A 43,356-nucleotide genomic window follows, 5' to 3' on the forward strand; every position below is an offset into this window, starting at 1 on the left:
AAACGCTGTTGGAGTCGGAGCTTTTTGGCTATGCAGAAGGAGCATTTACCGGGGCAATGAAGGGCGGGAAAAAAGGAAAAATTGAACAAGCAGATGGAGGTACGCTGCTTTTGGATGAAATTAATTCTATGCCTTTTCAATTGCAGGCAAAGCTCTTGCGGGTGGTTCAAGAAAAGGAAATCCAGGTGATTGGCGGCAAGAACAAAGAAATTGATGTTCGATTTGTTTTTACCACAAATCAGGATTTAGGGGAAATGGTGAAGGAGGGGAAATTTCGCGATGACCTCTATTATCGAATCAATGTAGTTGAACTAAGGATACCGCCTTTGCGACAAAGAAAAGGAGATATCTCGCTTTTGGTGAATCATTTTATAGAAAAACTGAATGAGGAGCTGGGCTCCCATATTTTGGGTGTCGACCAAAAAGCGTTGCATCTTTTGGAAAGCTATCAATGGCCTGGGAATATCCGAGAGTTGGAAAATATGATTGAAAGAGCATTTAATTATGCAAATTCCGGGGAGTTATCGGTAGAGGATTTTGAGCGTTTGCGCTTGAAAATGAATATATCTGAAATGAAGCAGGAAGATACTTTTACCCTTCGCGCCGCAAGGGAAGAGGCAGAAAAGTTAGCAATCTTACGTGCTTTGAAGCAAACAAAAGGAAATAAGAAAAAGGCGGCAGAACTGCTAGATATAGACAGAAGCATTCTTTATGACAAAATGCGAAGGTATACAATAAAATAAGGAATTTTATGTTGAAGTCAAAGAAAGGAGCGTTTTGTATTGTATAGTGTTCGTTCATTAAAATTTGAATTAATTATGAACAAAATGTAGTGTATTTGCTACACATTTTTATGTGTTATAAAAAAGTACATAAAAATCATTCCTTGTTTCTATGTTAAAACAATATAAATAGTACAAATTTATAATACAAGTAAAACAAGTTCAAGTATAAGTGTAGTAAAAACTCAACATGTGTTGAGTTTTTACTACACTTATTTTGTTAAATACTGAAATAAACTTGCAAACATGAAAAAGCTATTTTTTATTTTTTAGAACACATTTCCCCTGTCTGAAAGGGTTTTGTCACATGGATATGCCATAAAAAACCACATTATAAAACTTGGCATGATATTTGCTTCTATAATTATACATCATTAGAAATTCATTTACAAACTAACAGGAGGTCTAAATATGGCTTATTCAAAGGAATTCTTAACAGATTTGTACAAAAACTTACTGTACACGAGATTATCTGAAGAAAAATTGGTGGCAATATATAAAGAGGGTAGAGTGCCCGGTCACATCCATAGTGGTGTTGGGCAGGAAGCAACTCACGTTGGATCACTTTTTACAAGAAAAGAAGGAGATTATTTTAAGTTTGCCCATCGAGTGGTTAGCATTTCTCATGTTTTGGGTGTGTCTTTTAACAATATATATGCAGAAATTTTAGGCAGACAGGATGGAAATTCCCGTGGCGGCGGCGGCGTAAACCACATTGCTGATTTCAGCAAAGGCGTTTTGGGTATGAGTGGCACTTTGGGCTGCGACATGGCTTTTGCTGTTGGTGCTGCTTACAAACTCAAGATGGAAGGCAAGGATAATATTGTTTACTGCTATTATGGCGATGGTACATCAAACCGTGGACCTGTTCATGAAGCGATGAACTGGGCATCGGCATGGAAATTACCTGTTCTTTTTATTCTGGATAATAATCAGTGGGCAATTTCAACTTGTATTTATGAATCCACTGCTGTAGAAAATCCCGGTGCTGACCGTGCACCTGCGTATGGAATTCCTGCGAAGGTAGTGGATGGTTCTGATGTTCTAGCGGTATACGAGGCGGCGAAAGAGTTGTCCGAGTATGTGCGTGCCGGCAATGGCCCTGCTCTTTTGGAATCAAAGACCTATCGTTGGAGAGGTCACTTTGAGGGAGATCAATGCAAATATCGTGACCCTGCTATTACAGAAAAGTGGCAGAAAAAGAGAAACTGCGTGAAAAAAATGGAAAACTATATGCTGGAAAACAATGTTATTACAGAGGATGAAATCAAATCCATGTATGGCGGCATTGATGCTGAACTGGACGCTGCGGTGCATTTTGCGGAGGCATCTCCTAAAGCAACAGCAGAGGACCTTTTCAAAAATATTTTAGCATAATTTGATGGATAAAATCTAAGGAGGTTTCACATATGCATGTAACTTATGGACAGGCAATCTCGGATGCCTTAAGAGAAGAAATGGAAAAGGACGAAAACGTTATTGTGTTTGGCGAGGATGTTGCTCAACACGGTGGTATTTTCGGTATTACCAGAGGATTATACGAAATTTTCGGCGAAGATAGAGTGAAAAATACACCGATTTCTGAAACATCTATTATAGGTGTTGGTGCCGGTGCAGCTTTGGTTGGTTTAAGACCTTGTATCGAATTGATGTACTCTGACTTTTTGTTGGTAGCATTCAGTGAGATTTATCACTGCGTTGCGAAGTGGAGATTTATGCATGGTGATCAGTATAAAATTCCCATGGTTATCCGTGCAGCAGCTGGTTCTGCCTTTGGCGCAGGTGCGGAGCATTCCAACTGTGTGGAAAGCTTATTTATGCATACTCCCGGTTTAATCATTATCAGTCCTTCTACAGCGACAGATGCAAAGGGTCTTCTGAAGAGTGCAATCCGCTCGGACAATCCTGTTTTATTCTTTGAGCATAAGCAGTTATATCAGGTGAAGGAAGATATCCCTGATGAAGAATATACAATCCCCATTGGTGTTGCGGATATTAAACGAGAAGGTAGTGACGTTACCATTGTTGCCATTGGTTTAATGGTGAAAAAAGCGTTAGAAGCTGCGGAAAAATTAGCGGCAGAAGGCATTCATGCAGAGGTTTTAGATCCAAGAACCATTGTGCCCTTGGATAAGGAAACGATTCGCAAATCCATAGAGAAGACGCACCGAGCAATTGTTGTGGAAGAAGGCAACAAAACAGGCGGTATTGGTGCGGAAATTGCAGCAATGATGCAAGAAGAGATGTATGATGAATTAGATGGCCCTGTTTTGAGAGTTGCGGCGTTAGATGTTCCTTTGCCTTATGATGTAGCGCTGGAGCTGGTTTGTATTCCAAATGCAGACAAGATTGTAGAAACAGTAAAGAGACTATTTTGATTTTAAGTGGCGCTGTTTCATTGGGATGCAGAAAAATCCAAAGAATAGGAGGGAACTGTAACCCCAAGGGGGTTATGGGTAAAAATATATGAGCGTTGAATTAGTAATGCCCAAGGCTGGGTTAACAATGATTGAAGGCACAATTTCCGCTTGGAAAGTGGAAGAGGGTGCAGCAGTAAAAAAAGGCGATGTGGTAATGGAATTTGAAAATGAGAAAACCACAATGGAATGCGAAGCAAACGAAGATGGCATTTTGCATATTGTTGCAAATGCAGGGGATGTAGTAAAGGTTGGCGTGGCAGTTGCATTGATTGCCGCAAGCAAAGATGAATATGAAAGCATGAAAAATGGTGGTGCTTCTCCTCAAACAGTTGTTTCGTCGGCACCTGGGTCTGTAGAAGTGAATGCGGCAGAGGTGGTAATGCCTAAGGCTGGCTTAACCATGATTGAAGGTGTTGTTGGAGAATGGAAGATTGCTGAAGGCGAAACGGTTAAAAAAGGACAGGCAATTTTCGATTTTGAAAATGAGAAAACCACAATGGAATGCGAGGCGACCGCAGATGGCATTTTGCATAGAGTAGCAAAAACAGGGGAAACCGTAAAGGTTGGTCATACTGTAGCATTTATTGCTCCTACAAAAGAAGCCTATGATGCTTTGCGCAATGGTTCTGCTCCTGCCAGTCAGGCTATGTGTGCCAATGAATGTGAGGTTTGCCATAAATCCGTTGCGTTATCAATGGCCACTACTGCACCTCAAGGAGGAACTGCTGTGGCGAAGGACGGCCATATTAGAGCAACAGGCTTGGCAAGAAATATTGCTAAGAGTACAGGTTTGAATTTGGCTTTGCTTGGCGGCACAGGCCCCAATGGAAGAATTATTGCAAAAGACGTATACGCATATTTGGAAGCAGCTAAGGCTGCACCTGTTTCTGCACCTGAAGTTAAGGCATTACAGCCAATAGGTGAGGTTGTAAAAACAATTCTAAGCGGACGCAGAAAATCCATTGCAAAAAATATGAGAAAGTGCTTTGAAACCATGGCACCTTTGACTGTATTTGCAGAAATTGACGTAACAGATCTATTGGCAATGCGCCAAAAATATGTGGATAAGGCAGACGTTTTGGGCTGCAAAATTTCTGTAAACGATATGTTGATGCTGGCAACAGTTAAAATGCTGAAAAAACATCCTATGCTGAACTCCACTTTCGATGGTGAAACAATAAGTTCCTATCCTTATGTAAATTTGGGTATGGCCGTAGGCCTTGCCGAAGGTCTGGTAGTTCCCGTACTAAAGAATGCAGATCAGTATTCCTTGCTTGAAATGAGTAAGGCTCTGCGTGATCTTGCTTTAAGAGCAAAAGATGACACACTGGTGGGAGGAGAACAATCGGGGGCAACTTTTACGGTTACCAACGTTGGTATGTTCCATATTGACTTTGGCACTCCTGTTATTTCTCCTCCTCAGGTGGGAATTTTAGGCTTCGGAACTGCTAAGAAGAAATTTGTTGAGTATAAAGGTGAATTCTGCCCTAGAACAATGATGCATATGATGCTGACCTTTGACCACAGAGTTTTTGATGGCAGAGAAGCAGGGGAAGTTTTGGGAGACATGAAAGAGCTTTTGGAAAACCCTGAATTAATCTTTGTATAAAATAAAGGAGGAAACGGTGTGACTCTGTTTGAAAAATGGAGTCACCCGATTATTCATTATGGCGAAAAATATAAGTTTAATCGTAATTGGTGGCGGCCCTGGTGGTTATGTAGCGGCAATTCGCGGTGCGCAATTGGGTGCTGACGTTACGTTGATAGAGAAAAACAGATTGGGCGGAACCTGCTTAAATGTTGGGTGCATCCCTACGAAGGCGTTGTTGCATGCGGCAGAAATCATGGAGGAAATGAACCATGCCGCTGAATATGGCATTAAAGTAAAATCAGAAGGCTATGACTGGAAGCAGGTTTTAGCGAAAAAAGGTGCTGTTGTCAATCAACTGGTTGGCGGGGTAACAGGTTTATTGAAAGCGAACAAAGTGAAGGTAATGGAAGGTGAGGCATCCTTTACAGGTGCAAAAACCCTTTCTGTAAAAAAGAAAGATGGAAAGACAGAAACCATAACCGGAGATAAAATTATTATTGCTGCAGGCTCAGTACCGGCCATTCCTCCTATTCCTGGTGTAGAGGGAAATCCTGCGTGCATTGATTCCACGGCGGCCCTTTCCTTAGAGAATCCTCCCGAAAGTCTTTTAGTAATCGGTGGTGGGGTAATTGGCATGGAATTGGCAACGGCTTACAACGCTTTTGGCACAAAAGTGACAATTGTTGAGGCATTGCCTAAGCTTTTGCCAATGATGGACGGTGAACTGACTGCTATGCTGCGTGGATTGATGGAGAAGAAAGGCATTGAAATTTTGACAGAAGCAAAGGTTCTTTCTGTTGGAAAATCCGGTGATAAAGCGGAGGTTCAAGTTGACTTAAAAGGTACGAAAAAGGCCTTTTTGGCAGAAAAGGTTTTAGTTGCCGTTGGTAGAAGGACGGATACTGGGGCTTTACAATTGGACAAAGCAGGGATACGCCACGATAGAGGTAAAATTCAGGTGAATGAACTTATGGAAACCAGCGTGAAGGATGTATATGCCATTGGCGATTGTCTTGGGCAGATTATGCTTGCTCACATTGCTTCTGCCCAAGGGGAGTTGGCGGCGGAAAATGCTTTGGGCCATAAGGCGGGATTTGATAGTAAAACCAATCCTTCTTGTGTTTACACTGTGCCTGAATTTGCAGGCGTTGGCCTCACAGAAGAAAGCGCAAAGGAGAAGGGCATCGACTACGGCGTTGGAAATTTCCCTTTGTTTGCCAATGGTAAGGCTTTGATTGCAAACGGCGGCGTAGGTGCAATAAAAATACTGTATGGCAAGAAATTCAACGAAATTTTGGGTGTTCATATCCTTGGTCCAAGAGCAACAGATATGATTGGTGAAGGAGCTTTGGCCATAGGATTGGAGGCAACATTAGAAGAGGTTATCAATACTATTCATGCCCATCCTACGGTAACGGAGGCAGTGCGTGAAGCTGCTTTGGCGGCAGAAAAAAGAGCAATTCATATTCCTAATAAATGAAATCGTTATTGTGTAAGGTAGTAAGCAAAATTTTAAAGCTACTGCTCTTTTATAATGGAGACAGTGACATTGAGGTTTTATAACGACAGCGTGATTTTGAGGTAAAGGTCCATCTTTAATCTAGGTTTTAAGAGGAAGATATTTTACATTAGGATAAGTTTATCCTAAATTAATAAGTCTGACTCGCCGCTTTTATTCAAACAAATGATAAATGGGAACCGTTAAGAGTTTAAGAAAAATTGTTGTAATAACTCCAAAATAACAGAAGCGGCAAACGAAAAAGAGACTGCCTTTTGCAGTCTCTTTTTTCTGTTTGTGTAATAATTACAAAAATGGTGGTCGAAATGTAATTTGATTCTTACGTTTTTAATAATTTTGCATATTTTATTAGGGTTTATAAAACAAAATTTGTAAAATAATTTAATAAATCTTAGTGTTTAGTTTGGAAAAATATAATTATCAATATAAATTTACTTTATAAAATTAATTATTCATACGAAATGCTTATTACGTTTTTTTTGTTTAAATATAAGTTATAAATAACCATGCTTTATTAATAAAAATAATGTCTCTTTATTGGGAAATACCCACAAAATGGCAAAAAATGTCGATTTTGTCCTCAATTGAATTGAATAATGAATGCAATTGTGATAGTTTAGGAGTATACCTTTTTAGTGTTTTGGTACACATACAAGTTCATAGGACATTACAAAACTATTTGGTTTGCTTTAATAAGTTTATAACTTAATAATTCTATGCTTTAAAAAGAAGGGTTTGCAATAATCTTCAATTTACTTAGAAAGAACGAGAGCAATTAAACAATATTTTGAGCAAATGCTCAGAATTTTACAGCTTTGCTGTTGCTGTTTACACGAAAATTGTATCTATATAGGAGCATTTTAGATGAAGGAGGGGGAGTAAACATTTTTAGAATAAGTTAAGTTTAATATTTTCATTTTAGAACAGCAAAAATTTCTCCTATTTTTCGTTAAACAGTTTGTATTTGTGTAGGGCTATGGACCTCTAGAGACCTACACAAATAAAGATACTTCCGATAAAATAATTTTATGGTATCCCACGAGACGAATCCAAATACTTCATATTATTTGGTACCGTTGGTAAGGCAGGAAATCAGAAAAGACAGAAAAACAGAGAAAGAGGTAATGATATGAAATTTTTTACAAAAAGTATTGCAAGAAAAATGATTATTACAACACTTATTCCTTCACTGATTTTATTTTTGATTCTTATTTTTGCTGTTTCTTCGAGGTTGAAAAGTAGTATTAGAGAACAGACAGATCAGGTTGTAAAGGAAAGCTCCATTGGCGCTTCATGGCAGGTTAGTCAATATTTATCAACATATCAATCCATAACCAAAACAGCATCCAACAGTACAATGTTTAAAAATTTTATGCTGGAGGCGAAAGATGGAACGAAGATGTCTGATTTACCAGATTACCCAGCGGTACTAAATGAATTAAAGAAAATCGCCGGAGTTGATTCAATGAATATTCTCTCGGTTTGGTTGGGAGATATTGATACCAGCCAGTGTATCGGCTCGGATAATTATGTGTCTGATGAAAAATGGGTGATCACACAGCGTCCGTGGTTCATTAAAATGCTGCAAAAGAAAGGGCTATCATTATCGGATCCTTATGTAGATTCAAGCACAGGTGAATTGGTGGTATCTGTTACAATTCCCGTTTATGATAATGGTGAAATGATTGGTGCTGTTGGTATAGATATTTTGCTTTCTCAGCTAAAGTCAATATTAAGCAGCCTGCGATTGGGCGATCATGGATACTATTGTTTCCTTACAGAAAATAATATAATTTTATACCATCCCAATCCTGAGCTTGTAATGAAAAACGTGGATGAGCTTGACACTGATGATACTCAGAAAAATTTTATGAAAACGGTTTCCACCGATGTTACGGAATATCAGTATGATGGTGAAGAGCTTATTGGCTTTAATTCTTCAGTAGGAAATACCGGTTGGAAGGTGGTTTCGGCTATTTCTAAAGAAGAGGTAGATAGGCCTTATGTTCAGATGAAGGCGCTAATGTATTCCATTTTAAGTATTGTTTTATTGATACTTTGTGCAGTAATTTATATCTCCTCAAAACGGATTGTATTGCCTTTACGTAAATTGGCGGTAGCCTCAAATAAAATAGCAGCTGGTGATCTTGACATCGAACTGGATGTAAAGAGCAATGATGAAACGGCAATATTAACAGAGTCTTTTAATAAAACTGTGGTACGTCTAAAAGGTTATATGGCTTACATAAATGAAATTGCCGATTTACTAAATCAAATAGGAACCGGAAATTTCAAGCTTGAATTTAAGCAAGACTATGACGGCGAGTTTGCTGCAATTAAGCAAGCTTTAATCTCTACCACGGAAATGATGAGCGAGACATTATCTCAAATCAATTTGGCGGCACAGCAGGTAGCTTCAGGCTCAGATCAAGTTTCCAGCGGAGCCCAGGCTCTTTCTCAAGGAGCCACAGAGCAAGCAAGCTCTATTGAAGAGCTTTCAGCAACCATTAATGATATTTCTACACAGATTGTGAAAACAGCTGATAACGCCACAAAAGCAAAGGATATTGCACAGAAATCTTCCAATGCGACTTTACGCGGGCAGGAACAAATGAAGCAAATGGTGGAAGCCATGGATGAAATCAGTCGTGCTTCTAATGAAATTGGCAAAATTATTAAAAACATTGACGATATTGCATTCCAAACAAATATACTGGCACTGAATGCTGCGGTAGAGGCAGCCAGAGCAGGCAATGCAGGGAGAGGATTTGCAGTCGTTGCCGATGAAGTAAGAAATCTTGCAAGCAAGTCTGCGGAAAGTGCGAAAAACACTTCTGCGTTGATTGAAAATGCGTTGCGTGCAATTGAAAAAGGGACAAAAATTGTTGATGTAACTGCAAATTCACTACAAGAAATTGTGCAAGGTGCTGAGCAATCTTCTGAAATTATTCAGTATATTTCTGACGCAAGCAACGAGCAAGCAAATTCCATTAATCAGGTTAATCTTGGTGTTGAGCAAATTTCCGCAGTTGTACAAACTAATAGTGCAACGGCAGAGGAAGAGGCGGCTGCGAGCGAAGAATTGTCCGCCCAGGCTCAGTTGTTAAATGAACTGTTATCCAAATTCTTGCTAGAATCAACAGAAACTAGATCGGATCACTTTTCTGATGTGATGAACATAGAGAATGATGAAGACTTAGAATTTGCAGATGAGGATACACCATATGAAGAAGGCATGGCGGACGAAAGTATAGTAAGTGATGATGACGAATATAAATATTAATAAGATTTTTCTTATGTTTTTCTCATTTAATAAAAAATGAAATAAATCAGACCACCGAACTTTAGAATATAATAAAGCGTTCGGTGGTTTTTTTATGCTTGAAACAACATGGAAAGAGGAGCTTTTTTATCCTTATAAAAATGATGACCTGCGCTAGTGAGTGATATGCAAACGAATCTGATTCATACTCGTCTAATAAATCTGCAACTAATTTTTTGCAGTGCTCCCTTTGAAAAAAATGAAAAGGCTATTGACTTTTACAGGTTGCGTGCTATAATTACAGTATCTAAAATAAAACCGATGATTAAGAGGAGTAACCTTTTTATCCGCTTTTAGAGAGTTGCAGGTGGTGAGATTGCAGCAGTAGGATGCTAGGTGAATGGACTTATGAGGGCGGGCGAAAGCTTCGGCAAGTAGTACCCGACGGGAACCGTACCCGTTATCCAGATGGGCTGTATTTTTGTACAGTGAGCGAGTGGACGATTTTTCGTCAATTTGGGTGGTATCGCAGGATTTTCTAAGTCTTGTCCCATATTATATGGGATAAGACTTTTTTTTATTAGAAAAAATGCCTGCCTTGAAGGTTACATAGTTTAGATTAGATGAGATTAGATTGAATTTTAGACATGAAGAGGGAGTGTATGAGTATGAAAAAATTTTTAGCATTTACAATGGCAACGGTAATGGGGTTAGTGGCACTTTCTGGTTGCGGAAGCAACAGTAGTTCTCAACCCGGGAAAGATAGTGCAAGTGGAAATGTTCCTGTAATCGGTATTTCTCAGTATGGTCAGCACGCATCTTTGGATAACTGTAGAGAAGGATTCTTGCAAGGTCTTGCGGAAAGCGGTTTGGTAGAAGGCAAAGATTTTACTGTTGACTATCAGAATGCTGGCTTCGACGATAATATAACAACACAAATTGCTCAGAATTTTTCAGCCAACAATGTTGCTTTGATGTGTGCAATCGCCACACCTTCGGCGACTGCTTGCTTTGCAGCGGCGGAAGATAAAAATATTCCTGTTATTTTTACTGCAATTACAGATCCTGTGAAAGCGAAATTAGACAAAGGTAACATTACAGGAACAAGTGATAAACTTCCTATTGAGGCGCAGCTTGAATTGATTCGTGCACTTCAGCCTGAGGCAAAAACAATTGGTATTCTTTATACAACAAGTGAGCCAAACTCCGTATCTGCAATTGAAGAGTATCAGGAAAAAGGCCCTTCTTATGGGTTTACCGTTGAAACTATTGGTGTTACCCAGCAGGCAGAGGTTTTACAGGCTGCTGACAATATGATCGCTAAAGGTGTGGATTGTATTTCAAATTTGACAGATAATAATGTAGTAGGTGTATTGCCTTCTATTTTAGAAAAAACAAACGAAGCAGGCATACCTGTTTATGGTAGTGAAATTGAGCAGGTAAAAATCGGTTGTGTGGCTTCTGCTGGAATTGATTATGTTTTATTAGGAAAGCAAACAGGAGCAATGGCGGCAAAGATTTTAAAAGGTGAAGCAACTGCAGAGGATTTGCCTTACGAAACAATCACAAGCTTTGATACTTATATTAACTCCAAGGCTTTGACAGATATGGGCATGGAAATCCCCGCTGACATTGCCCAAAAAGCAATTGAAGCTGCAAACTAACCCGTTAGCCTGATGGGTCAAGGTGATAGAAAGAGGTTTTGAAAATGGTTTTTGTTGATTTGCTGATTAGTACACTGACACAGGGTTTTATCTATGCGTTGTTATCCTATGGTGTATTTATTACCTATAAAATATTGGATTTTCCTGACTTAACTGTGGATGGCAGCTTCCCTCTGGGAGCAGCTATCACAGGGGTTCTTTTGGTCAATGGAGTCAATCCGTTCTTAGCACTTTTAATCTCTGCGGCAATTGGAGCAATAGCAGGCTTTATTACAGGATATATCCATGTTAGATTGGGTGTTAGAGATTTGTTGGCGGGGATCATAACAATGACAGCGTTATTCTCCATCAATTTACAAATTGCAGGTTCAAATCTTGCAATTGGTCGAGATATTGATACGATTTTCAATGCAAGTCCTATCATGGCAATGCTGGGTTCCATGCCTTTAATGATGCGCAAATTTATTGTCTCTTTGGTTTTAGCTTTGCTTGTAAAACTTCTTTTGGATCTATATTTAAAGACTAAAAGTGGATTGCTTTTGCGGGCAGTGGGAGATAACAGTACTTTGGTCACTACATTAGCAAAGGATAAAGGTACAACAAAAATTTTAGGACTGGTAATTGCAAATGCGTTGGTTGCCCTTTGTGGTAGTGTGGTTTGCCAAGAACAACGATCATTTTCCAGCACGATGGGAACGGGCCAGGTAGTATTTGGTTTGGCAACAGTTATCATTGGTACTACCTTGTTTCGTCGTTACGGTTTTGTGAAGGGAACTACAGCAGTTTTGACGGGAAGTATTTTCTACAAAATTTGCATTCAGGTTGCCATTAGCTTAGGCCTTCCTGCAAACCTTTTGAAATTGGCTATGGCTGTGCTGTTCTTAGTTATTCTGGTTTTAGGAGACAGAAAGAAAGGCGGTGCAGAACATGCTTGAGTTGAAAAATATTACGAAAATTTATAATCCCGGTCAAGTTACAGAAATGTGCTTGTTTGATAAGTTTAATCTTACGGTTAGTGATGGGCAATTTGTTTCTATTGTGGGAAGCAATGGCAGTGGAAAAACTTCTATGCTGAATATTATTTGTGGTAGCATCCCCATTGAGGGTGGCGAAGTATTAGTTGGAGGAAAAGACATTGCGAAAATGAAGGACTTTCAACGCTATCGTTCGATTGGTCGTGTGTATCAGAATCCTTCTATGGGCACTTGCCCCAACTTAACCATGCTAGAGAACATGTCGTTGGCCGATAATAAAGGGAAAACATTTGGGCTCTCTTTTGGAATCAATAAATCCAGAGAGAATTTTTATAAAGAACAGCTTTCCATATTGGGACTTGGTTTGGAGAATAAGATGGATGTAAAGGTTGGTGCTCTTTCCGGCGGACAGCGACAGGCCGCCGCTCTGATTATGTCCACATTGACTCCTATTGAGTTTTTAATTTTGGATGAACACACAGCCGCGTTAGATCCAAAGACTGCAGAAATTATTATGGATTTAACGGCGAAAGTTGTAAAAGAAAAAAAGCTAACTGCCATGATGGTTACTCATAACCTACGGTACGCCGTTGAGTTTGGAAATCGTCTGATTATGATGGATAAGGGCGGTATGGTTATGGATATGATGGAGGAAGAAAAGAGTAATTTAAAAGTTCAAGACATTTTGGACGTTTTTACTTCCATAAGTATTGAGTGCGGCAATTAAGCCGCACTTTTTGTTTGAGGAAAGAACTAAGAGCTGTCCAACCAATTTGCTCTTTGAGTCAAAAAATACTAGAACTTTTATTGTTAAAGTAGAAGGAAACTTATTGGTTACCTTAGGCTTTACCAAATCCTTTACTAATGAAACAAAATGCCTGGATAAGTCAGACTTAGGGTAACTATGCTGCGCTTCTTTTGCGTCATTTTAATAAAAACAACACTTCTGAAGGTGCTTTTAAAAATAAGAATAAAAAATGACAACCACTTTCGTGGTTGTCAAAACTAGATATTCAGACCTAATGGCTGATTTGTTAAGTGTGTGCCTATAAGTGACTTTTCCGCTTTCCGGCTTCTTTTTCTAGATATTCCTGTGCCATGCTATCCAAAGTTGTGTTATCCACCACTTCGTCTAAGGCATCTTTCATACGTCTCCATAAAGAAAGGGAAACACAGTTATCCGAATTGGGGCAGGTAGGGGAATCTACGCAAGCCACAGGAGAAAGAGAGCCTTCTAAAACCTGTAATATTTCACCTACTGAAATATCTTTGGGGTTTCTTGAAAGGGTATATCCCCCTTGCGCACCTCGAAAGCTTTTTACTAAGTCCGCCTTAGTTAATGGATTGATTATTTGCTCCAGATATTTTTCGGAAATATCTTGCTCTTTTGCAATGGTTTTCAAAGAAAGTGTTCCTTTTTCGAAATTGATTGCCAAAGAGAGCATTAAACGTATTCCGTAACGTCCTTTGGTTGAAATTTTCATGAATACACCTCTATTCTTCTTCCCAACCCTTGCAGATATCAACCCAGTCCACACATTTTCCGAAATGAAATAATTCATCACAGGTAAATTCAATTGCGGAGTTACTACTACCTGCGGCGGGAAAAACTGTTTCAAATCTTTTCATCGAAATATCTGCATAGGCCTTAGTGCCTTCGGGAAGAGCAAAAGGGCAAACGCCGCCTACAGCATGTCCGGTGGCTTCTAAGGTTTCTTCGGGTGATAACATTTTGGCCTTTAATCCAAAGTTATCCTTAAATTTTCTATTATCAATTTTGGCATCGCCTGCTACAGCAATGACGATGGGGCCATCTTTTGACATTAAACAAAGGGTTTTGGATATACGTGCGGGGATTACTCCAGCTGCCTGAGCCGCTAAATCAACGGTAGCACTGGAAGTTTCAAATACCAAAATTTCTTTAGGGCAGTTCATTTTTTGTAAGTATGCCCGAACTTTTTCAATTGACATGATAGGTCCAGCTCCTTTTTAAGGAAAATATAAATTTTTACATTTTTTTAAATCATAGCAGAAAAAAGGGGATTGTGCAAGCAACAGAAGGAATAAACCCCTTATTGATAATAAAATGCTAAAAATTCATCTAATTTTATAGAAAATATTTTAAATATTTCTTAAAAGTAAAAATTTGTCCATGATTTTTATATGTATGTTCATCGCACATTGGTGTTATAGACTTTTATCGGAAAGAAGCGCTGTTTAAAACTGAGGTGAAATGGGAAGAAACTGAATTAATAAAGATTGCATCGATTAGGCAAGCTTCATTGTTATCTTGAATAGAGTACGTGTGTTTTATTAGGAATGGAAGAAAAGTATAATAAAATTGGCTATGATTCAATGTTTTATTCTTCTAAAACTTGGAAAAGAAGTTACAGGTTTTCTCCCTTGCCTTGACGAGTTATTATCAAAATGCTATACTCAAAATCGAGTTATTCCTATTAGTTACTGAGGAAAAAACTGTAACGAAAAGAGGAGAAAATATGATACGCAATATTTTAGAATATTTAGAAGCAACAGCCAGAAGATTTCCTGAAAAAATGGCCTTTGTGGGTAAAGAAGAAGCCCTTACCTTTCAGGAACTATTGGTTCTGAGCAAAAGAATTGGATCTTTTTTATTAAAGTATGGAAAAAGGAATGCACCGGTGGCAGTTATGATGGAAAAAACACCAAAGTCAGTGGCTGCCTTTTTGGGCTGTGTTTTCAGTGGTAATTTTTATGCCCCCATTGATTCCACAATGCCTAAGGAACGCATTTTATCCATTTTTCAAACGCTCCAGCCCCAGGTGCTTTTGATTGATGAAAAAAGCAAAAAGGCGGCGGATTATTTGGAATATACAGGGGAGACGGTGGTGCTTGAAGAAATAGCCACGACTGAGGTAGCGGAAGAAGCATTGGGAATGATTCGAAAATCTGCCATAGATGCTGACTCCCTTTATGCTTTATTTACCTCCGGCTCAACAGGTGTACCAAAAGGCGTAATTATTACCCATCATTCCGTTGTCAACCTAACAGAATGGTATACGGAGACCTTTGATATTACCGAAAAAGAAATCATTGGAAATCAGGCACCATTTTATTTTGATTCTTCTGTGAAAGATATTTATGCTGTTTTAAAAACAGGGGCAACCATGGAAATTATTCCGAAGCAGCTATTTTCTTTTCCCATCAAGCTGATGGAGTATATAGAGGAGAAGAAAATTAATTATATAGATTGGGTTCCTTCAGCTTTTTGCATTGTGGCAAATACGGGGACTCTGGCGAAAACCTCTCCACAATGTTTGAGAAAAATTGCTTTTTGCGGTGAAATTATGCCTACAAAGCAGTATAATATGTGGAGGGAAAAATATCCCAATGCAGTTTTTGCCAATATCTATGGACCTACTGAGGCAACGGTTGATTGCACCTATTATATTGTAGATCGGGAGTTTGCTGATGACCAGCCATTGCCTATAGGATACCCTTGTAGAAATACAGATATCTTTATTCTAAACGGAGACCGCTTGGCGAAGGAGGGGGAAGCGGGAGAGCTTTGTATCCGTGGAAGGTGTCTTGCTCCGGGTTATTATAACAATGCCGAAAAGACGGATGAGGCTTTCATACAGAATCCCCTAAACCCATATTATCCGGAAAAGATTTATAAAACCGGAGATGTGGCAAAATACAATGAATATGGCGAAATTGTTTTTTTGGCGAGAAAAGACCATCAAATCAAGCATATGGGACACCGTATTGAGCTGGGAGAAATTGAAGCAGCGGTGAATTCCATTGATTTAGTGGAAAATGGTGCATGCATATATGATAATGAAAATCAAAAAATCGTATTATTTTATTGCGGAAGAGAAGCTACACAAAGCTATATCTTAAAAAAATTACGGGATAAGGTGCCTAAGTACATGTTTCCCAATGTGATGCTATTGCTAGAAGAAATGCCCCATACTTTAAACGGGAAAATAGACAGGCTTCGCCTAAAGGAGTATTATGATAGAAAAAATGGTTGATGGCTTGGCTTTTTGGCAGGAAATAGCCAAGAGACTCTCAAAGAAACAGAAAACAAATTTCTTCTTTTCAGAGGATGAGGTGCTTTTGTTGGTTCAAAAAGAAAAGTTCAGTCGTTTTGACTTTGGGGAAAGTGCTTATATTTTTCTAAAAGAGGAAAGATTTAGTCGCCTATATTATTTTTTGGATAAGGAAAATTGTCCTGAGGTATTGCCTGCTTTTGCTGAACCGATTATACTGGAAGAAGTACTTTTGGCAAAAAAGGAGCGGGTTCCATCTGTAAAAGACTGGGAAAAAGTGGGTTTTCAGGAGTATCTTATACGTAAGCGTATGTATTTAGCGTCTAACAACGTGTTGAAGGAAGAAAGAAAAATAACTTTTGCAACGGAAGATTTGCTAGAGGAGATTTTTCAGCTGATGCTTGATAGTTTTGAACCATTCTCTTCTGCATTGCCCACAAAGGAAGCACTGCTTGAAGATATTATGAATCAGAAAGTATTGGTTTCAGTGAAAAATCAAAAGCTACTTGGATTTTTACATTTTGGAGAGATCAAACAGGGCAGCATGCTCTGGCACATTGCGGTGAAGACCGGTACAAGAGGGTTAGGCATTGGCCAGGGGCTTGTGAGAGATTGGCTTTTTGTGCAGAAGGATATTTCTAAGAAATTTTTCCTATGGGTAAGAATGGACAACCTTTCCGCTTTAAGAATGTATGATAGATTGGGGTTTTTGCCTGATGGCAGAGTAGCACCCGTAATGATAAAAACCACATAAGAGAGGATAATGCAGAGATGGAAACATTAATGAAAATTTTAGCTGAATTAAGACCGGATGTTGATTTTGAGGGAAATAAGGAATTGGTGGACAGCGGTGAGTTGGATTCCTTTGATATTGTATCTTTGGTTGGCGAACTGTGCGAAGCTTATGAAATTGAGATAGGTGCAGAAGACATCGTTCCTGAAAATTTTAATTCTGTTGAAGCAATTATGGCTTTGGTGGAAAGATTGCAGGAAGATTGATTTTTAAGGAGATTGGGTTATGGCTTTTACTTCGGTACAATTTGTGGTTTTCCTGGTGTTGGCGGCCACGTTATATTTTCTAACCCCGAAGCGTTACCGTTGGGTAACGCTTTTGATTGTTAATTATATTTTTTATTTTTTTGCAGGGGCAGGATACTTTCTTTATTTGTTGGCAACAACTATAACGATATTTCTTGGTGGACTTAAGCTGGGAAAGATGTCCGCCAAAAACAAAGCTGATTTTGCGGCGATAAAGGGAACATTGGATAAGGAACAGAAAAAAGCATGGAAAGCCAATTTTACAAAAAGAAAACGGGCTGTTTTAATTCCCACCATGCTTTTTAACCTTGGGATTTTGGCAGTTTTGAAATATTCGGGTTTTGTCGGTAGTAATTTAAATGCTTTATTTGGGCGCTTTTCCATTGGATTGGAAATGCCTGTCTACAGTTTTTTATTGCCTTTGGGAATTTCTTTTTATACCTTTCAGTCGGTAGGGTATTTGATTGATGTTTATCGGGAAAAATATGAACCAGAGCGTAATTTAGCAAAATTTGCTTTGTTTATATCCTTCTTCCCTCAGATTGTGCAAGGGCCAATTGGCAGATATAACGATTTGGCAGAGCAGCTGTATCGCCCCAACAGTTTTTCTTATGAAAGAGTAAAATTTGGCGTGCAATTGATGCTTTGGGGTGCTTTTAAAAAGCTTGTGATTGCAGATCGGGCAAAGGTGATTGTGGATACGATTTTTGGCTATCCAGAAACCTTTGGCGGTACTTATGTTGCGGTAGCGGCTTTTGTTTACTGCATTCAGCTTTATGGGGATTTTTCTGGCGGTATTGATATTGCCACGGGAGCAGCTCAAGTATTGGGTATTCAATTGGAAAAGAATTTTGAGCGGCCATATTTAGCCACTAGTATTCCTGATTTCTGGCGTAGATGGCACATTACCTTAGGTGCATGGTTCCGTGATTATGTTTTTTACCCCCTTTCGTTATCAAAATTTTTTACGAAGGTGGGAAAAAAGGGCCGTAAGCTCTTTGGAAATTATATTGGTAAATTATTGCCTGTTTTGATTCCTCAGTTTATTATTTTCTTCCTCATTGGTATTTGGCATGGGGCAGAATGGAAATATATTGCCTTTGGTTTTTATAATGGTTCATTAATTGTTTTAGGAATTTTGTTTGATCAACCTTTGAAAAAATTAATACAAAAATTTGAAATTAAAACGAAATGCTTCAGCTGGCATTTGTTTCTAGTGTTGAAAACATTAATTCTGGTTGCTTTAGGTAAAATCATTACCAGAGCACCTGGCGTTGGAGCCTCTGTTTTTATGATGCATTCCATGTTACGAAATTGGAATAGCGATATATTAATCAATGGTGGATTATTAAAACTTGGTCTTGATACCCAAGACCTATGGCTTTTGCTTCTGTCATCCTTCGTTCTTTTGACGGTGAGCCTGCTTCAGGAATCGGGCGTACAAATTCGCCAAGCATTATCTAAGCAGAACATATTGTTCCGCTGGTTCATTTATTTGGCGGCAATTTTCTCGTTAATTATGTTTGGCGTATATGGTTTGAATTATGACGCCTCCGACTTTATTTATAGGGGGTTTTAAAATGAAGGGATGTTTCAGAATCGTGACAAGGTGTATTGCCTTTTTTATTGTTTTTTCAATTATATTCTCCAATACGTCGGATTATTTACGGCGACCTGATGATGAATCCGACGAAATTCATGCTTTCTACAATGAACCCAAGGATTCCATTGATGTACTATTTATGGGTAGCAGCCCCATTTTGCGAGGGGTATCCCCAATGGAAATGTGGAATCAGGCGGGTTTCACTAGCTATGTTCGGGCATCAGCATTACAGGCTCCTTCTGTAACCTATGGTCTTATGGGGGAATCCTTAGCGTATCAAAATCCTAAAATTGTGGTGCTTTTATGCGATAACATTTTCCTTGATTTTGATTATGCTGAGCGAGAAGGTGATTTGAGAAGGGCATTGGATGGTATGAAAATGTCTAAATATAAATTTCAAATTGTAAATGAAGTTACAGCGGAAGATGATAGACAAACATTGCTTTCCTATATGTTTCCACTGTTTCGTTACCATGAAAGGTGGAAAGAGATTAATTGGGCTGATGCAGAGCCTGCACCCCTTATGAAACATTCTTTTAAAAAAGGAAATGTTTATTTAAGAGGTGGTGAACCTTTGGAGTATCCGGAAAATTTCATGATACCTTCTGATAAAGTGTCAGAATTTAATGAAAGTGCCAAAAGTTATATTGAAAAGACCATACAGCTTTGTAAAGATAAAGATATACCTGTATTGATGCTTCATATGCCCAAAATGTCATGGAGTTATGAGCAGAGCATGGCTATGGAAAACTTTGCAAAGGAAATGGGAGTGGATTATTTGGACTGTGACCGACAGGAAGTTCGAGATATGTTGAATTTAGACCCTGCCGTGGATTATTATGACCAAGGACATATGAATTTGGGTGGCTCTATCAAATTTTCTCAATGGTTTGGAACATATCTTGATCGTACCTATGATTTGCCGGACCATAGAAATGAGGAAGCATATCAAAGTTGGAATGAAGATTACCAAGTTTACGTTGAGAAAACGACACAGTGAATATAAATTTTTCTTACGTGACAAGGGAATAAAAGCACATATCATAAGGATAATTTCTGGATAAATTAAAAAACAAAACCTGTTTTGCAATTTGCATTACAGGTTATTTTGTTTTGGTACGAAGAATGATTTCCGGCATAGTCTCAACTTCTGATGAATAGTTTTGTAGTAAGACTAGATAAGTGAGGATAGCCATGGAAAATGATAAGTACCCATTTGTAAACTTACCGCTGCCCTATGCATATGATGCTTTGGAGCCTTTTATTGATGCACAAACTATGGAAATACACCATGACAAGTATTTGCAAAACTATATTAATAGACTAAATGATACGATTAAGGATTATCCCGAGTTACAGCAGCTAACCCTAGAGGAATTGATTAAAAATGCTGTTTACTTATTGGATCCATTACGGATACCCATACAGAATAATGGCGGGGGTGTGTATAATCATCGTATTTATTTTAATGGATTACAGCCGCCAACAGGAGCGCCACCCAAAGGAAGATTAATTGATATGATTGCGGCACAATTTGGTAGTCTGGACAATTTCTTAATTATTTTTAAGGCAGAAGGTATGAAAATATTTGGTTCTGGATATACCTGGCTGGTTTTTGACAATGGCAAATTAAGAATTATTACAATGCCCAATCAAAATAGCCCTCTTTTATTGAACTATTGCCCTATTATAGCTTTGGATGTTTGGGAACACGCATATTTTTTAAAGCATTATTACATGAGAAGTGCTTATATTGATGATTGGATGCAAGTAATCAACTGGGATATAGCCAATCAAAACTATATGCAGTGTCTTGCCAATTTCAGCAAAGCAGATGTGATTACTGATGTGAATGAGTAAACAAATATAAGGGACATAAGGCCATAACAAAAGCCTTGTGTCCCTTTAAATTGAAAAGAAATATTTCTTTGATTTAAAAATTAAACATCTTAAACAACTTTAATGTTCCATTTTTTCATCCAATAATTAATTTGAACCACATAAGCCAGCATTTGGGGGCCTGCCATGAGCTGACCATACCAAGGCTTACCATAATCGGAGGGGCTTTTTAGGAAGTTTTCGACTTTTTTTCGGTCTAAAAACTGTAGTACGGGAGAAGAGGAGTCCTCCATAATTTCTGTAACCATAGAAGCTAGCAGAGCTTCATAATTTTTATCATAAATTTTGGGGTAGGGGGATTTTCTTCGGAATAAAACCTCATCAGGTATTAGACCAATGCCACATTCTCTTAACAATGACTTTACCACATCATTTCTAGTTTTCATTTCCCAAGGCACATTCCAAACATACTCAATAAGCCTATGGTCTGCAAAAGGAACCCTAGCCTCTAAACCGCTATACATGCTGGTTCGATCCATACGGTCCAATAGGGTTTGCATAAACCATTTTTGATTTAGATATGCAATTTCTCTTCTGCGGGCTTCTTGGGGAGAATCCTCTGCTAATTTTGGTGTTTCACTGACGGATTTTGCATAGGTTTTTGCTACATAATCATCCATATCAAGATATTCAATGAAATCATCTTTTAATAAAACCTTTCTTGCTTCCAAATCCATTGTCCAGGGGAAGGTGTTTGCTTCAAAGCATTCTTTTTTGTGGAACCAGGGGTAGCCACCAAAAATTTCATCAGCGCATTCTCCTGTTAATGCAACTTTATTATACTGCTTTACTTTAGAACAAAAATATAAAATAGAGGAATCAATATCCGCCATGGCTGGTAAATCTCTGGCATCTACAGAATCCTTCAGGCAATTGGTTTGATCTTGAATACTACATTCCAAGTAACGATGGTTACTATTTAGGTGTTTCACCATAATATCCACAAAAGGTCTATCCTGAGAGGGTTGGAAGGAGGAGGCTTTAAAGTATTTCTCATTCCCTACAAAATCAAAAGAAAAAGTATTTAACTGTTCTCCTTTTTTTGCCAATTCTGCTGCACATACAGCGGAAACCAGACTGCTATCTACACCGCCGGACAAAAAGGTACAAATAGGTACATGGGACACCATTTGCCGTTTGATGGAGTCAATGAGTAATTCCTTTGTTTTTTCCACGGTTGTTGCATAATCATCTTCGTGGACGTGGCTTTCCAGCTTCCAATAACAGTTTGAATGCACTCCTGTGGGTGAAAACATCATGTAATAGCCTGGTAGAAGCTCGTCAATTCCTTTAAACACGCCTTTACCATAGGTTTTTGCTGGGCCAATGCTGAAAACTTCATTGAGTCCTTCTTTATCTACTTGAGGTACAATGCCGGGATAGGCAAAAATACCCTTGATTTCAGATGAGAACACAACTTCATGATCGATAATGGAATAGAACAGTGGCTTTATGCCGGATCGATCACGATAGAGCAGCATCATATTTTTTATGGGATCATATATAGCGAAGGCGAAAATGCCGTTCAGCTGCTTTACAAAATCCGCCCCATACTCCATGTAGCTTACTAAAATAACCTCGGTATCTGAATCGGTATCAAATTTCCAACCCTTTGACAAAAGAGTTTCCCGTAATTCACTGGTATTATAAAGTTCACCATTGTAGACAATGGCCCAAGTTTCGCCGTTCATGGTTCTCGTAATTGGCTGATGTCCGGTTTTTAAGTCAATGATAGAAAGCCTTGCATGAGCAAAGCCTACATTTGAATCTAAAAAAGTACCACAGTCATCGGGGCCTCTATGACGTTGAACGGTATACATGTCTTCTAAAATTTTTGAGTAATAGGCTTTTTGTTCTAAATAATCTTTTTTTGGGTTGAAGAAACCGGCAATGCCGCACATAGTATACGCCTCCTAATTGCTAAATTAAAATACAAGCTAGAATAAAGGTAAATAGAAAACCGATTCCTACAGGAAGCAGGTTTTTTCTAGCCAATTCTATTGGGTTAACATTACAAATGGCTGCGGCAGGGATTAATCCCCAAGGAACAATGGTGCCACCGCCTACAAAAATTGCTGAAATCTGGCCTAAAGTTGCCAAAAGGGGAACGGAGCAATGAACTGCTGTTCCAAAAGTATTTGCCAAAACACCAACTAAAGGAAGCCCTGAGAAACCGGAACCATCAAGACCCGTTAAGCCGCCGATGATCATTTGAATAAAAACAACGACATATTTATTTAATGGGGTTATACCGGCTAACCAGATTGCCCAGTCGTTTAGAATACCGCTTTGATATTGTTCCCCTAAAATATAGGATATACCATCGCCGCCCAAAAAGAAAAAGCCACCAATGATTATAACAGGTGCAAAAATTTTAATGGCAAACAAAAACCCGTCTATAATATAGGTCGTAACTTTTTCCATGCTTTTTTGCTTAAATCCAATGATAGAAGAAATAATCATAACCAACAAAGCTGTTCCTGAAACCAAACTTGTGGCATCCCCGCCTTTGAGGTCATATACAAACATAAAAACAATGTCGCACAGGAAAGCTACGGGAGTAAAAATTGCAACAAAAAGAGCTGCCTTTGAAGGCTTTGGCTGGGTAGCTTTTTCGCTGCTTTGTGTATATAATATGCTCGGATTTTTACTTACCATGGTTTTTTTGTTTAGAAGAAATGCAGAAACTACCGTTACAATACTCATGGTAAGAAACAATGGCATTCCTGTCTGCAAAATATTTTGAGGTTCGATGCCCGCGGATGATGCAGTAATTGCGGGTGCTCCTTGTATCACTACGTCAGAGCTTAGAGCAATTCCGTGACCAAATAAGTTCATAGCCATTGCTGCTGCAAGGGGCGTTAATCCTTTTTTTACAGCCAAAGGTACTAAAATGGCCCCAACCAGTGCTACAGAGGGGGAAGGCCACAAGAACATCGAGAAAATCATCATGGTGATACCTAAAATCCACCAGGCGATATAAGTGTTTTTCATGATTTTTGACATGGAACGCATCATTAAATAATCACTGCCCAAATCAGATAGGCATTTGGATAGAGACGTAACCAATGCAATGGTGGCAATGATTTCCATAAATTCCTTTGATGCATATAGAACGGCGTGAAAAACGGATTGTATTCCGCCTACTAAGCTGCGGCTACCCACAAGCCCTAAAATAAATATAAAAATGATACAGACGATGGGCGTATCTTTCCTAAAAATCATTGTTGCAAGAATCGTTAAAACGCCGATGAGGTAGATAAAATGGATAGGTGTAAGGTGAATCGCTAAGCTTGGCATTACGATACCTCCCTAAAAAAATGATATAATACAATATTCATTTTGTAGAGATATGTGCCATAGGAGGTTTGAAACAAGATACAAGAAAAACCTTCTTTGAGGGCGATTTGTGTAGATAATTACAAGAAACAAGTACAAAAATATGGAATGTCTGGATTTTTGAACAATTGTGTTTTATAATAAATGATGTATATGCGATAATATGAATAAAATGCTGTTTTGGGCATGCGCAATATATTATGGTTACGGATATGTATGATATAAATGGATTTAGGAGGGTTTACATGAATTTTACAGACTTGAAATATGTAATTGAGATTGATAAATGCGGTTCAATTTCTTTGGCGGCGAAAAATCTTTATGTTGCACAGTCGAATTTAAGCCGCGCAGTGAAAGAATTAGAACATGAATTTGATATTGTAATTTTCAGACGAACACCGAAAGGTGTAATCACAACCAGAGAAGGGCAACGTTTTTTGCGTCACGCTAAGGAGATACAATATCAAATCAATAATCTGACCAATGCATATTCCGATGTTAACGACCACGGGGTAAACCTAAAAATATCCGTACCAAGAGCCAGCTATATTTCTGAGGTTTTTACAAATTTTTTGGATACGCTTGATGAGGAAGAAAATATGCGTATTCATTACTGTGAAACAAATTCCAGTAAAACAATTCAAAATGTCTTGGATTTTCATTATGACATTGGGATTATTCGGTATAATGTTATGCATGAGGGGTATTATTTATCTTTATTTAAGCTAAAGGATCTATCCTATCGATTGATTTTAGAGTTTGATTATTTGTTACTAACCTCTAAAGACAGTATCATTGCTGACAAACATATTAGAGCAGATTCGGATTTGGATGGATGCATAGAGGTAGTTCATGGGGACGAAAGGCTTCCTACCGGTGGATATATTGATTTAACAGAGAATGACAGAGAAGAACGTTGCCAGAAAAAGGTGATTTATCTTTACGAGAGGGCAAGTCAATTCGAAATTCTTTCCACTGTCCCTAATACATATATGTGGGTTTCGCCTGTTCCGGATGAAACGCTTGAAAAATATGGGTTGATACAAAAGCGGTGTGGATCTTACGCTAAGTATATGAAGGATGTCTTGGTGTTTAAAGAAAATCATGTCCCTAAAAAATATGAGAAGCAATTGGTGGATAAGTTAAGGGAAAAAACCAGAGAATTTGGTTGCTATTTGTAATTAACGAAGGGATAAAGGCGAATTTCATTGGGAAATAGACTTTAAAGTAGATATTTTATGGATTCATTGCGTATAATATCGTTTATGTGACAATTATTGATTGATTATGGCTTGCATTTGAAATCGTGCAAGCCATTTTTAATTGCGTAACAGCGTCGAAAAATAGCGAATTGAATTCGTAAATTCTAATTAATAAATTAAATGAAGTTTAATATTTTTTTTCATGTATCAGCACTGTTTTTGCATTGTTAAAAAATTCATAATAACATACAAACTTAGGTGGATTTCATAGAGTGGTTTTTTATGAGTTTTTCAGTAAAATTGTTTTTTTTGTATAGAAGTATGTACAAAAAGACTAATTTCGTACATCATTAGTCCACTTCTTATTTCAATATTTAACACAAACACAATATACCACAAATTTTTGTCCATATAAAAAATGATATAGGCTATTCGTTTAATCGGTATGGACAGAAATTGAAATTTTTATTGATTAAAACGATTTTCAATGATAGTATTAGCATCAAGAAAGAAAAGCGCACAATATTGCAGGTGATATATTTTGACAAATATAAGAAATGCACAATGTAGCTGATTCTTTCCACTAGTATTGCTCTCTGTGTCAATAAAAATACCCCATCTAAATTTTATATTTCATATACAAAAAATAGATGGGGGATGCGGCAGTGCGTGCAGTACCGTTCCTGCACTTAACAATAGAAAGAAATAGAAAAAAATCATGTTAACAGACTAAAATTATGTAAGGGGGATTTTAAATGGCAGTAGAAAAGAAGAAAGAGGCAGCTCCTGAAACAAAAAGACCCGAAATCGTAAACAGTGTTGAAACCTTGAAGCACAGAATTGCAGAGGTAAAAGAAGCGCAGAGAATTTTTTCAACCTATACACAAGAGCAGGTAGATAAAATTTTCTTGGCAGCAGCTACAGCAGCCAACAAGAACAGAATTCCTTTGGCAAGAATGGCAGTTGAAGAAACCAAGATGGGTGTTATAGAAGATAAGGCTATAAAAAACCACTTTGCTTCTGAATATATTTATAATGCGTTTAAAAATAGACAAACTTGTGGTGTGTTGGAATATGATCCCGCTTTTGGTATCAAAAAGATTTATGAGCCTATTGGTGTTATCGCAGCGGTTGTTCCTACAACAAATCCTACATCAACAGCAATCTTTAAATGCTTGATCTGTTTGAAGACAAGAAACGGTATGATCGTTTCTCCTCACCCCACTGCTAAGAATTGTACAATCGCAGCAGTTAAGACTGTATTGGATGCAGCTGTTGCAGCCGGTGCTCCTGCAGGTATCCTTGCTTGGATTGATGAACCTTCCATCGAAATGTCTGTAGAAGTTATGAAAGATGCAGATATGGTATTGGCAACTGGTGGTCCTGCAATGGTTAAATCCGCTTACTCCTCTGGCAAGCCCGCTGTTGGTGTAGGTAATGGTAATACTCCTGCGTTGTTTGATGAATCTTGTGATGTCCTTATGGCAGTTAACTCCGTAATTCATTCCAAGACATTTGATAACGGAACAATTTGTGCTTCCGAGCAGTCTGTAGTAATTATGGATAAGATTTATGATAAATGTAGACAAGAATTTCTTGATAGAGGCTGCTATATCTTAAACGAAGAGGAAAAGAATAAAGTTGGCAGAATTATTTTAAATGCAGCTGGCAATATCAATGCTCAAATCGTTGGACGTAGCCCTTATCAGATTGCACAGTTGGCTGGTATTGAGTGTCCTAAGGATGCAAAAATCCTCATTGGTGAAGTTTCAGAGTTAGATGTTACAAAAGAACCATTTGCTCATGAAAAACTTTCTCCAGTTTTGGCTATGTACCGTGCAAGTTCTTTTGATGAAGCAATGGAGATTACAGACAGATTGGTTATTGACGGCGGCGTTGGCCATACATCCGTTTTATATGTAGATCCTGTAAAGGCTCCTGAAAAAGTAAAACGTTTTGAAGAAAAAATGAAAACATGCCGTATTTTGATCAACACACCTTCTTCTCATGGTGGTATTGGCGACCTTTATAACTTTAGACTTCTTCCTTCTCTTACCTTAGGTTGTGGTTCTTGGGCTGGCAATGCAATTTCACACAACGTGGGCATCGATGAATTAGTAAATATCAAAACGGTAGCTGAGAGGAGAGAAAACATGCTGTGGCTTAGAACTCCTGAGAAGGTTTACTTCAAGAAAGGTTGTACACCTGTTGCATTAAAGGAATTAAAAGATGTATATAAATCAAAGAAAGCTTTCATCGTAACAGATGGCTTCTTGTTTAAGAATGGTTACACAAAGTCCCTTACAGATCAGTTAGATGAAATGGGCATTACACACCATGTATTCTTCGATGTAACTCCTGACCCTACATTGCCTTGTGCAATCGCTGGTGCAGCTGCAATGAAAGAATTTGGTCCTGACGTAATCATTGCTCTTGGCGGTGGCTCTGCAATGGATGCTGGTAAGATGATGTGGGTAATGTATGAGCATCCCGAAGCAGACTTCTCTGATTTGGCAATGCGTTTCATGGATATCCGTAAGAGAGTATTCGTATTCCCTAAGATGGGCCAGAAAGCAATCTTCGTTGCTATCGCTACATCTTCCGGTACTGGTTCCGAAGTTACACCTTTCGCAATCATTACAGATCCTTCTACACAGACAAAGTACTCCATCGCTGACTATGAAATCATGCCTACAATGGCAATCAGTGATGCAGATATGATGTTGGATCAGCCTAAGGGCTTGACCGCTTCTTCCGGTATCGACGTATTGACTCATGCTGTTGAAGCATATGTTTCCATGTTGGCTACTGACTATACAGATGGTTTGGCTTTAAAGGCAGCAAAATTGGTATTTGACTACCTGCCTAGAGCATACAAATATGGCCGTGATGATATTGAAGCTCGTGAAAGAATGGCAAATGCATCCACAATCGCTGGTATCGCTTTCTCCAATGCTTTCTTGGGTGTAAACCACTCTATGGCTCATAAATTAGGTGCACATCACCATGTACAGCACGGTGTTGCAAATGCACTGTTAATGTCAGAAGTTATTAAATATAACGCTGCAGAAGTTCCTAAGAAGATGGGTACTTTCCCTCAGTATAAGTATCCTCATACAAAAGAACGTTATGCAGAAATCGCTACATATTTGGGTATCACTGGCAAGGATGATCAAGAAAAAGTTGACAACTTCATCGCAAAGATTGAAGAACTCAAGGCTACTGTTGGCATCGCTAAATCCATCAAGGAGCATGGCGTTGACGAAAAAGCATTCTTGGATAAACTGGACATCATGTGTGAAGAAGCATTCGATGATCAGTGCACAGGCTCTAACCCTAGATATCCTCTGATGAGCGAAATTAGAGAACTGTACTTAGCAGCTTATTACGGTAAATAATTAACATACTCCATATTTATTAAGAAGGCCGTATAGAAATATACGGTCTTTTTATTGTAGCTTTAGCTTCAATATACCACCAGCTTTGCTGGTGGAATGAAAAGCTTATAGAAGTAGTAAACCTCCTCTGATAAGATTAAAGTGGTTCCCCAACTGCTAAAATATCAAAGGAGGTTTTGTCATGACAGACATAAAAAGCTTATCACATTGAAAGTGGAGACGTATCGTATTATATATGCTCCTAAGTATTAAAGATTAGCGATCAATGGGAAGATAAAAGCTAAAAGTTGAGACCAAGCGTGTAAAGACCATATACATATGCTAGTTGAGATACCCACCAAGTTTAAGCGTTGCACAGCTTGTAGGTTTCTTAAAAGGAAAGAGTGCGCTAATAATATTTGATAGACATGCAGACCTGAAGTATAAAGGGGAGCATGTAGACGCGGTAGGGTAGAAATGAACGTGTAATAAAGGATTATATAAAAAATCAGTTGCAGTAGACATAATAGAAGACCAAACATCATTAAAAAGATATATTGACATGTTTACAGGTAACAAGAAGAATTAAAAGGACCAAAAGAAAGCCACTTTAGCGGCTCTCTGAAAAAGAAATGCGTTGGTGGAACATTTCAGTGTATCTTAAGATGCTGTGCCATTAAAAAGCCTTTCTAGGGCTAATGCGAACCACGCGCTTAACGTGTGATTTTGATTTACAAATAATGAAATGAAATTCTGTTTTAAATGCTAAATTTTATGCTTGGCAATGGAAAAAGACAAATAAAAATGGATTGCAGTATATAAACTGCAATCCATATCAATAATTTTAGTTATTTTTTTTAGATTTATCTTTTTTTGCAATTTCCATGTGAATTCTTTTGTTTTTGATTTTAGCATTTTTCATGCCTACCAAAACATCTTTCACATATTCCTTTGGAATATCAACGAAGGCATAGTCATCATAAAGATCGATAGCCCCCAGTACTTTACCGGGAACACCGGTTTCGTTTGCAATGGCACCTACGATATCCTTGGTACGAATTTTATTTTTCTTACCAGCATTGATGAAGAGTCTTACCATCTTTTCATCATCGCCGCCATAAACTTCGGTTCCACCTAAATTGATATCATCTAAAACATCCAGCTCATCCACGTTCTCGTTTGCAAGGTGATTTTTCAATAAAGCAGCAGCTATATCAATGGAAGTATAATCCTCTTGTACTAAGCGCTCAACCAAATTTATATATTTGGTTAGATGACCTTCATTCATAGTATCTTTCAATTTTTCCAAAAAGATATTGGTTTTCATTTCTTCTACGTCACTTAAAGTAGGGAGTTTTTGCTGTGCGATTTTTGTTTTTGTATAACGCATAATATCGCGAAGCTTATAAATTTCCTTACCAACACAGAATGTGAAAGCTTTACCTGACTTTCCAGCACGTCCTGTACGACCAATACGGTGTACATAATATTCCTCATCCTGAGGAACATCATAGTTAAACACAACATCAATATCATCAACGTCAATTCCTCTAGCAGCAACATCCGTTGCAACCAAAATTTCAATGGTTCCGTTACGGAATTTCTGCATAACCTTATCACGCTGAGGTTGTTTTAAGTCTCCATGAAGACCTTCGGCAAAATAACCACGACCCTGTAAAAGTTCAACCAAGTCATCTACGCGTTTTTTGGTATTACAAAAAACCATAGCTAAACGAGGGTCATACACATCAATAATACGGGTCAAAGCATCTAGCTTTGTTTTTTCTTTTACATCAAAGTAAGCTTGCTCAATATTGGGAACCGTTAATTCTTTACGAACAACCTTAATAAACTCGGGGTTTTTCAAGAACTTTCTGGTAATATCCAAAATTTCGGGGGATAATGTTGCTGAAAATAACAGTGTTTGATGGTCTTCTGGAATTTTAGTCAATATCATTTCGATATCTTCACGGAATCCCATATCCAGCATTTCATCGGCTTCATCTAATACCATCATTTGAACTGTTTCCATTTTTAAAGTGCGGCGGCGCATGTGATCCATTACACGGCCGGGTGTGCCGATTACTACGTGAGCACCTTTTTTTAAGGCAGCAATCTGTCTATCGATTGGCTGTCCGCCATAGATGGGTAATACACGAATATTTTCCTTATATTTCAGAAGTTTTCTGAACTCTTCACTAACTTGAATTGCCAATTCTCTAGTAGGGCAGAGAATTAATGCCTGTAAACGCCTATCATCAGGGTTTACGCGCTCTAAACAGGGGATACCGAAAGCCGCAGTTTTACCGGTTCCTGTCTGAGATTGACCGATTACATCCCTACCTTCTTTTACTACACTGATTGCCATGGATTGAATTGGTGTTGCTTCTTCAAACCCCATGTCCAGCACAGCTTTACAGATTTCGGGGGATAAATCCAGGTCTTGAAATTTTAAATGCTCCATTCTTTGTTTCCTTTCTTCTTTCCTGAGCCGAAGAGAACCACAAAAAAGGAAGTTGCTTGTCAGAGGTGTCCCTCCACGTCTTCTTTCGACTACAAATTTAGTTATGAGTGCTTTCGCAATTGGCATATTCTTACGATTTGCTAATATACCTATTTTAAATCCCTTTTAAAGCACTGTTTTTATGAGGTTTCAAAAATAAAACCGCAAACTATATATTAACAGGGAAAAATATTATTTGCAAGTGAGAATTCTCTGTTATATAATAAATTGTTACTAATATACAAGAAATGTTTAGAAATAGGAGGAATTTTGATAATGCAGATAATCGAAGCCATTGTTTTAGGCTTAATCCAAGGGCTAACAGAGTTTTTACCAGTAAGCAGTTCGGGACATTTGGTGTTGCTCCAAAACCTTTTTGGCATGCATGAGGCAACACAAGCATTTACTATTTTGCTGCATGTTGCCACGCTGATTGCTGTTTTTGTATATTACTGGAAGGATATTTGGGCTTTGATTTGTCGTCCCTTTCAGCGTACCACGGCACTGCTGATAGCTGGAACAATTCCAACTGTAATTATTGCATTATTGTTTAATGATACATTTGATTCTATTTTTGGTTCAGGAAAATTTATTGGTTTTAATTTTATTTTTACCGGTTTTATCCTTCTTTATGCAGATAGCCGTAAAGGTGGGAAAAAGAAAATTCGCAATATGTCTATTTTTGATTCTTTAGTGGTTGGATTTATGCAAGGTATAGCAATCTTACCCGCCGTTTCTCGTTCTGGTATGACAATAAGTGCCTGCCTTGGGAGAAATATGGATCGAGAGAATGCAGCTCGCTTCTCCTTTCTATTATCCATTCCGGCTATTATGGGTGGTATGGTACTCACGATTAAGGATATGATAACAGGGAAGGTTGTATTGACCGAGACAATTGGTTTAATACCAATGATAGCAGGATTTATCGTTGCTGCCATATCAGGTTATTTTGCAATTCGTTTTATGGTAAGTGTGATCAAAAATGGAAAACTCAAATGGTTTTCTGCATATGTGTTTGTTTTAGGCAGTATTTTAATTTTAGATCAGTTTGTTTTACATATGATCGTAAAATAAAAACCATAGAAAAATATCCTCATTTATAGCAAGCACATTTATATCGCTTTCTTAGCTTTCAATTTTAGAGCTTTAGAGAGATGTTTGTTAAATATTTAAAAACCATCAGCCTGTATGCAAGACAATCATCTGCCAAGCAAGCGGGCTGTTATTTTTTTATAAGAAAGTGAGTTTAGATGGAGTTAATTTACCCAAAATAAGTATCATATTGTTTTGTACAATTCTATTATGTTAAGAAGATGCAAAAAAATGGTTGCTACTTATGAAAGGATTTGAAAATAGCAGCCTTTTTTGCTATATTTGATAATATATTGTAAGAACGGCAGGAGGCGAGACTTATGTTTTTGAAGCATTTATTTCTTGAGGAATCTATACTTGGTCTGCAGGGGAATGCAGAATTTATACTTCGGATTATTATCGCGTGTGTTTGTGGCGGGATTGTTGGATATGAAAGAACAAGACGGCGGAAGGAGGCAGGCATACGCACCCATGTAATTGTAGCAGTAGGAGCAACTTTAATGATGATTGTATCAAAGTACGGCTTTTATGATGTAATTAGCACTACAGGGATTGGTGTGGATGTGTCTAGGATTGCATCAAATGTTATCACAGGGATTTCCTTTTTAGGGGCAGGTGTGATTTTTGTAAAAAACATTTCCATCAAAGGATTGACTACTGCTGCCGGACTTTGGGCAATGGCAGGTATTGGTTTAGCTATTGGAGCGGGTATGTACTCCATTGGTATATTTACTACAATTTTTATTCCAATTATACAAGTTTTTCTTCATAGTAATTTTAATAAAAATGATAAGTCATATGATGATACAATTTTAATTACCTTTTATCATGCCCCCTCTGAGATGGATTTTATCAAAAATGAGTTGAAGGCAAGAAATATAGACATTATGCATATGGAAATGGAAAAAAATCCAGATGGTACAGTAACCGTTGTTTTAGATATTACGAGAAATACCATTGTTACTTGTACCGACTTAACTGGTTTTCTTGCAGATGATCCAACGGTGAAAAGTTTTAAAATCTAGTAGAATGAATTTGATAAAAAGCGGCATAATAACCCAAGACAGAGTCCTGTTTTGGGTTCTTTTTTTATGGAATTTAAAAGAAGTGTGATTTCAGAAAGATTCTATTTGAAGGAAATTTTGAACGAAAAAATTTCCATTTGGAGGGCGTGGGAATGGACATTTATATCAAACCGATAGAAAAGGCACAAATTATAGAACGAAAGGTTGTGTTCCTAAAGGACGTAGCTGAAGTTTATATTGGAGGTCAAACCAAGGGGAATATTGAGGGGATTGTGGTTTTTCAGATACCAAAGGACAGAGATGCTACCTATTTAATAACAGCATTAGATATTATACGGTCCATTAACCATCAGTATCCTGATGCCACGGTTTCTAATGTGGGCGAGATGGATATTTTGGTGGAATATCATCAAAAAGATAAGAAGGAAAATAAAGCTTTAGAACTTTTAAAGGTTATTTGCATGTGTGTTGTTTTATTTGCGGGTGCATCTACAACCATTATGTGCTTTCATACTGATACACAGTTGCCGCTGATTTTTCAGAACTATTATTATATGTTTTTCGGAGAAAATGTAGATATGCCGGCGATTCTGTCAATACCTTATTCCGTTGGTTTGGTAATAGGTGTGCTGGTATTCTTTAACCATTTTTCAAAATTTAAGGTTACCGATGATCCTACACCCATTGAGATAGAAATGTCCACTTATGAAAAGGAAACAAATGCAAGCGTTGTAGATAAGCTGAATAAAAGAAGCAGTGGGGGAGGGGGAGATAAATGATTGCAAAGATCTTGCTGATTATTCTTGGCTTCTCTTCTGGCATGGCGATTTCGGCAGGTATTTTTGCTTTTATCGCAGCAATTGGCATAATCCCTCGTCTAGCTCAAAGGACGAAAACAGAAAAATATATTTGCTCCTATGAAGATTCAATCTTATTGGGAGGATTATTTGGCACAACTGCACTGTTTGTTGACTATAGACTACCCCCTATTCCCATATTAGCAGGGGGCTATGCATTGGCTATTGGTGTTTTTGTGGGGGTTTTAGCTGTCGCGTTAGCAGAGGTTTTAAACGTAATGCCCATATTATTACGAAGAGGTCGTATTACTAAGGGACTGCCCTGGCTGTTATTGTGTTTTGCCTTAGGAAAAATGATAGGCTCTTTATTATATTTTTTTGTGGATGGGTTCTATGTGGTCTAAATATGATGAAATAATCTATTTGGACTGAAGTTTGGGTTGACATTAGATTAGGGAATAAAGGTATTTTTTTTGTATACTTGAAAATACTAATTTTGAGCAGGTTAAAATATCTGTTTACGAAGGAGGGCGTAAAATGGACACGAGTAAACGTGCTAAGAAAGAATATGATCAGATGGTAAAAAAAGCATCCCCAAACAGTCCGATTTTATCGAATTGTGTGAAGGCTTTTTTTTCTGGCGGTTTGATTTGTGGTTTTGGTCAAATATTATTAGACTATTTTAGCAAAAGTTATAAAGAAGATGAGGCAGCCCTTTTGGTTTCCATCACCCTGGTTGTTATTTCAGCAGTCTTGACGGGTCTGGGGCTATATGAAAAATTGGGTAAGCATTGTGGCGCTGGTACCATTGTACCTATTACGGGGTTTGCAAATTCCGTAGTTGCCCCTGCAATTGAGTTTAAAAAAGAAGGCTTAATTTTCGGAACAGGTGCAAAAATGTTTATTTTAGCAGGTCCTGTCATTGTTTATGGCACTTTTACATCAATGATAGTTGGATTAATCTATTATTTTGTGGGTAGGTGATAAAAAGTGAATGCAAAAAAAATTGGAAAACAAACGGTAAGATTAAATGAAGGCGTACGTATTTTGTCTGCGGCGTCTACTGTAGGCAAAAAAGAGGGCGAGGGCCCTTTGGGAAAATACTTTGATAAAATTGTAGAAGATTCTACTTTTGGTGAAAAAAGCTGGGAGTTGGCTGAAAGTCACTTCATACAAGAAAATATGGAGCTTGCCGTAAAAAAAGCTGGGCTCAAGATGAAGGATATTGATTACCTCCTTTGTGGGGATTTGCTAAACCAGTGTACTGCATCTACTTTTGGTATCATGAATTTTCAAATTCCTTTTTTTGGACTATTCGGCGCATGCTCAACCATGGGGGAGTCCATGAGCTTAGGAGCAATGTTAATTGATGGTGGCTATGCCAATCATACCCTGGTTGGTGCTTCTAGCCATTTTTGCGGGGCTGAAAAGCAGTTTAGGGCACCTTTGGCTTTAGGTAATCAAAGACCGCCTACCGCTTCTTGGACGGTAACGGGGGATGGTTCCGTTGTATTGGGGAGGAAAGGTAATTTCCCGTGCATTACGGAGATTACCACTGGCAAGATTATGGATATGGGAATTACGGATGCCAACAATATGGGAGCTGCAATGGCACCGGCAGCAGTTGATGTACTTTTAAATCATTTTCAGGATACAGGGAGAACCCCTCAAGATTATGATGTGATAGCTACAGGAGACTTAGGGGAAATTGGTCATAGCTTAGTTGTGGATTTGATGAAAAAGGAAGGGTATACCATGGATGGAAGTTTTACCGACTGTGGTATCGAGATTTTTGATAAAAATAAGCAAGATACCCATAATGGTGGAAGTGGTTGTGCCTGCTCAGCAGTTACATTTTGTGGATAATATTATCCCAAGTTGATGTCAGGGGAAATTAGCAGAATGCTTTTTATTCCAACGGGAGCATTGCTCAGCCCAACTTCTACACAACAGGGACAAAGCATTCCTTGTATAGCCCATGGTGTTTGCATCGAAGGGTGCGGTGAAAAGGGAGGGAAGTCATGATTTCTTTTTTAAAAGCATTTGTAGTGGGAGGTCTGATTTGTGTAATTGGTCAAATTCTAATTGATAAAACAAAATTAACCTCTGGTAGAATTTTGGTGTTGTATGTGTGCATCGGCTGTATTCTTGGAGGTTTGGGATTTTACCAACCCATAGAGGAATTTGGTGGTGCGGGGGCAACAGTTCCCTTAACAGGTTTTGGATTTCGATTGGCTGAGGGTGTTATGAAAGAGGTGGATTCTGCGGGTATTCTTGGGATTTTCACAGGGGGATTGAAAGCTGCTGCAGGGGGAATAACGGCAGCGGTGGTAGCGGCCTTTTTAGTTGCCTTGGTTTCAAACCCAAAAGAAAAGTGATAATATTATTTATGCAAAGTTTTATCGAAAGATAAGACTTTGCTTTTTCTTATATAGTTTGGAATATTTGAAAATATGGACGGTTTGGGAATGCGAAAGTTTCATTTGTGTGCCAGTTAAAGGCTTTGTGAGCAATTTTTCTTGAAATATGTCGGAAAAAATGGTAAAATACTATGATGAAATTTATGGAGGAGGATTCCTAATGTCAGGACATTCGAAGTTTGCGAATATTAAACACAAGAAGGAAAGAAACGACGCAGCAAAAGGTAAAGTTTTTACCATGTTAGGTAGAGAAATTCAAGTGGCGGTAAAATCAGGCGGGCCCGATCCATTGAGTAATGGCAAACTGCGAGATATTATTGCCAAATGCAAAGCGAATAATATGCCCAACGATACCATTGACAGAAGTATTAAAAAAGCGGCTGGAAATGAAGAGGGCGTTGAATACGAAATAATCAGATATGAAGGCTATGGTCCTGCGGGGGTTGCGGTTATTGTGGAAACCCTTACGGACAACAGAAATCGCGCTGCGGCAAATGTTAGAAATGCATTTACAAAAGGCGGCGGAAATATGGGAACATCAGGCTGCGTTTCTTTCATGTTTGATGAAAAAGGCTTAATTGTTATTGATAAAGAAGAGGTTGAGATTGACGAGGAAGAACTGATGATGTTGGCATTGGATGCTGGTGCCGAGGATTTTGCTGCAGAAGAAGATAGCTTTGAGGTAGTAACCGCACCGGATGATTTTTCAGCCGTTAGAGAGGCATTGGAAGCAGCAGGAGTACCCATGGCATCTGCTGAGGTTACCATGATTCCTCAGACATATACAGAACTAAAGTCAGATGAAGAGATAAAGAAAATGCGAAAGCTTTTGGATTTATTGGATGAGGATGATGACGTTCAAAATACTTACCATAATTGGGATGAGTAATAAATAAAATAGCCGTAAGCCTTGAAATTACAGGGTTTGCGGCTTTGTTTTTTGTCTATGCGTACTAAAAACGTACTATTTCATTAAAGCATCTAGTTTTTCGCATACTGTTGTTTGCTTGTTAGGGTATAAATGGCTGTATACTTCTAAAGTTGTTTTTATGTTTTCATGCCATAATCTATCCGCTACTACAAGGGGCTGAAATCACATTTCAATTAACAAAGAAGCATGGGAGTGCCTTAAGTCATGTATGCGTATTTGTTTCACACCTGCGGCCTCAGCGTATTTATTTAGCACCACACGCAAGGCTGGACGGCTTGCAGTAATAAGACGGGTACTTTTGCCACAGTCATATATATGTGATAGATATTCTTCTATTGCTTCACACAAAGCAATAGGGATTTCTACTATTCTTTTGCTTTTCTTTGTCTTAGGTGTTAAAATGAGCTCTTCTTTATGGAGTTTAGCATAATTTTTGCTTATAGATATTTCTTTCTTTACTAGGTCAATATCTCCACGGATGCAATAAATTTTTTATATTCATCTAGTATCCAGAATTGTATATCTGCTTTCGGTTTACCTTGTATCCCTTCGTATATTTTACATGGGTTTGAAGATAGGTTATAGTAACGAACTGCAAAATTAAATATGCATGATATTTGGCCATTCACTTTTTTTAAGTATAAATTGCTGTATTCATTAATTTCTAGGAGCTTATTATTAAACTGCCTTAGCGTGTTGGGTGTTATTTGATTTATAGGCATATCTCCAAGCTCTGGGATGATACGATTATCAACAATTGATCTTTTAACTTCATATGAGGTGGGTTTTAAAACATTTTTAAAATCCGCCATATAAAGCTCTGTCATACATTTAAACGTCATATCACAAGAGCCGGACTGCTGGTTAATAAATTCTCTTTCAAAGTCCTGCGCTTCTCTCTTAAGCTTAAAACCTTCTTTTTTCTTCTTCTTTTTATTTCCTTGCCAATCAGTGTAGTAAAACGTGCAAAACCATGAATTACGCTTCACGTCCTTATAAACAGGCATAAAAATAGACCTCCTTTTGTATTTTGGGTATAGCAAATAAGGCGGTCTTATGGTATACTTTTCTTGTCTGAAAGTGGTTTTAAGACCGCTGTATTTAAGTCCTTTCCGGGTGGTGCCGGGAGGGGCTTTTTTTATTTTATAAGAGTTTAGACTCAAATAGTTCTTTGGTTATCTTTGCTGTTGCTTCATTTGCCATAGCAGCAACCTGAAACAACGTTCCTTTTAGCATTGCATTTTATTCTCTTAGTCGCTGGTTTTCTCTCTACAGTGCTCGCAGCCTAAATACACTGACTGTATCCAAATCTCTATCTTGCCTTTTTAGGGCATCGATATAATCAACTGGGAACATATTTGTGATTTCGTTAGGCTTGATTTTCTTCTCAGCAATCCAATTAATGACGGTTGACAAGCCTACATTCCATCGTACCGCTGTCACAGTACTTTAGTTGGCATAGTTGCTTAAGGTAAGTTATCGGGGTATTTGTGAAGGGTGTTTGTATCTTTGCTGCGCTTCTCCATTTCCTCAACAAGTCTATAAAGATAACCGGTAGTTGAGTCTGTCAGACTCACCAGATCGAATTTGTCAACCAGAAAACTTTTAGTATCGAAATCAGAAGTTATTTCATATAATGTTGCTGTTTTTTTTCTTAGAGAGTAAGAAACACATTTTAAAAGCATTTTTGCCGTTTCTATATCTGAGCTGTCCATGACTTCGTAAAGCTCATCTGATGAGATTGGTTCATAGTCCAGTATATCACTTAGATGAATGCCTAAAATATTAGCTATTTTTATAATTGTTTCAATCTTTGGCTCTCTAGTTCCTGTTTCGTAATTGTTGTATGTTGTATATGGAATCTGTAATAATCTTGCCATTTCTGCTTTGCTATAATTTTTTTTTTCTCTAATGTTTTTTAATTTTTCTGAAAGCAAAACAATCACCTCAGTGTTAATGATACTGCTTTCTAATAATATTGTCAAAGAAAAAATACTCGTTTTGAAAATGATTCTTCTCATATTGAATAAAATCCCTTGACATTTACTCTAAATGAGAATATTATATCACTGTAATTACTCTAAATGAGTAATATGTGAGGGGGTGAACGTATGCGTATAGACGAAATAAAACTCGCAGTAATTATGGCAAGAAAAAAACTAAACCTAACCAAGTTAGCAGAGTTAAGTGGAATTTCTAGGGCTACACTTAGTCTTGCAAAAGCAGGAAAGCGTATCAAGCCCGAAACGGCTGCAATTATCGCAGACGCTTTGAGATGTGATGTAAAAGACCTATTAGAAGATTGAGAAAGGAGGTACAGCTATGATAAGGGTTAGATCAGTTGAGATTGTAACTCAGGTAAAACAGGTTATAGAAGTGGTAGACGTAGCCGTGACAAATGCTTTGCTAACTTCCGGCGATTGGGTGTTGTTAAATACATATTACAATTCAGCATTCTCCATAAAGAAGCCTACATTTGTTTTGGGCAGGCTGAAAGAGTATTGATTTCATGCAGGAACTAAAATTGACGACTTAGAAAATTTAAGGAACTTAGAGAAAAATAAAGAATTTGAGAGTAAAGTAATTTCTGTTAAAAGATTGGGTGCATAAATATTTTGTTGGAAGTGTTAAGAATAAATTTTTAAAACGAAATAATGATATATTAAGGCACCAGTTACACTCAGTTTTTTACAGTTGCATTTTATTCAAGAAAGTAAAATCATGAAATATGAGATTTGCGTGTTAAAGAATTTAATTCTATAATCAAACCACAAATAAAGAGTGGGAAATTTATGAAGCATTTAAAAGTAATTGAAAATGAATGCGTGTCTGTTTATGAGACCAGTATAGGGAAAAAAGTTTTTATGGAAGTGAGTTACATGCGATTCTACAAGTAAAGGGCAGATTTAATGACTGGGTTAGAAATTGTTTGTCTGATTGTGAAGCTGCTGAAAATGAGGACTATGAAACCCTTACTAAATTTTAGTAAGCGATGGACAAGCCAAGGAAATAACCCTACCTATCAAGCTGGAAATGAAGATGTGCAATCGGGTATTGATTTTGCATTTAAGTTTGAAACCATTGGGGGAGGCTTTATATTCAGAAACCTACTCATTAAGTCAGATGACACAGTACACATTTCTAAAGAATACTAAGTTAGGAGGTTAGCTCTGTGGATAGTAAATACTATACATACAAGGACGTCATGAATTGTCTGAAATGCAGTGAAATCAAGGCATACCTGATAATGCGTGAGCTTAATATGGAGCTTGCAAAAAAAGGTTTCATGACCATGCGTGGCCGGGTGCCAGGGAAATATTTTGAGGAAAGGTTTAATATTGTGGGGTGACGGCTATTAAAACAATGAAGGAATGGGCTTTACATTACGCAGGGCTTGGACTTGCTGTATTCCCTTTAAAAGTACAGGAGAAAGTACCAGCTACGGCCAACGGGTGCAAAGCGGCAACAAAAAATATACAAGAGATTGAGCAATGGTGGAATGCTAACCCCAGTTACAATATAGGTATAGCAACAGGAGAGACCTCTGGCGGTTTATTTGCCATTGACCTTGATATAGACGAGGAAAAAGGAAAAAACGGTTACGAAGTACTTAAAGAGTGGCAACGAGAACATAGCAAGTTACCCGAAACATGGCAAAGCATAACTGGCAGAGGTGGATACCATATATTTTATCGGGACGCTTCCGTAGTAAGAAATAGGACAAACCTATATGACGGCGTTGACATACGTGGGGACGGTGGTTATATAGTTGCACCGCCGAGTATACACCCTAATGGACGGTTATACGAATGGGAATATGATCCCGATACATATAGACTTGCAGATGCAAGTGATCTTGTTTTTGATTTTATTAATGGTGTTCCGGAATCTTCAACAAATTATAGTCAGTTTACGGTTTCTGCAATAGTACCGGAGGGGGAGCGTACCAGTACAATGGTAAAACTGGTATGTAGTTTGCAATCAAAAGGCCTTGATGATGTAGCAATACGTGCAGCTGTAAGCGTTGAGAATGACGCAAAGTGCAATCCCCCACTTACAGAACAGGAACTTGAAAAAGAGGTATTTCCGGCCTTAAAACGGTACGAGAAAGGGACAAGCTCGTATATCAAAGGGAAAGGCAGTAAAACATTAAACACCACAGGACATTTGGAAATGGTTACTATGGATAGGGCGGTGGAGAAAGCTGCAGAGTGGCTTATTACTGACTATTTACCCGCTTACCAAATAACTACCTTGGCAGGGGATGGGGGCGCAGGAAAAACAACAGTTTGGTGTGCGATTGCCGCCGCTGTTAGCAGTGGAAATCCAAGTTTTTTAGTTGAGGATATGCTTCCTCCTGAATTTGCACAGTGCGAACCACGAAAAGTGATGTTTTTTTCAGCGGAGGATTCTTTTGAGTATACACTTAAACGCAGGCTAAGGTTAAATGGAGCCAAGCTTGAAAATATTATGTCTATTGATGTGGCAGATGAACGATTTAAGGACATAAAGTTTGGTAGTCCCTTTTTAGAAAGCCTAATTGCAAAGTATCGGCCCGATTTGATAATTTTTGACCCGATACAAGCATTTGTTCCTCCGGATATAAGGATGGGAGATAGAAATGCCATGAGGGCAAATTTAAGCCCATTAATTGGATATGGAGAACGGTACAGGGCTACATCCCTTATTGTTGTCCATGCAAATAAGCAATCAGCAGTATGGGGAAGGAAAAGAATTGCAGATAGTGCTGATATTTGGGACATTTCAAGAAGTGTAATCATGGCAGGAGAAACAAATGAAAAAGGTGTGCGATATCTTTCCCATGAAAAATGCAACTATAGTATGACAGGGGAAACGGTACTATATTCCATTGAGGGTGAAAAAGTTGTTTTTAAAGGCTATACGCAGAAAAAAGACAAGGATTTCATTACAGAGGTGGATTATACTACGAGACAAGCACCACAAAGGGAAGAGGCTAAAGATTTTATTATTGATTTCTTAAAAGATGGAGAGCAGGAAGTGTGCGACCTTGATGAAATGGCAAAAGTCCAAGGTTTTTCCAAAGGTACACTAACCAGAGCGAAAGCAGACTTAAAAAAGGAAGGTAGGATTAAGTATAGAAGTACAGGGCAAGGTAATTACAAAAAACACTATGTCTCTATAGCCGCAGATTAAATGATAAAGTAAGGCTTAAAGTATTGATTTTAAAGGATATTTCTTACTTATGCAAGGTGATAAAGTAAGAAAGCAAGGTGCCTTATTTATGCAAGGTGCTAAAGTAAGATAAGATCAGAAAGATCAAGGTTTTTCACGTTACTTACGCATTTATTCTATGTTTATAGGTCGATGATAAAGAAGAAAGGAGTAAAAAATGGATAAAAGCAAAGATTTAGGGATGATAAAAATACATAGTTTTGTTACTGACTACGGTTTTTATTTAGGAATTAAGTACCAACAAAATGAGACAAAAAAAATGCCCCAGCACCGACCAAAGCACAAGGGGCAAAACAATATATTCAACTTCAAGATACCACGGTAAACGGGAAAAGTCAATCAGGGGGTTTTTAATGAAAATAGAAAAATCTGTTTATAGATACATAGAATATGAACTTTACCACTATGAGCAATACAAGAAGGAAATTCAAATCGAGAGGAACGGCATTATTGAGGGTTCTCCTTCATTTGATGGACAACCTAAGGGGAGTAATATTGGCAACCCCACGGAAAGCAAAGGGATTGAGCTTCTTACGTCAAAAGCTTTGAGAGGGATGGAGAATATTGTGGCGGCTGTGGATGCCATGAAAAAACGATTAACAGAAACCCACTATAAGCTCTTTGTATGCTGCTATATTCAAAAACGTAAAGATAGATATAGCATTTGTGA

The 43,356-nt window shown here is 38.0% G+C and carries 39 protein-coding genes, 2 pseudogenes and 1 other annotated feature; of the genes and pseudogenes, 33 read left to right on the top strand and 8 right to left on the bottom strand.

What is annotated here, in order from left to right:
- The 9 genes from RTK36_RS12250 to RTK36_RS12290 all read left to right on the top strand — a co-directional run.
- The coding region (locus RTK36_RS12250) for a sigma 54-interacting transcriptional regulator (RefSeq protein WP_312047536.1) at nucleotides 1–743 on the top strand (743 nt) is incomplete at its 5' end.
- 450 nt (nucleotides 744–1,193) lie between these two features.
- Nucleotides 1,194–2,159 (top strand): thiamine pyrophosphate-dependent dehydrogenase E1 component subunit alpha, encoded by a 966-nt coding sequence (locus RTK36_RS12255; protein ID WP_312047537.1) that lies wholly within the window; start codon nucleotides 1,194–1,196, stop codon nucleotides 2,157–2,159.
- Between the two features lie 32 nt (nucleotides 2,160–2,191).
- The gene (locus tag RTK36_RS12260) at nucleotides 2,192–3,160 is read left to right on the top strand and encodes an alpha-ketoacid dehydrogenase subunit beta (RefSeq protein ID WP_312047538.1); all 969 of its coding nucleotides are present in this window, start codon (nucleotides 2,192–2,194) and stop codon (nucleotides 3,158–3,160) included.
- An 88-nt stretch (nucleotides 3,161–3,248) separates the two neighbouring features.
- Nucleotides 3,249–4,811 carry a 2-oxo acid dehydrogenase subunit E2 gene (locus tag RTK36_RS12265; RefSeq protein WP_312047539.1) on the top strand — a complete coding sequence of 521 codons (1,563 nt, stop codon included), beginning with the start codon at nucleotides 3,249–3,251 and terminating at the stop codon, nucleotides 4,809–4,811.
- 28 nt (nucleotides 4,812–4,839) lie between these two features.
- A complete protein-coding gene (gene lpdA, locus RTK36_RS12270; RefSeq protein ID WP_331655041.1) occupies nucleotides 4,840–6,273 on the top strand; it encodes a dihydrolipoyl dehydrogenase in 1,434 nt (477 codons plus the stop codon).
- 1,168 nt (nucleotides 6,274–7,441) lie between these two features.
- On the top strand, nucleotides 7,442–9,595 hold the full coding sequence (locus RTK36_RS12275; RefSeq protein WP_312047540.1) for a methyl-accepting chemotaxis protein: 2,154 nt from the start codon (nucleotides 7,442–7,444) through the stop codon (nucleotides 9,593–9,595).
- 291 nt (nucleotides 9,596–9,886) lie between these two features.
- Nucleotides 9,887–10,130, top strand: a binding site (T-box leader).
- Between the two features lie 112 nt (nucleotides 10,131–10,242).
- The gene (locus tag RTK36_RS12280) at nucleotides 10,243–11,238 is read left to right on the top strand and encodes an ABC transporter substrate-binding protein (protein WP_312047541.1); all 996 of its coding nucleotides are present in this window, start codon (nucleotides 10,243–10,245) and stop codon (nucleotides 11,236–11,238) included.
- A gap of 44 nt (nucleotides 11,239–11,282) precedes the next feature.
- Nucleotides 11,283–12,173: an ABC transporter permease gene (locus RTK36_RS12285; protein WP_312047542.1), complete on the top strand. Its 891-nt coding sequence runs from the start codon at nucleotides 11,283–11,285 to the stop codon at nucleotides 12,171–12,173.
- The gene (locus tag RTK36_RS12290; RefSeq protein WP_312047543.1) at nucleotides 12,166–12,939 is read left to right on the top strand and encodes an ABC transporter ATP-binding protein; all 774 of its coding nucleotides are present in this window, start codon (nucleotides 12,166–12,168) and stop codon (nucleotides 12,937–12,939) included. The genes RTK36_RS12285 and RTK36_RS12290 overlap by 8 nt, the downstream gene beginning before the upstream one ends.
- A 319-nt stretch (nucleotides 12,940–13,258) precedes the next feature.
- Here RTK36_RS12290 and RTK36_RS12295 read toward each other — a convergent pair whose 3' ends face one another.
- Nucleotides 13,259–13,696 (bottom strand): RrF2 family transcriptional regulator, encoded by a 438-nt coding sequence (locus RTK36_RS12295; RefSeq protein WP_312047544.1) that lies wholly within the window; start codon nucleotides 13,694–13,696, stop codon nucleotides 13,259–13,261.
- 10 nt (nucleotides 13,697–13,706) lie between these two features.
- On the bottom strand, nucleotides 13,707–14,183 hold the full coding sequence (locus tag RTK36_RS12300; RefSeq protein WP_312047545.1) for a YbaK/EbsC family protein: 477 nt from the start codon (nucleotides 14,181–14,183) through the stop codon (nucleotides 13,707–13,709).
- A 527-nt stretch (nucleotides 14,184–14,710) separates the two neighbouring features.
- Here RTK36_RS12300 and RTK36_RS12305 point away from each other — a divergent pair.
- The 6 genes from RTK36_RS12305 (at nucleotide 14,711) to RTK36_RS12330 (ending at nucleotide 20,747) form a co-directional block, all read left to right on the top strand.
- Nucleotides 14,711–16,228 (top strand): amino acid adenylation domain-containing protein, encoded by a 1,518-nt coding sequence (locus tag RTK36_RS12305; RefSeq protein WP_312047546.1) that lies wholly within the window; start codon nucleotides 14,711–14,713, stop codon nucleotides 16,226–16,228.
- The gene (locus RTK36_RS12310) at nucleotides 16,209–17,000 is read left to right on the top strand and encodes a GNAT family N-acetyltransferase (protein ID WP_312047547.1); all 792 of its coding nucleotides are present in this window, start codon (nucleotides 16,209–16,211) and stop codon (nucleotides 16,998–17,000) included. The genes RTK36_RS12305 and RTK36_RS12310 overlap by 20 nt, the downstream gene beginning before the upstream one ends.
- A gap of 17 nt (nucleotides 17,001–17,017) precedes the next feature.
- Nucleotides 17,018–17,245 carry an acyl carrier protein gene (locus RTK36_RS12315; RefSeq protein ID WP_312047548.1) on the top strand — a complete coding sequence of 76 codons (228 nt, stop codon included), beginning with the start codon at nucleotides 17,018–17,020 and terminating at the stop codon, nucleotides 17,243–17,245.
- A gap of 19 nt (nucleotides 17,246–17,264) precedes the next feature.
- The gene (locus tag RTK36_RS12320; RefSeq protein ID WP_312047549.1) at nucleotides 17,265–18,863 is read left to right on the top strand and encodes an MBOAT family O-acyltransferase; all 1,599 of its coding nucleotides are present in this window, start codon (nucleotides 17,265–17,267) and stop codon (nucleotides 18,861–18,863) included.
- A gap of 1 nt (nucleotide 18,864) precedes the next feature.
- A complete protein-coding gene (locus RTK36_RS12325; RefSeq protein ID WP_312047550.1) occupies nucleotides 18,865–19,887 on the top strand; it encodes a hypothetical protein in 1,023 nt (340 codons plus the stop codon).
- Nucleotides 19,888–20,081: 194 nt separating this feature from the next.
- Nucleotides 20,082–20,747, top strand: coding sequence for a superoxide dismutase (locus RTK36_RS12330; RefSeq protein ID WP_312047551.1), 666 nt, complete (start codon nucleotides 20,082–20,084; stop codon nucleotides 20,745–20,747).
- An 89-nt stretch (nucleotides 20,748–20,836) separates the two neighbouring features.
- On the opposite strand, the gene asnB is transcribed toward RTK36_RS12330, so the two are convergent.
- Together asnB and RTK36_RS12340 are read right to left on the bottom strand one after the other, a co-directional pair.
- Nucleotides 20,837–22,687, bottom strand: a complete 1,851-nt coding sequence (asnB, locus tag RTK36_RS12335; protein ID WP_312047552.1) for an asparagine synthase (glutamine-hydrolyzing) — start codon at nucleotides 22,685–22,687, stop codon at nucleotides 20,837–20,839.
- A 19-nt stretch (nucleotides 22,688–22,706) separates the two neighbouring features.
- On the bottom strand, nucleotides 22,707–24,086 hold the full coding sequence (locus RTK36_RS12340) for a citrate transporter (protein WP_312047553.1): 1,380 nt from the start codon (nucleotides 24,084–24,086) through the stop codon (nucleotides 22,707–22,709).
- Nucleotides 24,087–24,370: 284 nt separating this feature from the next.
- On the opposite strand from RTK36_RS12340, the gene RTK36_RS12345 reads away from it, so the two are divergent.
- The 3 genes and pseudogenes from RTK36_RS12345 to RTK36_RS12355 all read left to right on the top strand — a co-directional run.
- On the top strand, nucleotides 24,371–25,306 hold the full coding sequence (locus RTK36_RS12345; RefSeq protein ID WP_312047554.1) for a LysR family transcriptional regulator: 936 nt from the start codon (nucleotides 24,371–24,373) through the stop codon (nucleotides 25,304–25,306).
- A gap of 776 nt (nucleotides 25,307–26,082) precedes the next feature.
- Nucleotides 26,083–28,725: a bifunctional acetaldehyde-CoA/alcohol dehydrogenase gene (gene adhE / locus RTK36_RS12350; RefSeq protein ID WP_312047555.1), complete on the top strand. Its 2,643-nt coding sequence runs from the start codon at nucleotides 26,083–26,085 to the stop codon at nucleotides 28,723–28,725.
- Nucleotides 28,726–29,022: 297 nt separating this feature from the next.
- A pseudogene (locus RTK36_RS12355) lies at nucleotides 29,023–29,293 on the top strand (transposase); the annotation flags it as partial.
- A 255-nt stretch (nucleotides 29,294–29,548) separates the two neighbouring features.
- Here RTK36_RS12355 and RTK36_RS12360 read toward each other — a convergent pair.
- Nucleotides 29,549–31,168: a DEAD/DEAH box helicase gene (locus tag RTK36_RS12360; protein WP_312047556.1), complete on the bottom strand. Its 1,620-nt coding sequence runs from the start codon at nucleotides 31,166–31,168 to the stop codon at nucleotides 29,549–29,551.
- A gap of 315 nt (nucleotides 31,169–31,483) precedes the next feature.
- Here RTK36_RS12360 and RTK36_RS12365 point away from each other — a divergent pair, with 315 nt between their 5' ends.
- From RTK36_RS12365 to RTK36_RS12400, 8 genes and pseudogenes are all read left to right on the top strand, one after another.
- Nucleotides 31,484–32,281, top strand: a complete 798-nt coding sequence (locus RTK36_RS12365) for an undecaprenyl-diphosphate phosphatase (protein ID WP_312047557.1) — start codon at nucleotides 31,484–31,486, stop codon at nucleotides 32,279–32,281.
- 338 nt (nucleotides 32,282–32,619) lie between these two features.
- Nucleotides 32,620–33,324, top strand: coding sequence for an MgtC/SapB family protein (locus RTK36_RS12370; RefSeq protein WP_312047558.1), 705 nt, complete (start codon nucleotides 32,620–32,622; stop codon nucleotides 33,322–33,324).
- 152 nt (nucleotides 33,325–33,476) lie between these two features.
- Nucleotides 33,477–34,103 (top strand): stage V sporulation protein AA, encoded by a 627-nt coding sequence (locus tag RTK36_RS12375; protein ID WP_312047559.1) that lies wholly within the window; start codon nucleotides 33,477–33,479, stop codon nucleotides 34,101–34,103.
- Complete coding sequence (locus tag RTK36_RS12380; protein ID WP_312047560.1) at nucleotides 34,100–34,525, top strand: stage V sporulation protein AB; 426 nt, start codon at nucleotides 34,100–34,102, stop codon at nucleotides 34,523–34,525. The genes RTK36_RS12375 and RTK36_RS12380 overlap by 4 nt, the downstream gene beginning before the upstream one ends.
- A 133-nt stretch (nucleotides 34,526–34,658) precedes the next feature.
- Nucleotides 34,659–35,105 carry a stage V sporulation protein AC gene (gene spoVAC, locus RTK36_RS12385; RefSeq protein ID WP_312047561.1) on the top strand — a complete coding sequence of 149 codons (447 nt, stop codon included), beginning with the start codon at nucleotides 34,659–34,661 and terminating at the stop codon, nucleotides 35,103–35,105.
- A gap of 6 nt (nucleotides 35,106–35,111) precedes the next feature.
- Nucleotides 35,112–36,146, top strand: a pseudogene (spoVAD, locus tag RTK36_RS12390) (stage V sporulation protein AD).
- Nucleotides 36,146–36,499 carry a stage V sporulation protein AE gene (spoVAE, locus tag RTK36_RS12395; protein ID WP_334308127.1) on the top strand — a complete coding sequence of 118 codons (354 nt, stop codon included), beginning with the start codon at nucleotides 36,146–36,148 and terminating at the stop codon, nucleotides 36,497–36,499. The pseudogene spoVAD and the gene spoVAE overlap by 1 nt, the downstream one beginning before the upstream one ends.
- Before the next feature lie 202 nt (nucleotides 36,500–36,701).
- Entirely contained in the window at nucleotides 36,702–37,430 is a 729-nt protein-coding gene (locus RTK36_RS12400) for a YebC/PmpR family DNA-binding transcriptional regulator (RefSeq protein WP_312047563.1), read from the top strand.
- Nucleotides 37,431–37,634: 204 nt separating this feature from the next.
- On the opposite strand, the gene RTK36_RS16735 is transcribed toward RTK36_RS12400, so the two are convergent.
- The 3 genes from RTK36_RS16735 to RTK36_RS12415 all read right to left on the bottom strand — a co-directional run bounded on the left by RTK36_RS16735 (nucleotide 37,635) and on the right by RTK36_RS12415 (nucleotide 39,493).
- Nucleotides 37,635–37,961, bottom strand: coding sequence for a tyrosine-type recombinase/integrase (locus RTK36_RS16735; RefSeq protein WP_312047588.1), 327 nt, complete (start codon nucleotides 37,959–37,961; stop codon nucleotides 37,635–37,637).
- Nucleotides 37,931–38,479 carry an N-terminal phage integrase SAM-like domain-containing protein gene (locus tag RTK36_RS12410; protein WP_312047564.1) on the bottom strand — a complete coding sequence of 183 codons (549 nt, stop codon included), beginning with the start codon at nucleotides 38,477–38,479 and terminating at the stop codon, nucleotides 37,931–37,933. The genes RTK36_RS16735 and RTK36_RS12410 overlap by 31 nt, the downstream gene beginning before the upstream one ends.
- A gap of 459 nt (nucleotides 38,480–38,938) precedes the next feature.
- Entirely contained in the window at nucleotides 38,939–39,493 is a 555-nt protein-coding gene (locus tag RTK36_RS12415) for a helix-turn-helix transcriptional regulator (RefSeq protein ID WP_312047565.1), read from the bottom strand.
- A gap of 90 nt (nucleotides 39,494–39,583) precedes the next feature.
- Between RTK36_RS12415 and RTK36_RS12420 the strand changes: the two genes are divergently transcribed.
- The 7 genes from RTK36_RS12420 to RTK36_RS12450 all read left to right on the top strand — a co-directional run.
- Nucleotides 39,584–39,778 (top strand): helix-turn-helix domain-containing protein, encoded by a 195-nt coding sequence (locus tag RTK36_RS12420; RefSeq protein ID WP_312047566.1) that lies wholly within the window; start codon nucleotides 39,584–39,586, stop codon nucleotides 39,776–39,778.
- A gap of 16 nt (nucleotides 39,779–39,794) precedes the next feature.
- Entirely contained in the window at nucleotides 39,795–39,977 is a 183-nt protein-coding gene (locus RTK36_RS12425; RefSeq protein WP_312047567.1) for a hypothetical protein, read from the top strand.
- Nucleotides 39,978–40,356: 379 nt separating this feature from the next.
- Entirely contained in the window at nucleotides 40,357–40,458 is a 102-nt protein-coding gene (locus tag RTK36_RS16740; RefSeq protein ID WP_442871352.1) for a hypothetical protein, read from the top strand.
- Nucleotides 40,459–40,644: 186 nt separating this feature from the next.
- On the top strand, nucleotides 40,645–40,821 hold the full coding sequence (locus RTK36_RS12435) for a transcriptional regulator (RefSeq protein WP_312047569.1): 177 nt from the start codon (nucleotides 40,645–40,647) through the stop codon (nucleotides 40,819–40,821).
- Between the two features lie 14 nt (nucleotides 40,822–40,835).
- A complete protein-coding gene (locus tag RTK36_RS12440) occupies nucleotides 40,836–42,647 on the top strand; it encodes a bifunctional DNA primase/polymerase (protein WP_312047570.1) in 1,812 nt (603 codons plus the stop codon).
- Between the two features lie 196 nt (nucleotides 42,648–42,843).
- Nucleotides 42,844–43,011, top strand: a complete 168-nt coding sequence (locus RTK36_RS12445; RefSeq protein WP_312047571.1) for a hypothetical protein — start codon at nucleotides 42,844–42,846, stop codon at nucleotides 43,009–43,011.
- Between the two features lie 28 nt (nucleotides 43,012–43,039).
- Nucleotides 43,040–43,356 (top strand): hypothetical protein (locus RTK36_RS12450; protein WP_331655042.1); only part of this gene is annotated, 317 nt, incomplete at its 3' end.

The sequence above is a fragment of the Anaerotignum sp. genome (assembly GCF_031981185.1).
Classification (GTDB): Bacteria; Bacillota; Clostridia; order Lachnospirales; family Anaerotignaceae; genus Chakrabartyella.

Excerpts from the sequence above, each read along its gene's own strand:
- RTK36_RS12370 (WP_312047558.1), top strand. The coding sequence starts at position 32,620 with ATGTTTTTGAAGCATTTATTTCTTGAGGAATCTATACTTGGTCTGCAG.
- asnB (WP_312047552.1), bottom strand. The coding sequence starts at position 22,687 with ATGTGCGGCATTGCCGGTTTCTTCAACCCAAAAAAAGATTATTTAGAA.
- RTK36_RS12325 (WP_312047550.1), top strand. The coding sequence starts at position 18,865 with ATGAAGGGATGTTTCAGAATCGTGACAAGGTGTATTGCCTTTTTTATT.
- adhE (WP_312047555.1), top strand. The coding sequence starts at position 26,083 with ATGGCAGTAGAAAAGAAGAAAGAGGCAGCTCCTGAAACAAAAAGACCC.
- RTK36_RS12400 (WP_312047563.1), top strand. The coding sequence starts at position 36,702 with ATGTCAGGACATTCGAAGTTTGCGAATATTAAACACAAGAAGGAAAGA.
- RTK36_RS12315 (WP_312047548.1), top strand. The coding sequence starts at position 17,018 with ATGGAAACATTAATGAAAATTTTAGCTGAATTAAGACCGGATGTTGAT.
- RTK36_RS12300 (WP_312047545.1), bottom strand. The coding sequence starts at position 14,183 with ATGTCAATTGAAAAAGTTCGGGCATACTTACAAAAAATGAACTGCCCT.
- RTK36_RS12280 (WP_312047541.1), top strand. The coding sequence starts at position 10,243 with ATGAAAAAATTTTTAGCATTTACAATGGCAACGGTAATGGGGTTAGTG.
- RTK36_RS12340 (WP_312047553.1), bottom strand. The coding sequence starts at position 24,086 with ATGCCAAGCTTAGCGATTCACCTTACACCTATCCATTTTATCTACCTC.
- RTK36_RS12415 (WP_312047565.1), bottom strand. The coding sequence starts at position 39,493 with ATGAGAAGAATCATTTTCAAAACGAGTATTTTTTCTTTGACAATATTA.
- RTK36_RS12380 (WP_312047560.1), top strand. The coding sequence starts at position 34,100 with ATGATTGCAAAGATCTTGCTGATTATTCTTGGCTTCTCTTCTGGCATG.
- RTK36_RS12445 (WP_312047571.1), top strand. The coding sequence starts at position 42,844 with ATGGATAAAAGCAAAGATTTAGGGATGATAAAAATACATAGTTTTGTT.
- RTK36_RS12295 (WP_312047544.1), bottom strand. The coding sequence starts at position 13,696 with ATGAAAATTTCAACCAAAGGACGTTACGGAATACGTTTAATGCTCTCT.
- RTK36_RS12360 (WP_312047556.1), bottom strand. The coding sequence starts at position 31,168 with ATGGAGCATTTAAAATTTCAAGACCTGGATTTATCCCCCGAAATCTGT.
- RTK36_RS12285 (WP_312047542.1), top strand. The coding sequence starts at position 11,283 with ATGGTTTTTGTTGATTTGCTGATTAGTACACTGACACAGGGTTTTATC.
- RTK36_RS12330 (WP_312047551.1), top strand. The coding sequence starts at position 20,082 with ATGGAAAATGATAAGTACCCATTTGTAAACTTACCGCTGCCCTATGCA.
- RTK36_RS12320 (WP_312047549.1), top strand. The coding sequence starts at position 17,265 with ATGGCTTTTACTTCGGTACAATTTGTGGTTTTCCTGGTGTTGGCGGCC.
- RTK36_RS12275 (WP_312047540.1), top strand. The coding sequence starts at position 7,442 with ATGAAATTTTTTACAAAAAGTATTGCAAGAAAAATGATTATTACAACA.
- spoVAC (WP_312047561.1), top strand. The coding sequence starts at position 34,659 with ATGGACACGAGTAAACGTGCTAAGAAAGAATATGATCAGATGGTAAAA.
- RTK36_RS12375 (WP_312047559.1), top strand. The coding sequence starts at position 33,477 with ATGGACATTTATATCAAACCGATAGAAAAGGCACAAATTATAGAACGA.
- RTK36_RS12260 (WP_312047538.1), top strand. The coding sequence starts at position 2,192 with ATGCATGTAACTTATGGACAGGCAATCTCGGATGCCTTAAGAGAAGAA.
- RTK36_RS12365 (WP_312047557.1), top strand. The coding sequence starts at position 31,484 with ATGCAGATAATCGAAGCCATTGTTTTAGGCTTAATCCAAGGGCTAACA.
- RTK36_RS12255 (WP_312047537.1), top strand. The coding sequence starts at position 1,194 with ATGGCTTATTCAAAGGAATTCTTAACAGATTTGTACAAAAACTTACTG.
- RTK36_RS12440 (WP_312047570.1), top strand. The coding sequence starts at position 40,836 with ATGAAGGAATGGGCTTTACATTACGCAGGGCTTGGACTTGCTGTATTC.
- RTK36_RS12305 (WP_312047546.1), top strand. The coding sequence starts at position 14,711 with ATGATACGCAATATTTTAGAATATTTAGAAGCAACAGCCAGAAGATTT.
- RTK36_RS12310 (WP_312047547.1), top strand. The coding sequence starts at position 16,209 with ATGATAGAAAAAATGGTTGATGGCTTGGCTTTTTGGCAGGAAATAGCC.
- RTK36_RS12290 (WP_312047543.1), top strand. The coding sequence starts at position 12,166 with ATGCTTGAGTTGAAAAATATTACGAAAATTTATAATCCCGGTCAAGTT.
- RTK36_RS12410 (WP_312047564.1), bottom strand. The coding sequence starts at position 38,479 with ATGCCTGTTTATAAGGACGTGAAGCGTAATTCATGGTTTTGCACGTTT.
- RTK36_RS12425 (WP_312047567.1), top strand. The coding sequence starts at position 39,795 with ATGATAAGGGTTAGATCAGTTGAGATTGTAACTCAGGTAAAACAGGTT.
- RTK36_RS12265 (WP_312047539.1), top strand. The coding sequence starts at position 3,249 with ATGAGCGTTGAATTAGTAATGCCCAAGGCTGGGTTAACAATGATTGAA.
- RTK36_RS12345 (WP_312047554.1), top strand. The coding sequence starts at position 24,371 with ATGAATTTTACAGACTTGAAATATGTAATTGAGATTGATAAATGCGGT.
- RTK36_RS12420 (WP_312047566.1), top strand. The coding sequence starts at position 39,584 with ATGCGTATAGACGAAATAAAACTCGCAGTAATTATGGCAAGAAAAAAA.